The sequence below is a fragment of the Streptococcus sp. 210928-DFI.4.42 genome (assembly GCF_020554365.1).
Classification (GTDB): domain Bacteria; phylum Bacillota; class Bacilli; order Lactobacillales; family Streptococcaceae; genus Streptococcus; species Streptococcus parasanguinis_S.
Map to the genome: position 1 here is coordinate 1 of NZ_JAJCHF010000010.1, position 57,671 is coordinate 57,671.

59 protein-coding genes, 2 tRNA genes and 1 pseudogene (1 of these 62 running past the window's edge) are annotated in these 57,671 nt (G+C 39.7%); 11 read left to right on the forward strand and 51 right to left on the reverse strand.

Annotated elements, in window-relative coordinates; translation table 11 throughout:
• Positions 1-355: 355 nt before the first annotated feature.
• A complete protein-coding gene (locus tag LIZ08_RS05130; RefSeq protein WP_049489279.1) occupies positions 356-1,477 on the forward strand; it encodes a HesA/MoeB/ThiF family protein in 1,122 nt (373 codons plus the stop codon).
• Positions 1,470-2,633: a M16 family metallopeptidase gene (locus LIZ08_RS05135; protein ID WP_049489280.1), complete on the forward strand. Its 1,164-nt coding sequence runs from the start codon at positions 1,470-1,472 to the stop codon at positions 2,631-2,633. Before LIZ08_RS05130 ends, LIZ08_RS05135 begins: the two co-directional genes overlap by 8 nt.
• Here LIZ08_RS05135 and LIZ08_RS05140 read toward each other — a convergent pair.
• Complete coding sequence (locus tag LIZ08_RS05140; RefSeq protein WP_049489281.1) at positions 2,596-3,480, reverse strand: helix-turn-helix domain-containing protein; 885 nt, start codon at positions 3,478-3,480, stop codon at positions 2,596-2,598. The genes LIZ08_RS05135 and LIZ08_RS05140 overlap by 38 nt on opposite strands.
• Before the next feature lie 1,161 nt (positions 3,481-4,641).
• Between LIZ08_RS05140 and LIZ08_RS05145 the strand changes: the two are divergent.
• Positions 4,642-4,710, forward strand: a pseudogene (locus LIZ08_RS05145) (peptidylprolyl isomerase); the annotation flags it as partial.
• Between the two features lie 233 nt (positions 4,711-4,943).
• Here the strand turns inward: LIZ08_RS05145 and LIZ08_RS05150 are convergent.
• Positions 4,944-5,306, reverse strand: coding sequence for a hypothetical protein (locus tag LIZ08_RS05150; RefSeq protein WP_227038427.1), 363 nt, complete (start codon positions 5,304-5,306; stop codon positions 4,944-4,946).
• A gap of 297 nt (positions 5,307-5,603) precedes the next feature.
• Positions 5,604-5,966 carry a MerR family transcriptional regulator gene (locus tag LIZ08_RS05155; RefSeq protein ID WP_009731713.1) on the reverse strand — a complete coding sequence of 121 codons (363 nt, stop codon included), beginning with the start codon at positions 5,964-5,966 and terminating at the stop codon, positions 5,604-5,606.
• 281 nt (positions 5,967-6,247) lie between these two features.
• Between LIZ08_RS05155 and LIZ08_RS05160 the strand changes: the two genes are divergently transcribed.
• Positions 6,248-7,003, forward strand: a complete 756-nt coding sequence (locus tag LIZ08_RS05160; RefSeq protein ID WP_049489283.1) for an SDR family NAD(P)-dependent oxidoreductase — start codon at positions 6,248-6,250, stop codon at positions 7,001-7,003.
• A gap of 192 nt (positions 7,004-7,195) precedes the next feature.
• Here the strand turns inward: LIZ08_RS05160 and LIZ08_RS05165 are convergent, their stop codons facing one another.
• From LIZ08_RS05165 to LIZ08_RS05210, 10 genes are all read right to left on the reverse strand, one after another.
• A complete protein-coding gene (locus LIZ08_RS05165) occupies positions 7,196-7,807 on the reverse strand; it encodes a Fic/DOC family protein (RefSeq protein ID WP_000240414.1) in 612 nt (203 codons plus the stop codon).
• The gene (locus LIZ08_RS05170) at positions 7,800-7,988 is read right to left on the reverse strand and encodes a hypothetical protein (protein WP_000171299.1); all 189 of its coding nucleotides are present in this window, start codon (positions 7,986-7,988) and stop codon (positions 7,800-7,802) included. Before LIZ08_RS05170 ends, LIZ08_RS05165 begins: the two co-directional genes overlap by 8 nt.
• A 618-nt stretch (positions 7,989-8,606) precedes the next feature.
• Entirely contained in the window at positions 8,607-8,969 is a 363-nt protein-coding gene (locus LIZ08_RS05175; protein WP_049489285.1) for a hypothetical protein, read from the reverse strand.
• 353 nt (positions 8,970-9,322) lie between these two features.
• Positions 9,323-9,919, reverse strand: a complete 597-nt coding sequence (locus LIZ08_RS05180) for a hypothetical protein (protein WP_049489286.1) — start codon at positions 9,917-9,919, stop codon at positions 9,323-9,325.
• Positions 9,916-10,590 (reverse strand): ATP-binding cassette domain-containing protein, encoded by a 675-nt coding sequence (locus LIZ08_RS05185; RefSeq protein WP_045613439.1) that lies wholly within the window; start codon positions 10,588-10,590, stop codon positions 9,916-9,918. Before LIZ08_RS05185 ends, LIZ08_RS05180 begins: the two co-directional genes overlap by 4 nt.
• Positions 10,591-12,759: a membrane protein gene (locus tag LIZ08_RS05190; protein WP_049489287.1), complete on the reverse strand. Its 2,169-nt coding sequence runs from the start codon at positions 12,757-12,759 to the stop codon at positions 10,591-10,593.
• A 106-nt stretch (positions 12,760-12,865) separates the two neighbouring features.
• On the reverse strand, positions 12,866-13,135 hold the full coding sequence (locus LIZ08_RS05195; RefSeq protein ID WP_227038428.1) for a lactococcin 972 family bacteriocin: 270 nt from the start codon (positions 13,133-13,135) through the stop codon (positions 12,866-12,868).
• A 391-nt stretch (positions 13,136-13,526) separates the two neighbouring features.
• On the reverse strand, positions 13,527-14,612 hold the full coding sequence (locus tag LIZ08_RS05200) for a sensor histidine kinase (protein WP_070586693.1): 1,086 nt from the start codon (positions 14,610-14,612) through the stop codon (positions 13,527-13,529).
• Positions 14,605-15,303 (reverse strand): response regulator transcription factor, encoded by a 699-nt coding sequence (locus LIZ08_RS05205; protein ID WP_065426928.1) that lies wholly within the window; start codon positions 15,301-15,303, stop codon positions 14,605-14,607. The genes LIZ08_RS05200 and LIZ08_RS05205 overlap by 8 nt, the downstream gene beginning before the upstream one ends.
• The gene (locus LIZ08_RS05210) at positions 15,300-15,512 is read right to left on the reverse strand and encodes a helix-turn-helix domain-containing protein (protein ID WP_049489289.1); all 213 of its coding nucleotides are present in this window, start codon (positions 15,510-15,512) and stop codon (positions 15,300-15,302) included. Before LIZ08_RS05210 ends, LIZ08_RS05205 begins: the two co-directional genes overlap by 4 nt.
• Before the next feature lie 352 nt (positions 15,513-15,864).
• Between LIZ08_RS05210 and LIZ08_RS10465 the strand changes: the two genes are divergently transcribed.
• A complete protein-coding gene (locus LIZ08_RS10465) occupies positions 15,865-16,029 on the forward strand; it encodes a MarR family transcriptional regulator (RefSeq protein WP_141751547.1) in 165 nt (54 codons plus the stop codon).
• Positions 16,030-16,582: 553 nt separating this feature from the next.
• On the opposite strand, the gene LIZ08_RS05220 is transcribed toward LIZ08_RS10465, so the two are convergent.
• Together LIZ08_RS05220 and LIZ08_RS05225 are read right to left on the reverse strand one after the other, a co-directional pair.
• Positions 16,583-17,278 carry an LrgB family protein gene (locus LIZ08_RS05220; protein WP_003008843.1) on the reverse strand — a complete coding sequence of 232 codons (696 nt, stop codon included), beginning with the start codon at positions 17,276-17,278 and terminating at the stop codon, positions 16,583-16,585.
• A complete protein-coding gene (locus LIZ08_RS05225; protein ID WP_134974423.1) occupies positions 17,271-17,651 on the reverse strand; it encodes a CidA/LrgA family protein in 381 nt (126 codons plus the stop codon). The genes LIZ08_RS05220 and LIZ08_RS05225 overlap by 8 nt, the downstream gene beginning before the upstream one ends.
• A 236-nt stretch (positions 17,652-17,887) precedes the next feature.
• On the opposite strand from LIZ08_RS05225, the gene LIZ08_RS05230 reads away from it, so the two are divergent.
• Positions 17,888-19,060, forward strand: coding sequence for an NAD(P)/FAD-dependent oxidoreductase (locus LIZ08_RS05230; protein WP_227038429.1), 1,173 nt, complete (start codon positions 17,888-17,890; stop codon positions 19,058-19,060).
• Between the two features lie 121 nt (positions 19,061-19,181).
• A complete protein-coding gene (gene gla / locus LIZ08_RS05235; RefSeq protein ID WP_227038430.1) occupies positions 19,182-20,054 on the forward strand; it encodes an aquaglyceroporin Gla in 873 nt (290 codons plus the stop codon).
• Positions 20,055-20,098: 44 nt separating this feature from the next.
• Here the strand turns inward: gla and LIZ08_RS05240 are convergent, their stop codons facing one another.
• The 6 genes from LIZ08_RS05240 to tsaB form a co-directional block, all read right to left on the reverse strand.
• A complete protein-coding gene (locus LIZ08_RS05240; protein WP_155128017.1) occupies positions 20,099-20,761 on the reverse strand; it encodes a hypothetical protein in 663 nt (220 codons plus the stop codon).
• 102 nt (positions 20,762-20,863) lie between these two features.
• Positions 20,864-21,190 (reverse strand): AzlD domain-containing protein, encoded by a 327-nt coding sequence (locus tag LIZ08_RS05245; protein ID WP_182448465.1) that lies wholly within the window; start codon positions 21,188-21,190, stop codon positions 20,864-20,866.
• The gene (locus LIZ08_RS05250) at positions 21,177-21,872 is read right to left on the reverse strand and encodes an AzlC family ABC transporter permease (RefSeq protein ID WP_070449401.1); all 696 of its coding nucleotides are present in this window, start codon (positions 21,870-21,872) and stop codon (positions 21,177-21,179) included. The genes LIZ08_RS05245 and LIZ08_RS05250 overlap by 14 nt, the downstream gene beginning before the upstream one ends.
• A 169-nt stretch (positions 21,873-22,041) precedes the next feature.
• Positions 22,042-23,052 carry a tRNA (adenosine(37)-N6)-threonylcarbamoyltransferase complex transferase subunit TsaD gene (gene tsaD / locus LIZ08_RS05255; protein ID WP_118095578.1) on the reverse strand — a complete coding sequence of 337 codons (1,011 nt, stop codon included), beginning with the start codon at positions 23,050-23,052 and terminating at the stop codon, positions 22,042-22,044.
• Positions 23,042-23,479 carry a ribosomal protein S18-alanine N-acetyltransferase gene (gene rimI / locus LIZ08_RS05260; protein WP_049471953.1) on the reverse strand — a complete coding sequence of 146 codons (438 nt, stop codon included), beginning with the start codon at positions 23,477-23,479 and terminating at the stop codon, positions 23,042-23,044. The genes tsaD and rimI overlap by 11 nt, the downstream gene beginning before the upstream one ends.
• On the reverse strand, positions 23,476-24,159 hold the full coding sequence (tsaB, locus tag LIZ08_RS05265; protein WP_118095580.1) for a tRNA (adenosine(37)-N6)-threonylcarbamoyltransferase complex dimerization subunit type 1 TsaB: 684 nt from the start codon (positions 24,157-24,159) through the stop codon (positions 23,476-23,478). Before tsaB ends, rimI begins: the two co-directional genes overlap by 4 nt.
• A gap of 292 nt (positions 24,160-24,451) precedes the next feature.
• Between tsaB and LIZ08_RS05270 the strand changes: the two genes are divergently transcribed.
• On the forward strand, positions 24,452-24,682 hold the full coding sequence (locus tag LIZ08_RS05270; RefSeq protein ID WP_195487297.1) for a DNA-directed RNA polymerase subunit epsilon: 231 nt from the start codon (positions 24,452-24,454) through the stop codon (positions 24,680-24,682).
• Positions 24,683-24,685: 3 nt separating this feature from the next.
• On the forward strand, positions 24,686-26,368 hold the full coding sequence (gene rnjA, locus LIZ08_RS05275) for a ribonuclease J1 (RefSeq protein WP_003008868.1): 1,683 nt from the start codon (positions 24,686-24,688) through the stop codon (positions 26,366-26,368).
• A 252-nt stretch (positions 26,369-26,620) separates the two neighbouring features.
• Here rnjA and glnA read toward each other — a convergent pair whose 3' ends face one another.
• The 16 genes from glnA to rsgA form a co-directional block, all read right to left on the reverse strand.
• Positions 26,621-27,967, reverse strand: a complete 1,347-nt coding sequence (glnA, locus tag LIZ08_RS05280) for a type I glutamate--ammonia ligase (protein WP_003008870.1) — start codon at positions 27,965-27,967, stop codon at positions 26,621-26,623.
• Positions 27,968-28,006: 39 nt separating this feature from the next.
• Positions 28,007-28,366 carry a MerR family transcriptional regulator gene (locus tag LIZ08_RS05285; RefSeq protein WP_003008872.1) on the reverse strand — a complete coding sequence of 120 codons (360 nt, stop codon included), beginning with the start codon at positions 28,364-28,366 and terminating at the stop codon, positions 28,007-28,009.
• A gap of 67 nt (positions 28,367-28,433) precedes the next feature.
• Positions 28,434-28,967, reverse strand: a complete 534-nt coding sequence (locus LIZ08_RS05290; protein WP_195327003.1) for an FUSC family protein — start codon at positions 28,965-28,967, stop codon at positions 28,434-28,436.
• 268 nt (positions 28,968-29,235) lie between these two features.
• On the reverse strand, positions 29,236-30,435 hold the full coding sequence (locus LIZ08_RS05295; protein ID WP_003002974.1) for a phosphoglycerate kinase: 1,200 nt from the start codon (positions 30,433-30,435) through the stop codon (positions 29,236-29,238).
• A gap of 203 nt (positions 30,436-30,638) precedes the next feature.
• Entirely contained in the window at positions 30,639-35,429 is a 4,791-nt protein-coding gene (locus LIZ08_RS05300) for an endo-beta-N-acetylglucosaminidase (protein WP_227038431.1), read from the reverse strand.
• Positions 35,430-35,663: 234 nt separating this feature from the next.
• Positions 35,664-36,674 carry a type I glyceraldehyde-3-phosphate dehydrogenase gene (gap, locus tag LIZ08_RS05305; protein ID WP_006154814.1) on the reverse strand — a complete coding sequence of 337 codons (1,011 nt, stop codon included), beginning with the start codon at positions 36,672-36,674 and terminating at the stop codon, positions 35,664-35,666.
• A 278-nt stretch (positions 36,675-36,952) separates the two neighbouring features.
• Entirely contained in the window at positions 36,953-39,034 is a 2,082-nt protein-coding gene (fusA, locus tag LIZ08_RS05310) for an elongation factor G (protein WP_003003071.1), read from the reverse strand.
• Between the two features lie 306 nt (positions 39,035-39,340).
• Positions 39,341-39,811, reverse strand: a complete 471-nt coding sequence (rpsG, locus tag LIZ08_RS05315) for a 30S ribosomal protein S7 (protein WP_003003105.1) — start codon at positions 39,809-39,811, stop codon at positions 39,341-39,343.
• Between the two features lie 19 nt (positions 39,812-39,830).
• Positions 39,831-40,244, reverse strand: coding sequence for a 30S ribosomal protein S12 (rpsL, locus tag LIZ08_RS05320; protein WP_003003125.1), 414 nt, complete (start codon positions 40,242-40,244; stop codon positions 39,831-39,833).
• 205 nt (positions 40,245-40,449) lie between these two features.
• The gene (locus LIZ08_RS05325) at positions 40,450-41,028 is read right to left on the reverse strand and encodes a hypothetical protein (RefSeq protein ID WP_227038432.1); all 579 of its coding nucleotides are present in this window, start codon (positions 41,026-41,028) and stop codon (positions 40,450-40,452) included.
• 23 nt (positions 41,029-41,051) lie between these two features.
• The gene (purR, locus tag LIZ08_RS05330) at positions 41,052-41,867 is read right to left on the reverse strand and encodes a pur operon repressor (RefSeq protein ID WP_003012466.1); all 816 of its coding nucleotides are present in this window, start codon (positions 41,865-41,867) and stop codon (positions 41,052-41,054) included.
• A 135-nt stretch (positions 41,868-42,002) separates the two neighbouring features.
• Positions 42,003-42,947: a 3'-5' exoribonuclease YhaM family protein gene (locus LIZ08_RS05335; protein WP_227038433.1), complete on the reverse strand. Its 945-nt coding sequence runs from the start codon at positions 42,945-42,947 to the stop codon at positions 42,003-42,005.
• A complete protein-coding gene (locus LIZ08_RS05340) occupies positions 42,934-44,184 on the reverse strand; it encodes a DNA recombination protein RmuC (RefSeq protein WP_003012406.1) in 1,251 nt (416 codons plus the stop codon). The genes LIZ08_RS05335 and LIZ08_RS05340 overlap by 14 nt, the downstream gene beginning before the upstream one ends.
• Before the next feature lies 1 nt (position 44,185).
• Positions 44,186-44,818: a thiamine diphosphokinase gene (locus tag LIZ08_RS05345; RefSeq protein WP_227038434.1), complete on the reverse strand. Its 633-nt coding sequence runs from the start codon at positions 44,816-44,818 to the stop codon at positions 44,186-44,188.
• Positions 44,811-45,470, reverse strand: coding sequence for a ribulose-phosphate 3-epimerase (gene rpe / locus LIZ08_RS05350; protein WP_227038435.1), 660 nt, complete (start codon positions 45,468-45,470; stop codon positions 44,811-44,813). The genes LIZ08_RS05345 and rpe overlap by 8 nt, the downstream gene beginning before the upstream one ends.
• Positions 45,471-45,484: 14 nt before the next feature.
• Positions 45,485-46,363, reverse strand: coding sequence for a ribosome small subunit-dependent GTPase A (gene rsgA / locus LIZ08_RS05355; protein ID WP_031573894.1), 879 nt, complete (start codon positions 46,361-46,363; stop codon positions 45,485-45,487).
• Positions 46,364-46,610: 247 nt separating this feature from the next.
• Between rsgA and LIZ08_RS05360 the strand changes: the two genes are divergently transcribed.
• Both LIZ08_RS05360 and LIZ08_RS05365 read left to right on the forward strand, forming a co-directional pair.
• A tRNA-Leu gene (locus LIZ08_RS05360) sits at positions 46,611-46,693 on the forward strand.
• Between the two features lie 4 nt (positions 46,694-46,697).
• Positions 46,698-46,786: transfer RNA gene (locus LIZ08_RS05365), tRNA-Ser, on the forward strand.
• 45 nt (positions 46,787-46,831) lie between these two features.
• On the opposite strand, the gene rsmA is transcribed toward LIZ08_RS05365, so the two are convergent.
• From rsmA to gtfA, 14 genes are all read right to left on the reverse strand, one after another.
• On the reverse strand, positions 46,832-47,707 hold the full coding sequence (gene rsmA, locus LIZ08_RS05370; protein ID WP_227038436.1) for a 16S rRNA (adenine(1518)-N(6)/adenine(1519)-N(6))-dimethyltransferase RsmA: 876 nt from the start codon (positions 47,705-47,707) through the stop codon (positions 46,832-46,834).
• Between the two features lie 52 nt (positions 47,708-47,759).
• On the reverse strand, positions 47,760-48,344 hold the full coding sequence (rnmV, locus tag LIZ08_RS05375; protein ID WP_227038446.1) for a ribonuclease M5: 585 nt from the start codon (positions 48,342-48,344) through the stop codon (positions 47,760-47,762).
• Positions 48,316-49,086: a TatD family hydrolase gene (locus LIZ08_RS05380; RefSeq protein WP_227038437.1), complete on the reverse strand. Its 771-nt coding sequence runs from the start codon at positions 49,084-49,086 to the stop codon at positions 48,316-48,318. Before LIZ08_RS05380 ends, rnmV begins: the two co-directional genes overlap by 29 nt.
• A 125-nt stretch (positions 49,087-49,211) precedes the next feature.
• Positions 49,212-49,346 (reverse strand): 50S ribosomal protein L34, encoded by a 135-nt coding sequence (rpmH, locus tag LIZ08_RS05385; protein WP_003003086.1) that lies wholly within the window; start codon positions 49,344-49,346, stop codon positions 49,212-49,214.
• A gap of 147 nt (positions 49,347-49,493) precedes the next feature.
• Positions 49,494-50,123: a ribonuclease P gene (locus tag LIZ08_RS05390; protein WP_227038438.1), complete on the reverse strand. Its 630-nt coding sequence runs from the start codon at positions 50,121-50,123 to the stop codon at positions 49,494-49,496.
• A 75-nt stretch (positions 50,124-50,198) separates the two neighbouring features.
• Complete coding sequence (gene jag / locus LIZ08_RS05395) at positions 50,199-51,146, reverse strand: RNA-binding cell elongation regulator Jag/EloR (protein ID WP_155170290.1); 948 nt, start codon at positions 51,144-51,146, stop codon at positions 50,199-50,201.
• 15 nt (positions 51,147-51,161) lie between these two features.
• Positions 51,162-51,977 carry a YidC/Oxa1 family membrane protein insertase gene (locus LIZ08_RS05400; RefSeq protein WP_003015944.1) on the reverse strand — a complete coding sequence of 272 codons (816 nt, stop codon included), beginning with the start codon at positions 51,975-51,977 and terminating at the stop codon, positions 51,162-51,164.
• 1 nt (position 51,978) lies between these two features.
• Positions 51,979-52,320, reverse strand: coding sequence for a ribonuclease P protein component (gene rnpA, locus LIZ08_RS05405; RefSeq protein WP_003002960.1), 342 nt, complete (start codon positions 52,318-52,320; stop codon positions 51,979-51,981).
• A 78-nt stretch (positions 52,321-52,398) separates the two neighbouring features.
• A complete protein-coding gene (locus tag LIZ08_RS05410) occupies positions 52,399-53,076 on the reverse strand; it encodes a CPBP family intramembrane glutamic endopeptidase (protein WP_227038439.1) in 678 nt (225 codons plus the stop codon).
• A gap of 85 nt (positions 53,077-53,161) precedes the next feature.
• Positions 53,162-54,055, reverse strand: a complete 894-nt coding sequence (locus LIZ08_RS05415; RefSeq protein ID WP_227038440.1) for a TDT family transporter — start codon at positions 54,053-54,055, stop codon at positions 53,162-53,164.
• A 368-nt stretch (positions 54,056-54,423) separates the two neighbouring features.
• Positions 54,424-54,648 (reverse strand): accessory Sec system protein Asp5, encoded by a 225-nt coding sequence (gene asp5 / locus LIZ08_RS05420; RefSeq protein WP_003003038.1) that lies wholly within the window; start codon positions 54,646-54,648, stop codon positions 54,424-54,426.
• Position 54,649: 1 nt separating this feature from the next.
• A complete protein-coding gene (asp4, locus tag LIZ08_RS05425; protein WP_023919249.1) occupies positions 54,650-54,850 on the reverse strand; it encodes an accessory Sec system protein Asp4 in 201 nt (66 codons plus the stop codon).
• Complete coding sequence (gtfB, locus tag LIZ08_RS05430; RefSeq protein WP_227038441.1) at positions 54,834-56,189, reverse strand: accessory Sec system glycosylation chaperone GtfB; 1,356 nt, start codon at positions 56,187-56,189, stop codon at positions 54,834-54,836. The genes asp4 and gtfB overlap by 17 nt, the downstream gene beginning before the upstream one ends.
• Positions 56,173-57,671 carry the 3' portion of an accessory Sec system glycosyltransferase GtfA gene (gene gtfA / locus LIZ08_RS05435; protein ID WP_023919253.1) on the reverse strand. The gene runs 16 nt beyond the window's last position, so only the last 1,499 of its 1,515 coding nucleotides appear in the window; its start codon lies off the right edge, out of view — the gene reads right to left on this strand; the stop codon is at positions 56,173-56,175. The genes gtfB and gtfA overlap by 17 nt, the downstream gene beginning before the upstream one ends.

Sequence of the window (57,671 nt, forward strand, 5' to 3'; positions counted from 1 at the left end):
CATTCTATCCATTAAAGATGCAATTGTTATTGTCATTACTCATGATCAAAATCCAGAAATATTGAAAGAGTTTGATCAGATTATTGTTTTATAATAGAAAGGAGGTGATGATCATGATTATGGAAGATTTCAACATTTTGGAGTTAGAATTTGAAGAAATTCGTGAAGATAATACAACTAATTGGTACTTTATCTAAGATAATTTTAGATTTAGTTAATTTAAACTTTTAAAAAGAGAGTTTAAATTAGTTTGTATTAATAAAAAAGAAGTCAATAATATTAATTGACTTCTCGTGTATAACAAAAGCATGCATGTCCATCTTGCATGCTTTTATCAAATAGTTGAGGATATAAAATGGATAATTATTTCCCAAAATGGAACCAGGATAGAATCGTTTACCAATGGAAGAACGACAGATTAAGAATTGGAGCTGACGATGTTGATGTATTAGAAATTACAGGATACTCAGATTTTTGGTCAGATTTAATTTCTTGTTGCAATGGAATTAATAGCTTTGAAGAAATTAAAGATTTATTAAGAAAAAAATATGATATATCCGAAAATATTATAGAAAAATATATATCTAAATTTTCTGATCGTAATTTATTAGAAATATTAGATAGACCTGTAAATCAAATTGATCACTATTTAATTAATGAATCACTGGAAACTTATTATTCTAGTGAAGGTATTGGTGGGATTAAATTACTTGAAAAATTGAGTAATTTAAAAGTTACCATACTAGGATGTGGAGCCGGTGGTTCTCATATCGCATTACAATTAGCCCAATTAGGGGTAGGGCGACTTCATTTAGTCGATGATGATATTGTTAAAGAAAATAATATAAATAGGCAATCTATGTTTACCTTTAACGATATTGGTAAATATAAAGTTGACTGTGTAAAAGATTGTATTCTAAAACGTAATTATCAGTGTGTAGTCACAAAAAGAAAATTAAAAATGAGCACTGTTGATGCTGTAAAAAAAGAAATTTCTGAAAGTGACTGGGTATTTTGTTGTATGGATGAACCTCCTTATATAGCACAAAGATTAGTAAATAGAGCATGCTATTTATTTAATATCCCTAGTATATACTGTTTTAGCCAACGTAGCGCAGGTAAACTCTTATTTTGTAATCCTAATATTCAAAATATAGGCTGTGTTGATTGTTTACTTTATGAACAAGATAGTGATAACTTTCAAAATTTAGTTAAAAAATTTTCAAACTATGATGGAAAATTAATAACTGCAAATATTTTAACTAATATTCTATTATTGTCATCATGGGTTGTGAAGAAATGGTTAGATTGTGTAACAGAGAAAAATAGTAATGTTTGGAATACTTTATTTAGATTTGATTTTTATAGTTTTAGGGAAGATGAATTCAAGCACTTCTCTAAGCAATCTCATTGTCCTACATGTGGTCATGATTTCAACAAAAGTAAACTCTGGGAGATTCTAAAAATTGATGAATAAGAAAATTATATTTAAAAAAAATCAAGCAAGTAAATTTGCATATTTTTCATTGATGTTTGTTGCAGGTACTAGTATTGAGCAAGTAAATGAATTAGGATTTTCACATCTTATTGAACATTTACTAATACGAGCAGGGAATGAACAATCACTAAATGAATTGTTTGATATGAATGGTGCAGCTATTAAAGGAGAGACATCTAGAGATTATATTAATTTAAGTGGTTACTGTCTAGCTGAAGATTTCAATAAAATTTTTAAAATACTGATAAGTAGGATTTTCAATCTTTCTATTACTGAAGATGAACTATTGAGGGAAAAGAAAATAGTCTTAATTGAATTAAATCAGTATGAAAATAGTAAAAAATCTATTAATGATAATCGAGTAATTTTTAAAAATAGTTCTTGGTCAATAGATATTATTGGTACTAGAGGTAATATTGAGTATGTTAGTTTAGAAACTTTATATAAATTTTATATAAAAAATATTCAAGCAGGAGAATTCCAGATTGCTATTGCTGGTCCAAGTTTTCTACAAAGTGAAATCATAAGTATTGAAAATATGTTACCTTTAAGTGGATCATCTGTAGAAATTAACTCTCCGGCTTTTTCAACTGGTTTAACGGAATTAGATAAACAACAAGAACTTTCTGAAATTTCTATGTATCTAGATATATCTGGTATGGTAGCATCATCTCATGAAATGGCAATGTTAAGTATCTTAAACTCGATGTTAACTGGTATTAAAGATTCATTATTAGACCATAAGTTAAGGACACAAAAGCAATGGATATATAATATTGTATCATACCCAATATTTTATAGTAATATGACTTTACTAAAAATAGTAACTATAACACCTACAATCTATAAGAAAAAATTGATTAAAACACTGGAGAACAATCTTGTTAATGAATCCGATTTATCTGATGAACTATTATTTTATAAGGCTAAAAAAAGAGTAATCAATGAATTGTACATAAATTGTGAAGTTAATAAAAATGAATATTTAAAAACAATTTGTAGAGAAAAATTATTTGATATTCCAAGTTGGGATAGTATTGCTGAAGAGCTGGAATTGATTTCTTTAGATGAATTAAAAAGTTTTTCAAAAAAAGCAATTATTCAAAATAGGAATTACCACATTGTAATAAAATGATAATATTTTTTTTGTAGTAATCTTTATAATTTTTGTATAATGTTTTATTGAATAATTCAAAAATTTTTAAAGCATCTTCTATTTTTAAAATTGATTTTTGATTACGATGAAATTTAAGTTCAAAAAATCCTTCTAAATACAAAAGAATAGTTTGTTCAAAAAAATCTGTGGAATTAGATAATATATTCTTAGTAGCTTGTTTTAAAAATAAAGCTTCCTCATATAAGCTGTTTTCAATCATAATAAGAAGTGAATTAAGAAGTAATTGAACGAGAGCTTGTTTATTTCTAGGTATAGAACTATACAACTTTCCTTTTTTAAGCGCCTCTTTGGCATATCTAAATAATAAATTTGGTAATATTGCTCGACAACAATTTCCAAGAATAAGAATTTCGTAATATCCCCAGTTTTCAACAGAAAATAAATAATTAGTAAGATAAGAGGTGTCTTGATTACTCAATTGATGAGTATTATCAATTCCATAGATAATACTTTCAATGAAAATAGCGTTTAACTTATGATAATGAGATTTGGTTTCTCTAAACAGTTCCATCTCTTTGCTTACCATATTAAGTAATGATTTGATTTCTTGATTGTATGCAGCCTGTTGAACTAAGCGTATCAAGGTATTGAAGTCTGAAGGCTGATAATTATTACATGAAAGCAAAAACTCTTCTAGTGTTACACCTATTTTTTCAAGTAGATATAATAATTTAAAAAATGAGATTTCTGTCTCTCCTAATTCAAATCTAGATATTTGAGACTTTGAAATTTCTGCACCTGCTAATGAAGAAATAGAAATACCTTTTCCTTCTCGTATTTTTCTATAAGTTTCACCTATAATCATATTTATCTCCATTTACCATAAAAAATCATTAGAAAGCGTGACAGATTATGAAAAAATACTATCAAATCTTTTTATTATTATTTGATATTATCATTATTATTGGATTATATCAATAAAATTAATGAGTGTGTGAAAATTCAATACTAGGAGAAAATGAAATAAATATTTCCACAATAAAACGTATGATATCAAGTTTTTTGGAAAGCCTCTGTTCGTAAATTATTTTAACTCATAGTTGATGATTTCACAAATTGAAAAGTTTTAAACTTAGCATTTAAACGCTCAATTTTAATACGTATTACAACTATCTCTATTAAACTTCTTATCCTCTACAGTCGATACATGCTTTTTAGAACTTTTTAAAGGAAAAAAGATATCTCATGAATATTCATAGTATCTAAATAACAAAAACAAGTAATTGCTCTGACAAACTTGACCTATACTTTCTTTAAAAAGAGTAAAATCATGTGTATGACCATCTCAAAAAACTAATTGACAGGCACGAAGTGTCGTTAAATCGATTATGATTGTGTCTTTATGGTGTATATCTTTTTCCAGGATAAGTCTTACTTTGGTTTCTTTTAGGACATTGAAATAGGACTTTCTGTGACATCAATAGCTATAGTGACACTTGTTGATTTTAAGTTTTCTAAGTCAAATAGACTTGAGGAATGAAGAGTATATTCTACGAATGTTAATGTTCAGTGACTATCACTAGTCCAAGACCAAAATCAAAAAACTAGAAGATGTTGAGTTGATTAATAGCATAAATAATGCAAGTTCAGAATTAACTGTTTTTCTAGACTTAAAGTTTTTGTGCCTCCTCCTTTACAGTGTTTGGATTTATAAGTTGTATCTAGACAGGATATCTTTGTTGGGAAGGTATCCTTTTTGACACTAATAAATAATTTAAAGTTCTCAGGAGTTAGTTGCATGGTTTTTCGTAAAAAGTTTTCTTAACTATAGTATAGCATAGTACAGTATGGCACTTTATTTTTTCCAATAAGTCTATTATACCCCAAGGACAGCTGGTTTTAATTTTTTCTCTGAACTGTACGATTTTGCGCCAGAAATGTAGGAATTACCTTTCGTTGTGATGTGATAAAACTTACAAATCTTTTTTGTTATTCTTGACCTAGTTTTTTAGAAAGAAGGTCTAAGATGTTAAATAAAGTCAAAACTAAAGCCTTAATTAGTGTTGGAGCAGTGGCTGCAACTAGCTTTATTCTCTGAATCTTGCATGATAAGAAGAATAAAGAAATAAAAAGAAAAATCAAAGTGTTTGTTTATCGGCAATCATCACAATTCGGTTTTTTAAAATAGGATGGTATATTTTGTTTCTTTGACCAAAATTTGAACAAAAAATAGATTTGACTTTCGGTTAATAATAAGCTTAAAAGTTTTTTGAAGGAATCTATTTAGCACAAAAAAACACCTATTCGGCAAAATAGGTGTGAATGATGTTATTTATATCCATATTGTTTTAGTGCGTTATTATATGCTTCGCTATCTTTAAGATAGTAGTCGTACTTAACTCCACTAATATCAACAGAAAAGACCCCATCTTTAAATGAATATTCTTCTGTTCGACTTGCAATATTTTGTCCAGTTAATTCGATCGTATTCTTTTGTTTGTTAATGGTAAAGCCGTCGGCTTCTCCATGCTCAATGGAAGCATTATTTCCTTTAATAGTAAACGCTAACTCGTTTCTTTCACTTGAGATCCAATAATACTCACCATCTAAAGATTGGTAGTTGTTTTTTGAGCAAGCAATTAACGTAATTATTGATAATGACAACAATAATATGCTAACAATTTTTCTCATGTTTCTCGCCTCCTTTTATAATATTACTATACCAAAATAATGTTACAAAACTGTATTAATGTCTGTTATAATGGAAATTTCAAATAATGTCCATTATAACAGACATTAGTAAATTATAGAAAAAGATCTATATTTGGCTATAGTTTTACTAAATCTCTACGACTATAGATTAAAAATGTATACACTTCTATTTTACAAGTTCAACTTAAGAAAATCCCAATTACAACCATTTAACAAGTAATATAAAAAGAGTTCAATTGTCAATCCCTTTTTTAGATAAAGAAAATAATAATGGTGCTAATTAGGATTAATACCTAAATAAGTTTTAATTTTCTTTTCAAGAAAATCAATATGTTGGTTAATTTCAGTTTGTTGCTTATGAAGTTCATCAAGTTGAAAAAATAGTAGTCTAAGTCGTTGAGGAATTGTGGAGTCTCCTTTATATCTTAGGTCAGCGTATTCTTGCATATTTTTAATAGACATTCCCGTCTTTTTTAATCTAATAATGAATTGAGCCCACGCTATATCAGAGTCATCATAGTATCTACGATTATTTTCTTCTCTGTGTGAGTAAATCAATTTTTCTTGCTCATAGTATCGAAGTGTGGAAATAGAAAGTCCAGTTTTTTTAGCAAATTCTCCAATAGAATAGTGAGCCATAATATTCCCCCCCCTTTTTTTATTATTTTAGCATAATTTTTAAAAAATCAAAAAATTTTCAGTTTTCTCTTGACATAAAGTGCGCTTTACTATGTAAAATACATAGTATCAAAGGAATTTGATATAAAGCTAGGAGAGGAGGTAATACCATATAGACGAAAAATTGGTTTGAAGGAATAGAGAGCTCCAAAGGGGCTTAGTGATAAGGCTGTCAAGAACCTTGATGGGAGCAGCGACTCTTATAAAAAATGCAAATAGCAATCTGTAAAGGAGAAAATAGTATGGAACAAACGAAGAATTATACTTGTATTACTGGAGCCAGTGCTGGTATAGGAGCGGAGACAGCAAGACAATTTGCAAAATTAGGAACGAATCTTATTTTAATTGCTCGGCGTCAAGAACGACTAGAAAAATTGAAGCAAGAGATTTTGAACCATTATCCGGATTTAGATGTTGTTATTAAAGTTGTTGATTTATCGAAGTCCAGTAATGTTTTTGCTCTTTATGAAAGCTTGAAAAAATATCACATTACTACGCTAATAAATAATGCTGGTTTTGGAAATTATGATAAGGTTGAATCTCAAGATTTAGAAAAGATAATAACATTAATCCATCTAAACATTGAAGCTTTAACAATTCTATCAACTCTATATGTGAGAGATTATAAAGATTGTAAAGGCGCTCAATTGATTAACTTATCATCTAGAGGCGGATACATGATGGTTCCAAATGCAGTTACATACTGTGCAAGTAAATTTTATGTCAGTGCTTTTACAGAAGGCTTGGCATTGGAACTAGAGGCAAATCAACATCAATTAAAAGCTAAGGTTTTAGCTCCAGCTGCCACAAAAACGGAATTCGGTCAAGTTGCTACAGATTCTAAAGAATATGATTATGATGAGCATTTTGCTAAATATCACACAAGTGAAGAGATGGCACAATTTTTGATGGAATTATATCAAAGTGACAAAGTTGTTGGTTTAGTTGATGTTACAAATTTTGAATTTCATCTTAGCGGACCACTACTTAATTATTAATTATTTTAATAAATAGATATAATATGTATTGAATAATAATAGTTGTAGCCATTTTATGACAAGAAAAAAGCTTCTGAAATGTTAGATTTCAGAAGCTTTTTGTCTATCTATTATGATTTAAACCTTGGTAAGTTATAATTTTCTGTGATATTTAGGATATTTAAAAATATAGAAGTATTTTTGTAGACTAATTTACAATTTTTCCAGTATTTTACCAAGTAGTTCTTCTAACTTTCTTAAATCTCCATAGACTGTTCCGTCCATATAAAGATTGTAAACCTCGTCATCTTGCTCAACACGTATTTGTGCAGAATATCCTTTTGACAGTGCTAAGGAACGAATAACTTCTCGTTGAGTTCGTCCATTACCTTCTCGGAAGGGATGGAAATAATTAAGATTATCAAGAATTTTTGCTAATTGTTTAATAATCCCATCTTTTGAATTAGCAGTTTGATAATAGGTATGAATAAGGCGGTTTATATATACTTGGGCAGTACTGAAAGATTGTATTGACATAAAAGGATTCCCATTTTTTGAGATATTCACCTTGCGAAATTGCCCCGCCCAAGCATAGACATCTTGAAATAAATATTTATGAATGGCTAAAATATCACTAATGGAATATACTTCAATGGTTTTCAAGCGCAAGTCTGCAAGCCTTTTAGTAACGAATAAATGCTCATTCCGATAGGCTTCTTCAATATTTGTAATATTTTGTTTGTTGATTAAGACTGTAGAATTTGGATAGGTATATTGGTGATTGGGGTCAATGTACTCATAGCCTTCGTATTGATTTTTAACCAATATTCAATTCCTTTCGTTTGTTGATAACATAAGTTTTTAAATCAATCACATCTTGAACAGTAGGTTCATAATTTTCAATCATTGATGACCCAATAGCATACCAGACGGTATCGAAATCTGAAAAGTTATCAAAGGGAATCCCTAAAATTGTTAATTCTTCTTTATTTACATCAAGAGTCATGGCACACTTCCTTGTATAACGTTATCTTTATTATACCATAAAATCGGTATTTTTACCTAAAGGGATAGAGACCAAAAGATATATGTAAGCGTATAGATTAATACTTATGAAACGGTTGTAGGAGGAAAATCTCTCCTACACTATTACAGAGAAATTTCTAAAAGGGATAGAAAACCTATCTGGGATGGTCGTATCTATTTTTATCATTTAAAAAACATACTTTTGTTAATACTAAATTTTATAATATAATAGATACAATGACTTTTAAAACACTTCTTCCCTATCCATAGGTGGATAGGGTTTTTCGTTGTTCATTACACGTTCTAAACATTCAATACTAGATCTTAGGTGAAACATTTCATGTTTCCTATATTTTTCATCCTGTGAGTTTAATAGTTCGTTTAGGTGACGTCTAATATGCCAAATGACTTTTCTAATATTTGCTTCTTTTAAATTATTCATGAATCCATTGTATAATAAAATATAATCCAATTTCTTTGATTAAGCTAATTTACATGAAATATAAGCTATTCGGTTAAGAATAAGCTTAAAAGTTTTTTGAAGTAATCTATTTAGCACAAAAAAAACACCTATTCGGTAAAATAGGTGTGAATAATGTTATTTATATCCATATTGTTTTAGAGCGTTTTTATATGCTTCGCTATCTTTAAGATAGTAGTCGTGCTTAACTCCACTAATATCAACAGAAAAGACCCCATCTTTAAATGAATATTCTTCTGTTCGACTTGCAATATTTTGTCCAGTTAATTCGATCGTATTCTTTTGTTTGTTAATGGTAAAGCCGTCGGCTTCTCCATGCTCAATGGAAGCATTATTTCCTTTAATAGTAAACGCTAACTCGTTTCTTTCACTTGAGATCCAATAATACTCACCATCTAAAGATTGGTAGTTGTTTTTAGAGCAAGCAATTAACGTAATTATTGATAATGAAAGTAGTAATATACCTATTAATTTTCTCATAATCTGTGCCTCCTTCTATAATTTTAATTATACCAAAATAATATTACAAGAGTATGTCAGTGTCTGTTATAACGGAAAAATGAAGAAATGTCTATTATAATAGCAAATAATAACTTTCGGGAAATCTGATGAATTCAAAAATGAAATTGATACAAATTTGGTTATTTTTAATAAATCTAAATACCCGTTTATAGTTCACTTGTTGTCCAGGTAAAACTAAAAGGATTTAGTCATGTGAAATACAGAACTAAATCCTTTGGATAGCCTATTTGTCTATCTTTTTGGGGTCAGTATAAAATCCTCCCCTAACAATAAATTATTATTTTACAACTTTTATTACAAATATTGTGTTTTTAATCATTAAATATAAGCCAACTATCTATTTTATCTTTCGGTTTTTCCCAACTTGCAATAACACGTATTCCTTTCATTTCTGTACTGGAAATACCTAATTTTCCTCCTTTTCCTAATAAATATAATGTATATTGCGAATCAGTATTTGCTTCATAAGAACCCTTGATAAATTTTTCATCTGTACTAACTTTCCAAGCATCTAATCTAGGAATACTAATTTTTATATCTGTTTTTTGAGCAGCTATATCCAATGATATTTCTCCTTCTTTAATTTCCCTTATGCTTACTTCTTTATTTTCTTTTAAATCTATTTCCCCTGACTTTGCTATGATTCCATCTTTAGATACTACAAAAACAATAGCTTTGTCTTGTTTTTCTTTGACTAGATCTTTTGGAAAATAAAATTTTTCTCCATTTGTTCTATTCAAAATACATTTTTTCCCCATCGCAATACCCACTGTATCTATTTTTTCTTTTGTTTCATTTTTTACTGTAAATGCAACATCAATATCATCACTATTTCTGTTCATGTAAAAGAATAAACCACAAATGCACAGTGCTATAACCGGTACTAATAAAGCAATCTTCCTTTTCATCTTAACACCTCCCTTATAGCTGACTTTTCAATAATATAATTCTTATGTGCTACTTTTTCAAAGTCCTTATCATGACTTACAACTACGATCGTCTTACCTTCATCATTTAATCTAATAAGTGTATCGATTACAATTTTTTTATTCTCATAATCAAGAGAACCTGTCGGTTCATCCGCCAACATAATTTCAAACGGTTTTATCATATTTCTTGCAAGGGCTACCCTTTGCTGTTCTCCACCTGAAAGTTCATAAACCTTCGATTTTAATTTGTCTGAAATGCCCATTTTATTCAAGGCAGCTTCTATAAGATTTTTCTTATTTTTTTCTTGATTGTATTTGGCAGCAAGCATCATATTTTCCTCAACCGTCATTTTTTCCACCAAAGCAAAATTTTGAAATAAATAAGCAATTTTTTCTCTGCGTAATAGCTCTCCTACTTTAGGATCTTTTATAGGATCTCGATTTGAAAAACAGGTTACACTACCACTATCATAATTTTCTAATGTCCCAATTATATTCAAAAGTGTTGTTTTTCCTCCTCCACTTTTCCCAAAGATACAAACAAAATCTCCTTTATAAATATCCAAACTAATATTTTCCAAAATACTGTGTTCCCCATATTTCTTAGAGACATTTCTTAAGGTTATTTGCAATTCCTTTTCTTTTTGCATTTAATACCCCTCCTTTAACCTAAGTACAATGCTTCTTTCACTTTTCTTTAGTTGTAAAATTTCTATGCCAAAACATATAAGGCTTCCACAAATACCTATTATTAAACTAATCAAAAGTTTAGACATACTCCAACCATCTCTTGGTATAAACAGTCCAACATCACTTATTACTCCTGTTACCATAATAACCATAAATAAAATAATAATACTTATGATATAACCAACGATATTTTCAATAATTTTCTTATGATGTATATCAAAAAATCCATATCCCAACAACCTAGAAACATCTATTCGTTGTCCATGATTATAAAAATATGTTTCTTTATCTATTTTTAATAACGTTGCTAAAATAACAATAGATAAGACAAGACCAATAACATATATACTTGCCTCCATCTTATATTCGTCTATTCTTGAAACTATATCATCGTAGACTGAGCTGATATAGAGTATAAACGGCTCAGATTCTGTTTCTTCAATTATGTCCTTCAAACTCTCGTATCCTCTACTAGGCTCTTTGACATATGGATGTAGCTGCCCATTTACTAAAGATGATAGTTTGATTCCATAATCTGGGAGTAATTCTTTCCCATTTACTGCTACCAAAACATAATTTTTCAAGTTTGCTTCATCAATTCTTTTGCCACTATCAAAAGAAAATACACTTTGATTATCTTTCAGCCTTACATATGTTTCTGTAATTGTACCTTGTTTTTTTATATTTTGAAAAATATGATCTTCATGAATTTTTTCTTTGTCAAATTCAGTAATTTTAACATCTTCTGGAACAAAAACAATCCACTCATTTTCATGTATTTTATATTGTTCTATTTTATTCGTATCTTTATCTAAGAGATTAGCAATATGTAAATAATTTTTATTTACATAGGCATAATTGCCTTGAAACGGTTGTTGATTTAGATACTCCTCATCATCATTCATTCCCTCTTTTCTAACGTTTGGGGCATTAAATAATATTGCTCCACTATCGTCCAAACTATTCCATAAATTATTCATCTTTGGAATAACAATCTCATGGAACTTATCATCATCTTTTTCATAACTCCAAGACCATGCACAAGCCATATTTGCATAATATTTTGAGCTTTCCCAAGTTGGAATGTATTGTTTCATACTCGAGTAATCAGCGAGTCCTAAAATACTTACAATTGCTAAATAAAGAACCATAACAATCGACCCTGTTTTTATAAGAAAAGAACTTCTATGATAACTTCTTCTATAACCTTTCAATAAGGTAATAACATTAATTCCTTTTAATTTGAGATAAATCAATATAAACTCTATTGATATTAGCCCCCCTATTATAAAAGCAACTAAAATAAGTATTGTTTTCATTGATATCATAAATCCTAAAATATCACTAGGAGCAACTAAATATTCTATAATTCCAATCGTCAGTACAAGTCCCACTATTGCTGGTATTGCAAGAATATTTAAAACCTTAGAAATAGCTAAAGTTAATTTGTCGTATCCTAGTAAAATTGATATCGATAATTCCTTTGAAAGCATCCCATTATAAATAATTAGACAAAAGACAGTAGCTACAAATATAATAAAAACCGTAAGCATATATAGATATGCTTGTTTCTGTGTGAATTCACTAGAAACAGTATAATCCGGATTAACCACGACCTCTGTTTTTAATTTTTCATTTTGATTTATTTCTTCAATAAACTTATTAATATTTACTTCCGTACCTCTTACATGATAATCCCCATTAACTTTTTCCTTGCTGACGTTTTCAAAAGGAATTAAGCTTATATCTTTTGACGTGAGTAAACTCATTGATTTTACATTCTCAAAATCATTCAATTTGTCTTTGCTATCAGCAATAGATATATCTCTAAAAGATTTCTTGAACCATTCAGAATCATTTAGATGAATGTAAATCTTTATTTTCTGTTTATCAAATCTACTATTCTTAGGAATATATTCTTCCTTTATGAAGCTTAAATCATTTTTATTGGCGATTTTCTGCAATTCAATTATTGTTTTATCAGCTATTTCTGGCTTTGTTACAATGTTTACAGTAGTATTAAACTCTTTTAAGAATATATTTAAAAACATACCGTCTGAATAGAAAAACTTTCCTATACCAATCACTATAATTAGTAAAATTGCCAGTATACCCACTGTTTTTTTCATTCTGCATCATCTCCAACTTTATAAAAATAACGAGTATGAGTAATGCCACAATACTAAAATAACAACGTGGCACCGCTCAAACTCGTTCAACTATTTTTATTTATTGTTATTTAACATCAGCCCAAGCTCTATTACCACTTGAAGCTTTTTCCCAAGAAGCTTCTGCTCTACTTCCAGCTCTTGTCCAACCCGAATAAGAGAATTGACCACCAGCGCCTTGTACTGTAGTTTTATGTGTTTTATTATTGTGATCGTATTTAGACCAAACATATCGACTACCTACACCATGTCTCCATTTTCCACCTAAAAAACTTTTCCATCCGCTATCATAACTGAACAATCTTGGCAGAGTATAATCTTCTTCAAATACTTCCACCTCATAACCAAGACCTTCAACATATGGTAAGTTTGTTTTTTCTGCTGCAAATGCTGGTACGAATGATACTACATAAAACCTGTTAATAATACTAATGGCAATGCTTTTTTCATGATAAAATTCTCCTCTCTCAAATACTTAAACTTTTTGTAAAATTTTTCTTCCGAATAAAGTTTTCAAAAACTCTACTCAATCTCCGTTCCTATACCTATGAGAATTATTATAATTCATAAAACTCCACCTCCATTTTATATATTTATAATCACAGATGATGATTCAAATTAATAATTCCATTCAAATATAAAAGAGCTATCCTTATTTATATTATAGAATAGCTCTTTGCTTTATACTTAACGGTATCTTTAAATAATTCTTGCGTTTTCTTTGCGATTTAATTTAATATATATGGAAGTATTACTTTAGCACAAACTCTTTTATTCTCCTCTCCAATTTCAAAATTTCCACCCAAGTGTTTTACAATGTCACTTACAATTGTAAGTCCAAGTCCCGATCCATTATTGCTTATTCGTCTTGATAAATTTCCCCTATAAAACTTTGAAGTAACCATATTCCAATTCACATTTAAATTTGGAGAAACATCGTTTATAACACTTATTTTTAACATTCCATTAATTTCCTCAACCTTTATATTTATGCTTGTTCCTTTCACAGAATAATTAACTGCATTTGTAATCAGATTCTCCATTATTCTAAGTAAAAGTTGTGGTTCCGTTTTAATCTTACTGTTTTCCAAATTTAAAAACTCCAAAATTAAAAGATGATCTTTTATAGATAAACTTTTTTCTTCTTCCCACTGGCTAAAAAAAATTTTTATATCTACATCCGTTAAATTTAGTGGAATTTCATTTAAATTGAATTTTAAATATGAAAAAAAATCTTCACTTAAACGATTTAAATATTTTATGTTCTCATATATAACATCAACAAACTTATTTTTTTGTTCTTCAGAAAGATTTTTTTCGTCTTTTAATAGTGTTATATAACCTATCATATTCGCAAGAGGAGTTTTTATATCATGAGCTAAATACGTTAGCAGATCTGTTTTTTCTTTATATACCAGTTCATACTCCTTTTCAAGTTCTTTATTGTAATTATGAAGTTCTATAAACAAATCTCGTTCCTTTGATAATGACTCATGAAATGGTATTAAATCTTTATCTTCACTTTTAAGATAATTCAGTCCAGACTCAAAATATTGATTATATACATAAAACCTTTTTTCCTGTATTATAAATGTCCCTATCAATATAGCAACAGCCCCTAGTAAAAGTATTATATATTTACCTATTTCAAAATAAAAGGAAGCAAATTTATCTAATGGCAATTCTGGATCTACACTGTCAACAAAAGAATTATCCATTATTTTGTAAATAATGAAAAATAGGATTGTACTTAAAAATATCCATAGTATTTGATAAATAATACCTTCCACAAAAAAACGGTTTTTCTTACCCATTGATTTTATACCCCACTCCCCAAACAGTTAATATGACTGATTTTAACCCAATCTTTTCAAACTTACTTCTAATTCTTCTTACATGAACCATAACTGGATTAACTTCATTTTCTAGCACCTTATCACCCCATATTTTATAGTGTATATCATCCATATTATACACTTTACCAGGTTCTTCCATAAGCAACCACAAAATATCAAATTCTTTTGGTGTTAGTTCAATCTCTATATTACCATAGTAAACTTTATGTGTTTTAATGCTAATCTTTAAATTATTAACTTCTCTATCACAATTAATTGTATTTACAATATTTTTTGTAAATACATAATTTCTTCTAAAATGAGAATTAATTCTCGCAATCAATTCAGATGGTTCAAACGGTTTTACGATATAGTCATCTGCACCTATATTCAATCCTTGCACTCTATGAATAGGATCTTCTAAGGCAGTAAGCATAATGATTGGCATAGTGGACGTTTCTCTTATCTTTTTGCATATTTCAAATCCATTTATATCAGGAAGTAAAATATCCAATAATATCAAGTCATATTTATTTTTTTCAAATTCCTCTAACGCCTCTTTTCCAGTATGAAAAATGCTGATTTCCCAATTCTCTGATATTAAATACATCCTTATAAGCTCTGCTAAGTTAGTATCATCTTCTACAAGCATTATTTTCATTTCAGTCATTCATTTCCACCCTCCTTAAAACTACATACATCATTTGGAGTACATTCCAATGCATTACATATTTTTGCCAAATTTTTAAATGTGATTGGCTTATTTTTTCCCATCTGTGCCATGACATTAGTTGTAATCTGTGTAATAACAATAACTTCTGTTTTCTTTAATCCCTTTTTGGCGAGTTGTATCCACAAGGGTTTATAATTTAATGCTATGCCGTTTCCTCTTTTCTTTAGATATAATTTTTATGTGTATTATACCATAACCATTGGGTACACTCAATTTTTATTTGAGGATTAATTTTGTTCTGAAATTTTAATTATACCGTCATATATTCATTTTGATAATTAAATAGTAAATATTATATGATTAGTATCCATTTAGTCTGAACCATCTCTTCTGATAAAATTAACATATCTACTGTATTTGATAAATATATTCAATACATCAATCTACGTGATTATAAAATTCATTTTATGATCTCGTAGAAGTGCACCAACAACCAAAGGGCGCTAGCCTTCAAATTTTCCTCACAAAATGTGTCCAAAATATTGACAGAATTCCAATATCGAGCATTTTTTAGATCTATCCAATCCAACAGTCACGAAACTATTAAAATCGATGGAAAAAGAAAGATGGATACTTCGGAAATTCGACCAATCTGATTTGAGAAAAAAATTGATTGGATTAACAGAAAAATCATTTATGCTACTATCAACCGAAAATAAGTAATTCCAAGCAAGTTCGAATAAAAGCCTAGTCAATTTAAAATACCAAATAACACCCTATATATTAGTGTCTTTTTAGAGGCTACTAGATTATTTATTTATCAAAGTGATATCATTTAAAAAATACATAGCTTGTATAACTGTTACATATTATCTATATATTCTATCTACTTCTAGTCCACAAACATATAAAAAAGAGGCATTTAAGCCTCTTTTGTTCTCCTTCAAACACTCTGTCACTGTCCATTTACTGTCCAATATAATGTAATATTATTGAATATCGTTATTTTTTTTGAACTCTAAAGCCTTTAAAATCAAGATTTCTAATGATATCAAGACCTAAAGAATCTTAAATTAAGTCTTGCATATTCATCATAGTAATGACATTCCTTCCAACTTCTGAAATTTACAGTTCATTATACCATTTTTTAGACGCTTGGAAAAGCTTTGGATAGTAATCATGAAAAGCTTCTTTCACTCCGGATGGATTTTTAAGCTTTCACTACAAAATGAAAGAGAGCCTTTTTGAGCCTCTCTCAGAAAAATAATAAATTGTATTAGGATAAAATCATCGAAGCCACAATTGGACTAATGAATACATACAAAATTCCTGTGATCCCTATTGCCAATCCTGCCATAGCACCGGCCACATGACCATACTTAAACGCTGTCCCTGTTCCTACTGCATGTCCAGTTCCTCCAAGGGCTAAACCAATAGCTACTGGATCTTTTATTTTTAACAGTTTCAATATCGTTGGACCCAAGACACTTGTTAATAATCCAGTTGCTACAACTACCACAAGAGTGATGGTCGTAATTCCTTGCATTTTTTCAGTAATCCCAACTGCCATTGCAGTCGTAACCGATTTTGGAAAGAGCGAAATGGCTAGAAAGTACTTCATTCCAAATGCTTTCGCGATCAAGGCTGTAAAAATCGTATTCACAATAACCGCTACTGTTGAGCCGATCAAAATACTCCGTGCATGATGCTTCATCAAATGGAAACTTTTATAGAGAGGAATCCCCAAGGCGACTGTCGATGGTCCAATCAACTGATTTAAAAGGGAACCACCGACATAGTAATCTTTATAAGAAATTCCTGTAATCATTAAGAATAAGATAACGATTACTGTAGCCACTAAAAGTGGCGTTGTTATTGGATGGGGATATCTGCGGAAAATTAACATCCCAATCAAATAAGCCCAAATAGATAAGACAATCCCAAATAAAGGATTACTCGCAAAATTAGCCATGCTTGTGTCCCCCTTCTGGATAATCACCCTCAAAACGATTTTTTATAAAACTAACCACGATTGCAATTAAAGCCACATTGATGACCAAGGCTCCAACTAGAATCAACATGATTGGAAACAGATAAGGAGCAATCACATGGAATTTATCCATGATACCGACCGCAGGGGGAAGAAACAGAATCGTCATGTTAGCTAACAAAAAATTTCCTACCATATTTACGTGGCGCATGCGTAATAACTTAAACTGTAATAATAAAAATAGGATCAACAGCCCGATCATACTTCCAGGAATTGGTAAGTGCAACCCATCAGAAATGATTTCACCAATTAATGAAATCGTGAATATAATCGTCAGTTGTACATATAATTTCATCTTCATCTCCCTTTTTATGGATCATTTCCAATAAGGATTCGTATCCTCGCTTCTGCTTACTTAGAAGTAAACATCCATTTATCCCTATCAGTTTACTCCTTTTCGGAAAATTTGCAAGCTTTTTTCTAAAAAAATAAAACAAATTACCAAAAATTGAAGCTACTATTTTGATTCATGACATCCATTTTATGATACAATGAAACCAAAAACGGTTAAGTTACCATGAAAGGATCTACATGACTCATTTTCACACCATTGTCATCGGTGGTGGCCCAGCAGGTATGATGGCGACCATTGCCAGCGCCTCTTATGGCCAACCTACGCTACTGATCGAAAAAAATAAAAAGCTGGGCAAGAAACTTGCTGGTACCGGAGGAGGTCGCTGTAACGTCACGAATAACGGGACCTTAGACGATTTGATGGCCGGTATCCCTGGAAATGGCCGTTTTCTTTACAGTGTGTTTTCCCAATTTGATAATCATGATATCATCCTATTTTTTACCGATAATGGCGTCAAGTTAAAAGTCGAAGATCATGGCCGGGTCTTTCCTGTTAGTGATCAATCTCGCACCATTATTCAAGCCTTAGAAAATAAGATCCTTGAGCTAGGTGCTAGTATTGCCACCAACTGTGAAGTGGTCTCTGTCACCAAGCCAGAAGACATCTTCATCGTCAAATCATCTGAAAACACTTGGACAGCCGATAAGCTGATCGTCACAACCGGAGGCAAATCCTACCCCTCTACCGGCTCTACCGGCTATGGACACGAAATTGCCCGCCACTTTAAACACACCATCACCGATCTCGAAGCGGCAGAAAGTCCTCTTTTGACAGATTTTCCACACAAGGCCCTCCAAGGGATCTCTCTGACAGATGTGACCCTCAGCTACGGCAAACACATGATCACCCACGATCTTCTCTTTACTCATTTTGGACTTTCTGGACCTGCAGCCCTTCGGATGTCCAGCTTTGTTAAAGGCGGGGAAATCTTATCTCTGGACCTCCTTCCGACCACTTCTTCTCAAGAGTTAAAAGACTTTCTAGAAGAGTATCGAGAAAAGGCGATTAAAAATAGCCTCAAAACCCTTCTTCCTGAACGGTTAGCTGATTTCTTGGCGCAAGGATTCCCTGAAAAAGCCAAGCAACTCACTCCTAATCAGACAGAAGAGCTGATCCAAAAGATCAAAGAGTTGCCTATCCCCGTCACTGGGAAGATGTCACTAGCCAAGTCCTTTGTCACCAAGGGTGGTGTCAGCCTTAAAGAAATCAATCCAAAAACCCTAGAAAGTAAGCTCGTTCCTGGACTCCACTTTGCAGGAGAAGTCCTCGATATCAATGCCCATACAGGCGGTTTTAATATTACATCCGCCCTCTGCACCGGTTGGGTAGCAGGGAGCCCTCATTACTGATAGAAATTCACTAACTTTATTCTTCATCTATTGAAATAAAATTTTTAAAAATTCTTTACAAGTTAGTATTTACTTGATAGAATGGATTGGTATAAAATTTATAAAGGAGATTATTAGAATCATGGATTTTGATTTTAGTGTTAAACTCTTTTCAGAGTTTATTGGAACGGCTTTGCTGCTTATCCTCGGAAATGGTGCAGTTGCAAACGTCGAATTAAAAGGAACAAAAGGTCATCAAAGCGGTTGGCTTGTCATTGCGATCGGATATGGGATGGGAGTAATGATTCCAGCCTTAATGTTTGGTAATGTTTCAGGAAACCACATTAACCCAGCCTTCACTCTTGGACTTGCAGTTAGCGGACTCTTCCCATGGGCAAATGTTTTACCATACATCGTTGCTCAACTTCTTGGAGCTATGTTTGGACAATTGGTTGTCGTTGCGACTCACCGTCCATACTACATCCAAACTGAAAATCCTAACAACATCTTAGGAACATTCTCAACGATTTCTAGTTTGGATAAAGGAACTCCTGAATCACGCAAAGCTGCTACAATTAATGGCTTTATCAACGAGTTTGCCGGATCATTCGTCCTTTTCTTTGGTGCCCTCGGCTTGACGAAACATTTCTTTGGTGCTGAGGTTGCAGGTCTTGCTCAAAAAGCTGCTGCTGAACAAGGAGGAGTCTTTAATGCTACCACATCAGCAGCAAAATTGGCTTTATCACAAGCACACGCTTCAGGTTTAGGAATTGCTCACTTGGCTCTTGGTTTCCTTGTTATGGCTCTTGTTACGTCACTTGGAGGTCCTACTGGACCTGGTTTGAACCCTGCTCGTGACTTTGGTCCTCGTTTGGTCCATGCCTTCCTTCCAAAATCTGTATTAGGAGAACACAAAGGGGATTCTAAATGGTGGTATGCTTGGGTACCAGTTGTAGCCCCAATTCTTGCTGCTATCTTAGCTGTATTATTGTTCAAAGTTATCTATCTTCGTTAATCTATCAAAAAAAACGAACTCGATTTTCCATCGAGTTCGTCTTTTTATTGTTCTTTGGTTAATGAAAAACGGAAATCATTGTATTTGGTGTAGTCAAATTCTGTATTGAGATCCGTTGTGAAAACAATCGGTGTATAGTGTCCTTCTTCTAAGACAAAACCAGGTTCAAATCGGAAGTTTGCTCCACCTAGCCCTGTGATCCCAGGAAGCAAAGCATCAGCCCCATCAAAGCCTTCAACATTCCAATAATAGATATTGCCTGTTGCTTGGACTGCTCTTGCTGTATAGGTCGCTGTCCGAGTCGGTTCGCTATCATTTTTGAAGCTAACCACTGTTGTCACATTTCCATTGGCATCCACTGTCATTTTAATCGCATCTGCTTGTGGGCTAGATCCTACCCAAGTTCCCACCAATTCTGCAGGGACAGTAGCTTGCGTCGTAGTAGACGCATTCTCAGTCTTACCAGAGTCTTTTGAAGTTGTCGCGCTACTGGCTTGAGTCGAAGAGCTAGCTGTATCGTTTGCCTGAGAAGAAGATGCTGCACTCTTTTTGCTATTGCTTTTGGCTTTTTTCTCTACCTTGCTGGTAGATGCTTTTGCTGATGAGGTAGCTGTCTTTTTATCCTTTGCACCACAACCACCGAGAGCTAGACCAAGTGAAGCAGCCACCAGAACAGCGGCACTCCAACGGAAGATTGATTTTTTCATAAGATCACCTCTTTATCTTTCTGACTCCCATTATACTCCAATTGTTACAAAAATCAAGTTTTTTTGTAACAATTGTAATTTTTTTGTAACATATTTTTACATTTAAAATACCAATCGTAATAGGGCGATCAAGACAATTCCAAACAAAACGGTTCCCATAAGGTTTTTGTAACGAAAGGCTACAAAGAGACTGGGAATGGTCACTACTAGGTCCAACCAGTGAAACTGCGGGAGGCTTCCAATTTTCCCATCTACTAAGCTTGATAAAACCAAGGCAAAGATAATGGAAATAGGCAGGTATTTGAGAAAGCGAGTTACAGGAGCCGGCAGTCCCTTGTATTTGACTAATAGGAAGGGCAAGATCCGAGGAATCCAGGTAACGAGGGCTGAAGCCAGAATGGCCATGAAGATATAATTATTCATGCGCATCACAGACCACCCCCACAAAACAGCCGATCAAGGTCGCAGCTAGCACAGCTAGCGGTTGCGAAACAAAAAAGAGTAAGAGAAAGAAACTCACTGCTACTGCTAACAGCACCGTGAGCATAGTCTTGATCTTTTCTGTCAGTTGCATTCCTTGAAACTGGGCTGCAAAAATCCCAATAAACATAGCCACCAAAGCAAAATCAAGCCCAAAAGCCTTTGGATCAGGTAGGAGAGATCCTAGAGCTGTTCCGATAACCGTCGCACTGATCCAGGCCACATAGCCTACTAGATTGTTCCCATGCATCCAAGGAACTGTAATGGTATCCGTCTTTAACTTCTCACTCAAGTAGACCCCATAACTCTCATCGGTCAGGAGGCTTCCAATCCCAATGGTATGAGCGAGACTAGCATCCTTAAAGTCAGACGAGGTATGCAGACTCATCAACATATTACGGAGATTGATCAAACACACCGTCAAAGCCATATTCAATATCGAAGAATGAGCCGCAATCAGAGAGATCATCGCAAACTGGGCCGCCCCAGCATAGACCAATACACTCATCAAGGCCATCTCCAAAGGAGAAAGATAGGGAGACGCCACCACACCACAAGCCAGGCCAATACTGATATAGCTCAAAGCCGTCGGTAGCGCGTCCCTCACCCCCTGCCAAAAATCTTTTTCCACTCTCTCACTCCTTTCTGAATCATTGACTTCTATTATAACACAAGAAAAAAGGTTGAAAAAGGACCAATGAGAGAGAAAGCTTTATAATCCCTTCGCAAATCCGCTACTAGTTGGTGAGATCCCAGCAAAAAAGCCATTGGACCTTGCACATCCAATTGACTCCTTTTTCTTATTCAATTCCTTCAAAGGCTAGGCTTGGTTTGGCATTGAGGTCCCAGCCTGCGAAGTTTTCTTTGTTCCACTCACTGACACTGGCATAGGCGATCATCCCTGCATTGTCCCCGCAGAGGCGCAGAGGCGGAATGATGACCTTGACATCGGTGATCTCAGAAGCCAAGCGTTCACGAAGACCTTGGTTAGCTGCGACCCCACCAGCGACGACTAAGGTTTTGACTGGGTATTTCTCCAAAGCCTTCTTGGTCTTGGCCATGAGAATGTCTAATACGGCTGCCTGAAAGCTTGCAGACAAGTCTTCATTGGAGAGGTTTTCTCCTTTTTGTTGCGCATTATGGTGCAGATTGATAAAGGCCGATTTGAGCCCTGAAAAAGAGAATTCCAGATTGTCTTCCTTGATCATGGCCCGAGGGAAATCGTAGACATCAGATCCTTGGTGGGCCAGCTGATCAATTTCACGTCCTGCTGGATAGGTCAAGCCCATGACGCGCCCGACCTTGTCATAAGCCTCTCCGACAGCGTCATCACGGGTCTCTCCGACGATCTTATAATCACCCGCTTCACTGACGTAGACTAGCTCTGTATGTCCTCCACTCACCAGCAAGGCCAAAAGTGGAAATTCTAAGGGCTCGACGCTTTGAGCAGCCATCAAGTGTCCTGCCATATGATTGACAGGAATCAAAGGGAGTCTATGCGCCCAGGCAAAGGCTTTGGCCGCTGCTAGGCCAACTAAAAGAGCCCCAACCAGGCCTGGACCGTAGGTGACAGCCACAGCTGTGACATCGGCTTCAGTGATGCCAGCTTCTTCCAGGGCTTCTTCAATACAAGCGGTGATGACTTCCACATGGTGACGAGAGGCTACCTCCGGCACCACCCCTCCAAAACGCTTGTGACTTTCGATTTGACTGGCAATGACATTGGACAAGAGTTGGTCGTCATTTTTCAAGACAGCCACACTGGTCTCATCACAAGATGTCTCAAAAGCCAAAATATATCTATCTTTCATTTGGGTTCCTCTTCATGATCACAGCATCCTCTATGGGATCGTGATAGTAGTTCTTCCTCCGTGCAATTTCTTCAAAATGCATTTTTTTGTATAAGCCTTGGGCCGGTTGATTGGACACGCGCACTTCTAAGAAAATCTCTTTTTGGTCCGGCAACTGCGCGAGTAACTGCTGAGCTAGGCCTTGGCCTTGAAAGGCGCGCTTGACCGCAATCTGTAAGACTTCTGCCTCATAGAGAGTTTCTTGAATGGCGACAAACCCAAGGACTTGCCCCTCATCCACAGCTAGGAAATAGAAGATCGATTCCTGCTCTAAATCAGCTTCAATCTGCTCCAACTTCCAGGGACTAGCTTCATAGACATCTTCCAGCACAGCGAGAATAGCAGCCGCATCCTGGACGCTCCCTTTCCTGATTGTTCCTTTCATCATAGGCGCTTGATGTAAGAGGTCGTTGTTTCCGTGTGGTCTTTGAGCCAATTTTCCTCTGCTTCGACCCGCTTGAGATAACGAGGGACAAAATCATGGAGGCTAGCAGGCGCTTGTTTGAGACCGAGACGTCCGATTTTCACTGCATCTGGCAAGGTTTCATAGTAAGTAGCCCTTGGCAGGCTAGAGGCAATCTGCTCCTTAAAGCCCGTGACTTCTCCGACAAAGGTGACCTGCTCACCCGTCGCTGCACGCTCTAGGACTTCCTCAAATGGAAAATGCCCTTCTGGTGCGACCAGCTGATCATCTTGGTAAAAACCTGCATAAACGTTGTTTCGACGGGCATCCATGACAGGAACTACCAAACCTTCTAGATCATCTGGCACTAAGGCTAAGAGGCTCGAAACCCCGACCAATTCAATCCCTAAGGTATGAGCCAAGGTCTTTGCGGTTGCGACTGCAATGCGCAGCCCAGTGTAACTCCCAGGACCTTCTGCCACCACGATGCGGTCCAAGTCCTTGGGTGTCAAGTCGATCTGTTGCATCAAAAAATCGATGACCGGCATCAAGGTAATACTATGATTCTTTTTAATGGTTAATGTTGTTTCTGCAAGTAGAGTCTCATCTTCTAAAATCGCTACAGAAAGAGCCTTACTCGAGGTATCAAATGCTAATAATTTCATTTCCTACTCCTCTTGAACTGGATTATATTATACTACAAATTCCCTTCAAATCCCAGCGAAACTTTCCCTTAGAGGAGAGGATTTTCCTATCCAAAACCGCTCAAAAGCTTCTCTATTATAGGTCTTTGCTTCTCTGACTTTTCCAGTCTATCTTTTACTTACAGGCAAATTTATGATATAATGATAATTAATTGTATCGAATCAGGTCCACTGGTTGCTAGTAGGAAACTCTAGTGATTGCACTCCTCCGTAGTTAACAAATAGACCGAAATAATGAAAGGAAAATTACTTCATGATTTACAAAGTTTTTTATCAGGAAACTAAAAACCGCAACCCTCGTCGTGAAACCACGCATGCACTTTATCTCGATATTGATGCACCAAATGAACGCGAAGGACGCATCCAAGCTCGTCAATTGGTTGAAGCAAACACAGATTTCAACATTGAATTTATCACACCACTTTCTGAGCAACACCTTGCTTACGAGAAAGAGTCAGGTGCTTTTGAACTAACGGAGTACTAATCCATGGCTTATACCTTAAAACCTGAAGAAGTTGGTGTATTTGCCATTGGTGGACTTGGAGAAATCGGAAAAAATACCTACGGGATCGAATACCAAGATGAAATCATCATTGTCGATGCTGGGATCAAATTTCCAGAAGATGACCTCCTTGGGATCGACTATGTAATCCCAGATTACTCTTATATCGTTGACAATATCGATCGCGTCAAGGCGGTCCTCATTACCCACGGGCACGAAGACCACATCGGTGGGATTCCTTTCCTTTTGAAGCAAGCCAATGTCCCTATCTACGCTGGACCTTTGGCACTTGCCTTGATCCGTGGAAAATTAGAAGAGCACGGCCTTCTTCGTGATGCCAAACTCTACGAAATCAACCAAAACACTGAGCTTCAATTTAAAAATCTTAAAGCAACCTTCTTCCGTACGACTCACTCGATTCCAGAACCTTTGGGAATTGTGATTCACACCCCTCAAGGAAAGATTGTCTGTACCGGAGACTTCAAGTTTGACTTTACACCTGTTGGTGAACCAGCTGACCTCCATCGCATGGCAGCCCTTGGAGAAGAAGGCGTTCTCTGCCTACTCTCAGACTCAACCAACGCAGAAGTCCCAACCTTTACCAACTCTGAAAAAGTGGTTGGCCAATCCATCATGAAGATCATCGAAGGCATCCACGGGCGCATCATCTTTGCTTCCTTTGCTTCGAATATCTTCCGTCTCCAACAAGCTGCCGAGGCAGCTGTCAAGACAGGTCGTAAGATCGTTGTCTTTGGACGCTCGATGGAAAAAGCCATCGTCAATGGAATCGAGCTTGGCTATATCAAGGTCCCTGCTGGAACCATTATCGAGCCAAATGAGATCAAAGACTATGCGGCCAATGAAATCCTGATCATGTGTACAGGAAGCCAAGGAGAGCCAATGGCAGCCCTCTCTCGGATTGCCAACGGAACGCACCGCCAAGTGCAACTCCAACCAGGAGATACCGTGATCTTCTCTTCTAGTCCGATTCCTGGAAATACAACCAGTGTGAATAAATTGATCAATACGATTTCTGAAGCGGGTGTCGATGTCATTCACGGGAAGATCAACAACATCCATACTTCTGGACACGGGGGGCAACAAGAACAAAAACTCATGCTCCGCTTGATCAAACCAAAATACTTCATGCCTGTCCATGGTGAATACCGGATGCAGAAGATCCACGCAGGACTTGCGCGTGATTGTGGAGTAGAAAAAGACAATATCTTCATCATGAGTAATGGTGATGTCCTCGCTCTTACAGCTAACTCTGCTCGGATCGCAGGAAGCTTCAATGCTCAAGATATCTATGTCGATGGAAACCGCATCGGGGAAATCGGGGCTGCTGTTCTTCGTGACCGGAGAGACCTTTCCGAAGACGGTGTTGTGCTTGCTGTTGCGACTGTTGACTTCAAATCGAAGATGATCCTGGCTGGACCAGACATCTTGAGCCGTGGTTTCATCTACATGCGTGAATCAGGAGATCTGATTCGTGAAAGCCAACGCATTCTCTTCAATGCTATTCGTATCGCCTTGAAGAACAAAGATGCCAATATCCAAACTGTCAATGGTGCGATTGTCAATGCCCTTCGCCCATTCTTATACGAGAGCACGGAACGTGAACCTATCATTATTCCTATGATTCTCACACCAGATGACGAAAATTAACAAAACAACCAGTTGAGACCATTGTTTCAACTGGTTTTATGGTGTCTTTTTGAGAATCAAAAAGAGAGTGGGACAGAAATCGGTAATTCGTTAGAATTCGATTTCGTCGTCCCACCTCCGCACAGTTGAGTAGGGCTGTAAAAGCTGATGAAATCAGTGTAGTAGAGCCCACTCAACCACTGCGTCTTGCTCGACAATCCAAAAATAATTGAGAGGCTAGGACTTTTGTCCTAGCCTCTTTACTCTTGTTTCTTAATAAAGATCTAAATAGTTGTCTACTTCCCATTGGGATACGAAGGTCGCATAGCTTGCCCATTCGATTCGTTTGGCTTCAAGGAAGCTGGTGTAGATGTGTTCACCCAAGGCAGCTTTCACCACTTCGTCTTCTGTCAAGGCTTTCAAGGCATTGTGAAGGGTAGAAGGGAGATCTGTGATTCCAGCTGCTCTACGTTCTTCTGGTGTCATCACATAGATATTTTCTTCGATCGGAGCAGGTGCTTCGATTTTATTTTCAATCCCGTGAAGGCCGACTTCAAGCAAGACAGCCAAGGCTACATAAGGATTGGCCATTGGGTCTACGGAACGCAATTCCAAACGAGTTCCCATCCCACGTGAGGCTGGTACACGTACCAATGGGGAACGGTTGCGACCTGCCCAAGCGATATAAACAGGTGCTTCATATCCAGGAACCAAACGTTTATAAGAGTTGACGGTTGGGTTGGTCACGGCTGTAAAGTTGTAGGCATGCTTGATCAAACCACCCAAGAAGTGATAAGCAGTTTCTGACAATTGCATTCCACGTGGATCTTCTGGATCAAAGAAGGCATTGTTGCCATCTTGGTCAAAGAGAGACATATTACAGTGCATACCTGATCCGGCAATTCCAAATTTTGGTTTGGCCATAAAGGTTGCATACAAACCGTGTTTACGAGCGATGGTCTTCACAACGAGTTTAAAGATTTGAATCTTATCACAAGCGCGGAGCACTTCATCATATTTGAAGTCGATTTCATGCTGACCAACGGCTACTTCGTGGTGGCTGGCTTCTACTTCAAAGCCCATCTTGGTCAAGACATTTACGATTTCACGACGAGTGTTATCTGCAAGGTCTGTTGGAGCCAAGTCAAAATAGCCACCTTTGTCGTTTACTTCAAGAGTTGGATCTCCATTTTCGTCCAACTTAAAGAGGAAGAATTCTGGTTCTGGACCAAGGTTAAAGGATTTGAATCCAAGTTCTTCCATATGACGAAGGGCACGTTTCAAGTTGCCACGTGGGTCCCCTGCAAATGGTTCTCCTTCTGTCGTATAGACATCACAGATCAAGCCAGCTACGCTACCATTTTCATCTCCCCAAGGAAAGACTGTCCATGTATCCAAATCTGGGTAAAGATACATATCTGACTCGTTGATACGGACAAATCCTTCGATAGAAGAACCATCAAACATGGCTTTGTTTGAAAGAACCTTGTCCAGTTGCTCATCGGTAGCTGGAATTTCGACGTTCTTCATGGTTCCCAAAATATCAGAGAACATCAAGCGAATAAAAGTAACATTTTTTTCTTTTACTTCACGGCGAATATCTGCAGCAGTAATTGACATTTTTGTCTCCTTAAAATAGATTACAAGCTTATGAAATGATCAACGAAATTGACCATATGGCGATGGGGAAGATGTGAAGCGACTTTGCTGAAGAATGTCACGATGAAGAGCCTTACGGATCTCTTCTTGACTGACAACCTTGGTTTGCTCTTGCTCTTTTTCCGCATATTTCTTCTTAATATCCGCAATATTGAAGCCATCTGAGATATAATCTTTGATCTCAAGCAAGCGGTCCATATCGTCCAACGAATACATGCGGCGATTGCCTTCTGTCCGGTCAGGAGAAATCAATCCCTGATCTTCATAATAACGAATCTGGCGAGCTGTCAAGTCGGTCAGCTTCATAACACTGCCAATCGGAAAGACTGCCAGCGAGCGTCGTAATTCCTTTTCCTTCATACCATTCCTCTTTCTATTCTATTATATCGAAAAAAAAATCTATGTCAAGATTAAATGTTACATAATCTTACATAGGTTTTTTGTGTTTCTTGAGAAAATCGCGAATGCGATCCACATCCGAATTGACCAAAATCGCAACGAAAACGCCAATAAAGGTCTCAAATATTCGGGCAAAAACATACAAGAAGGTTTCTCCGTTAGGAATCGAGAGGGTAATGATCAGCATTGCCGAAACTCCTCCAATAATTCCTGCTTTGTTATTCATAGCAACATTTGTCATAATGGTTAACATGGTCGCAATGGGTACAAAAATCAGAGTCACCCAATACGCCCCATGAAAGAACGTTTTTAAAAGGAAGAACAATACAGCATAAAAACCTCCGATACTGTTGCCCATGACACGCGAAGCCCCGAAATGGACACTCTTATCAAAGTCTTCCCTCAAACTAAAAACAGCTGTCAAAGTCCCGATCTGAAGGCCTCGCCAGCCAAATATTCCAAAAATAAGTAGTACAATAAAAACGGCAATCCCTGTTTTAAAGGTTCTCATCCCCAAACGGAATTTGGACCAATCAAATTTGTGTCGTTTAAAGTAATCCATGGTCACCTATCTTTCTATTTCTATTATTCTACCATATTTTCAGAAAGGAGAGAACAGATATCAATAGAAAGAAAAAAGAGAGTGGGACAGAAATCGGCAATTCGTTAGAATTCGATTTCGTCGTCCCACCTCCGCACAGTTGAGTAGGGGTGTAAAAGCTGATGAAATCAGCGTAGTAGAGCCCACTCAACCACTGCGTCTTGCTCGACAATCCAAAAATAATTGAGAGGCTAGGACTTTTGTCCCAGCCTCTTTCATTCTATTTAGATTATTTGTCTGTAAGAGCAGCCAATCCTGGAAGTTCTTTCCCTTCAAGGAGTTCCATAGAAGCACCACCACCAGTAGAGATCCATGAGAATTTGTCTGCACGGCCAAGGTTGATCGCAGCAGCAGCTGAGTCACCACCACCGATGATTGATTTAACGCCTGGTTGTTTCACGATAGCGTCCATCACACCGATTGTACCAGCTTGGAAGTCAGGGTTTTCAAATACACCCATAGGTCCGTTCCATACAACTGTTTTCGCACCAGTCAATTCTTGGTCGAATTTAGCGATTGATTTAGGACCGATATCCAAACCAAGGAAACCTGGGTCTACTGCTTCACCTTCAGTGTCTTTCACTTCAGTGTAGTCAGCAAATGCGTTCGCTTCTTTTGAGTCAACTGGCAAGATCAATTTGCCGTTTGATTTTTCAAGAAGAGCTTTCGCCACATCCAATTTGTCTTCTTCTACAAGTGAGTTACCGATTTCGATACCTTGTGCTTTGTAGAATGTGTAAGTCATCCCACCACCGATAAGAACTTTATCAGCTTTTTCAAGCAAGTTTTCGATAACACCGATCTTGTCAGATACTTTAGATCCACCAAGGATAGCTACGAATGGACGTTCTGGAGCTTCAACTGCTTCTTTGATGTAAGCAATTTCGTTTTCAAGAAGGAATCCAGCAACAGCTTTCTCAACGTTTGCAGAGATACCAACGTTAGATGCGTGTGCACGGTGAGCAGTACCAAATGCATCGTTTACGAAGATACCATCTCCAAGTGATGCCCAGTATTTACCAAGTTCAGGATCGTTTTTAGATTCTTTCTTGCCGTCAACATCTTCGAAACGAGTGTTTTCAACCAAGAGAACTTGTCCATCTTCAAGAGCGTTAACAGCTGCTTCCAATTCAGCACCACGTGTAACACCTGGGATAAATTTCACTTCTTGACCTAATTTAGCAGCCAAGTCAGCAGCTACAGGAGCAAGTGATTTACCTTCTTTATCTGCTTCTTCTTTTACACGTCCAAGGTGAGAGAAGAGGATTGCACGTCCACCTTGTTCAAGGATGTACTTGATAGTTGGAAGAGCTGCAGTGATACGGTTATCGTTAGTGATCACGCCATCTTTTACAGGAACGTTGAAGTCAACACGAACGAGAACTTTTTTCCCTTTCAAGTCAACGTCTTTAACAGTCAATTTTGCCATTAGATATGACTCCTTCTTTTTTTAATACATGATAATTATATCACAAAAGCTGTAAAAGAGGTAGAAAAATCCAATGCTTTTCCCTTCTAATTCGTAGGATCCGAACGACACTTCTAGATACAAGATCAAACCTCTCTAGTTTTCACCAGAGAGGTTTTTTTGAGAGTGACTTTTTAAGTGAACAAAAGAATCTTTTAGAAGACTTACTCTTCCTTCTTCTTACCAGCCAAGAGGAAGCCGCCTAAGGCTGCTAGAAGAACAGCTTCAGCTGCAAAGGAAGCTTCTAGGCTTGCCGTATTTGGTAAGTGTTCCGATTGACTTTCTTTGCTGGCATCTTTTGTTCCTTGCTGAACCGTTGGCTGTGAGTTCGCTCCTTGGTGGGCACTTAACAACTGATGGATCTCTTGATCGACCATATCCTTGTGTTCTTCCTCTTGATGACCCGCTTGAGTAGAAGTCGTTGTGGCCAACTGATCCACTTGAGAAGACTCTGTAGGCTTCAATGGATTAGCTGGATCCGGAGTCACTGGGGCAGCTGGTTGGACTGGTTGATTTGGTTGAGCCGGTTGAACAGGCTGATCAGGTTTAGCCGGTTCCTCTGGTTGGATCGGTTGATCTGGTCCTTCCGTTTGTGCTGGCTTATAGACAATCGCATAGTGAGTAAAGTGAGGAGCTGTAAAGATGACCACATCTCCAACTCTCTCAAAGGCCAAGGATTGAGGAGCTTGACCTTCTGGGAAGAAGAGGACTTGCTCCACTTCTTTATCCTTATCCACAGGGATTTTCACAAGGGATGGATGCTGGGTATCGACATCCTGACCGCTTGCATCGACTCCTTCGATATCAAAGATAGTCGCTTCTCGTCCCTTCAGCTCTTCTTTTTCTGCCTGATTGGCTTCAACTTTTGCGACTTTTAGTCCTTTGACAACGGTTGGCTCTAAGTTGGAGAATTGAACTTCGACTCCAGTCGCAGGGTCTACAAAGACCGCTGGCTTGTCTTCTTTCAGGAGCGCAATCAAGGTCTCTAGACCTGTCTTAGCCGTTTCAAGCGCTTCAGGAGTGAGCTCTGAAGAAGCTAGGAGCTCTTTATTTTTCTCAACCAGTGCCTGTAAAGCTTCACCAGAAGGGTGATTTGGCTTGCTTGCTAATAGAGCAGTCGCTTCTGTTGTTAGGGCAGAGAGAGCTTCTTTCTCTTTGACTAGATTAGCTTGACCATCCAAGGCTTTCAAGAGAGCGGTCAATTGGTTCAACTGCTCATTGACTTGATCTTGTGTGCTGGTATCATGCTCTTTCAAGACTTTTTCAGAAGCAGCCATTCCAGCTAGCAAGGCTTCTTTGACTTCTGGAGTGGCAAATGTAAAGTCTACTTTGGCTTTTGCAGCTTCAGCTTCAGCCAATTTTTGCTTGAGGTATTCATCGTTGAGAGCTGGTTTTGGATTGACGAGGACATCAAAGCTTGTGCTAGCTCCTTTGTAATGGACAGTGATGGTTTGACGACCTTCCTTGGTCGTATCAAAGCCAGTCACTTCCACACCTTCATCTGTCAAGGCATGCGTTTCGGTCGTTTCATCTTCAAAGACGACTGTAAAGCGTCCACCCTCCTTCTCCAATGCTTCTCCGACAATATATTCCACTTTTGGTTTGTCGGTCAATTCTAGACCAGCAACTGCTTTTTCACCTGCTTCCTCTGCACTGACCACAAAAACAGTGAGGGTCTTATCCAATTTCTGACCAAGGTAAGAGACTTCTAGGTGTTGTTCTCCAAGCTTGCTACTGTCAAATCCATGAATCTCTACACCTGAGTTGGTGAGATTGACCAGTTGATCTGCTTGGCCATCTTTATAATGAACGCGGAGAGTTGCCCCTTTCAAGGAAAGAGCATCCCCTTCCCGGTAAACCTTCTTGGTCAAACCATCTTCAAATTGAAGTCCCGCAATTTCTTTATCATTCTTTGGAACTTCGATCGCCAGAACATTACTGATATCTTTTCCAGGTTCTTGCGCACGATAGTAAAGAAGAGATGGGGTTGATTCAAAAGCGAGCGGTTTAAAGATGAGATTTCCAGCTTGATCGGCTGTCATGGTCGCAATTGGACTAGTGGCTTCTTTATCGGCATAAAGAGTCAGAGTAGTATGAGCTGGGACATCTTTGAAACCGACTTGGACAAAATGATTACCTAGGTTTTGCGCTGCAGCATGTTTCATCGGGATGTTGACCGTTTCAGTATCCAGACTTTCATACATCTTCCAGTTGTAAATCCGGATGGCTTGCCATGGGGTGCCGTTATCGGCTGTAATGACATGGAGACGCCAGTCTTGAGCCTTGATCGGATGATCAAGTGTAATGTCAGATACATGGGCTTTATTGCCACGAACTTCCTTGGCTAATTTCCACTCACCGGCTTCATCCTTGTAGTAAAGGTCGAAGTCACGGGTATTCATCTTGCCATCATCGACAGACTCTCCACCAGCACCAGCATGGTCCATGACCCAACGAACAATGGTCCGAGGTTGTGTCAAGCGGATATCGACGGTTCCACTCAATTGAGCAGAAGACCATTTATCTGAAAGACTGGTAATAGTCCCATTTAACATGCCTTCAATGCCTTCACTACCATCCGCATCTGGGAAGCTTGAACCGATCACTTTGGCTCCGATGACTACGTTTGGCGCTAAAGCTTTTGGAAGACTGGTATCTGACACGGTCATGCCCCAATCAAAGGCCACGGTTCCCGCATCTGAACGTTGACCATTCTTTCCAACTGCCACAACCTTGAGGTCCTGAGTAGTTCCTTCAGCACTTGCTGAACGGCTAACTTTTGGTAGATAGACGGTTGTCGCAGAAGACCCTGTTAAGAGACGCCAGTTATCACCATCTTTTTCATAGACTTCATAATAATCTGCATCTGCTACCCCTTTAAAATTGAGGACTGCTTCTGCTTCTTGCGCATTTTGTAGGCGTTTTGCCCGAACGGATACTTCTGCTGGAGTAGCTGGTTTCTCTTGGTTCGACGTAATCGACAATTGGCCGAGATTAAATTTGTAGTCTTTGACATCCGTATCATGGTCAAAGAACATCTTCACAGCATAAATGGTCTTGCCAGCCAAACTTCCCAAATCAAAGGTTTGAGTAGACCAATCTGCACTCGGTGTCAATTCTTTCCATTCATATTCAGAGTAGTCCTCTTTTGTGGCAACAGCTACCCAGGCAGCTGCTCCTATCCCACCTTTATGACTGACGCTCAATTTTGTCGTTTCTGTCACAGGAATCTTGGTCGAATAGAGCATGACATTTTGACTGCTATTGGCTTTTAAATCCCCTTCAAAGGCTAGAGAATTTCCTCCATTGTAGGCTTGATCAAAATCATAGCGACCTTTCAATGGTGTACTATCTTCACTATGCTCTACCCACCAACGCCAGGTTGGAAGGTAGCCAGAAACAGAACGGTAGTTCCATTCCCCTTCTTTAGAAATCTTGCCGTCCACAAACCAGTGTTTTCCGTGTCCAGTGTTGAAGGAAGTATTAAAATCTTCACTTGTGATTGGGGTTTTATCCACTACTAGATTGGACATACCGTACCAAGATTGGTCTGCTGGTTTCCCTTTGGTCGGATCTCCTTGGAAACCTGTCCAGAATAGATCTTCATGGGTATGGTAACCTTCTCCAGTCTTTCCTAGACCTGTAATGGTATCTGGCGCATAAAGACCAAGGGATAGACGCAACTTGCCATGTTCATCTAAAATAGCATTCCAGTCTACATTAGTCTTATAAGAGCCTCCTTTTTGGAGCTCAAGTCCAGCTAGAACATCATAAGGATTCCGATGAATCCATTTGGCTGTACTGATGGAATAATCAACTTCTGATTTGCCCCAGTTAAAGTTAGCAAAGAAGGTATCAACTGGATTTTCCCCATTTTCTGGCTGCATGAAATTGTAGTTGTATTCTCCCAGCGCATTCTCATGGTAACGACCATATTCATAGGTCATAGCATCATACCAGGAATACTTAATCGGATAGTTCAGACTCTTCGCATATTCCTTGGTATAAAGAAGAAAATCTCTCAATTTTGGACCCAATGGTTCTACAAGATTTCCGGTTGTTTCTTGGTTGATAAAGTAACCATCAAAGCCATAGTACTTGGCCAGTTCTACTAATTTACGGGCGATCGGGAAGGTCTTAGACCCTTCACTATCTTCTTTCAAGGTTTCTGCAAAATGTTCTTGATCCTTGATGCTGCTAGACCAGTTATAAAAGATTGTTCCATAAATAGGAACCCCATTTCGGTGTGCAGCATCGATCACATCTGCTGATGGGACCAGCCCTTCCCAAAAGACCATAGAATCCAAATATTGCCAGTAATCAAAAGCATAGGCCTTAAACTCTTCCCCGCCGACAGACGCATGATCCTTGGCTTTGGAGTTCATGTTTGACAGCGCTTGGATCTTCGCTTCAGGGTTGGCTTGTTCATTAATTTGTTTTCCTTGGAAACGACTCGCAAGTGGAACGCTTGCTCTGTTCATATCGTCATCCACTCGTTTTCCTGGTTCCCACTTCAAGAGATCGTCCCAGGTATCGAACTTAACTTCTTTGGGTCTTAATTGTTTTTCTTCATTGGTTGGTAAATCAGCCACTTTCTCAGCAGTAGCTTTCGGTTTTTCAGTCTCTGAAACAGCTGGAATATCTGTAGTTGTCGAGCTAGCTTCTGTACTTGTAGGACTAGCCTCTGGAGTGACCGCTTCTGCGGCTGGTTTTTCCGTTTCTGCAGCAGGTAAGGCCGCTTCTGCAGTATAGACGCCAGCTTCTCTCACTAGATGATTGATGTCTTCGGTCGCTACTGAAGAGGTTTCTAAGGGGTGTTCACTAGTAGAAACCGTCTCATCTGCAGAGACAGCGCCTGTTCCTAAAAATGCTAACCCAATCAATGCGGAACAAACTCCCACACTGAATTTTCGTATACTAAATCGTTCTTTCTTTTCAAATAGATGACCCTTCATCTTGACCTCCTTGTATGGTTTTTTTCTTTTTCTTGAGCGATTTCCATTGGCTCCTTTCTCCACGACCTGTAATCGCTTTCGTTTTCTTGTATTAGAAATCTCCAATCAAGGATAGGATACCCTAATCTATTTAGCACTGTCAATCAATTTTAGCAATTCCTATAATATGATGAGAAAGCCCTAAAAAAAGTACAAAAAAAGAGGAGGTTTCCCTCCTCTCATCATACGCATGAATTATTTAGCAATTTTTGCGAAGTATTCAAGAGTACGAACAAGTTGTGCAGTGTAAGACATTTCGTTGTCATACCATGAAACAACTTTAACCAATTGTTTACCGTCAACGTCAAGAACTTTAGTTTGAGTTGCGTCAAACAATGATCCGTAAGACATACCTACAACGTCTGAAGAAACGATTGGATCTTCAGTGTAACCGTATGATTCGTTAGCTACTGCTTTCATAGCTGCATTTACTTCATCAACAGTAACGTTCTTTTCAAGAACAACTACCAATTCAGTAACTGATCCAGTTGGAGTAGGAACGCGTTGTGCAGCTCCGTCCAATTTACCGTTCAATTCAGGGATAACCAAACCGATTGCTTTAGCAGCACCAGTTGAGTTAGGAACGATGTTAGCAGCACCAGCGCGTGCACGACGAAGGTCACCTTTACGGTGTGGACCGTCAAGGATCATTTGGTCACCAGTGTAAGCGTGGATAGTAGTCATCAATCCTTCAACAACACCGAAGTTATCTTGAAGAGCTTTAGCCATTGGAGCCAAGCAGTTTGTAGTACATGAAGCACCTGAGATAACTGTTTCAGTACCATCAAGAATATCGTGGTTAGTGTTAAATACGACTGTTTTAACATCTGATCCACCAGGAGCAGTGATAACAACTTTCTTAGCACCACCAGCATGCAAGTGTTTTTCTGCAGCTGCTTTAGTAGCAAAGAAACCAGTTGCTTCAAGAACGATTTCTACACCGTCGTTAGCCCAGTCGATTTGTTCTGGATCGCGTTCAGCAGAAACTTTAACGAATTTACCGTTAACTTCGAATCCACCTTCTTTAACTTCCACAGTACCGTCGAAACGACCTTGAGTTGTATCGTATTTCAACAAGTGTGCAAGCATAACTGGATCTGTAAGGTCGTTGATGCGAGTAACTTCAACACCTTCTACGTTTTGGATACGACGGAAAGCAAGACGTCCGATACGACCGAAACCGTTAATACCAACTTTAACTACCATTCGTGATTTCCTCCTTATGAAAATCAAAAAAATTTTTGTGAAAAGAGTAACTTGACAAAGCGCCAAACATCTTTTAACAGTCTCTATTATATACTTTATTGCATTAAAAAGCAACTATTTCCCAACGAAAAGCAAGATTTATCATAGATCACCACCTCTTTTATTAAAGTTTTTCACAAAGTCTTGTTTGCTAGGAAGAGCACTTTTTTACTTGTATTCACTTTTGGAACAAAGAAAAACTCTTCCCAAAGTGGGAAGAGTTTTTAAGCATTGGTAAATTAAGCTTCACCTTTAGCTTTTTTAATGATTTCTTCTTGTACTGATTTTGGTACATCTTCGTAGTGGTCAAATACCATCATGAAGGTACCACGTCCTTGAGTTGCAGAACGAAGGACAGTAGCGTAACCGAACATTTCAGCAAGTGGTACATATGCACGAACGATTTGGCTTGCACCGTGTGCTTCCATACCATCTACACGTCCACGACGAGCAGTTACGTGACCCATAACATCCCCAAGGTTTTCTTCAGGAACTGTGATGGTTACAAGCATCATTGGTTCAAGGATAGCTGGTTGTGCAGTCTTAGCAGCTTCTTTAAGTGCAAGAGATGCAGCGATCTTGAAGGCAGTTTCAGATGAGTCGACATCGTGGTATGAACCATCGTAAAGCTTAGCTTTCACGTCAACCATTGGGTAACCAGCAAGAACACCGTTCGCCATAGATTCTTGAAGTCCTTTTTCTACTGCAGGGATGAATTCACGTGGAACCACACCACCGACGATCGCATTTTCGAACTCGAATCCTTTACCTTCTTCGTTTGGAGTAAATTCGATCCAAACATCACCAAACTGACCTTTACCACCAGATTGACGTTTGAAGAATCCACGTGCTTGTGTAGAAGCGCGGAATGTTTCACGGTAAGATACTTGAGGAGCACCAACGTTAGCTTCAACCTTGAATTCACGTTTCATACGGTCAACAAGGACATCCAAGTGCAACTCACCCATACCAGAGATAACTGTTTCACCAGTTTCAGGGTTTGTTTCAACGCGGAATGTTGGATCTTCTTCAGCCAATTTTTGAAGGGCGATACCCATCTTGTCTTGGTCTGCTTTAGATTTAGGCTCAACCATCAATTGGATAACTGGTTCTGGAACTTCGATTGATTCAAGGATAATTTTTGCTTTTTCATCTGTCAATGAGTCACCAGTTGTAGTATCTTTCAAACCAACAGCAGCAGCGATATCTCCAGAGTAAACTGTTTCGATTTCTTTACGAGTGTTGGCGTGCATTTGAAGGATACGTCCGATACGTTCACGTTTACCTTTAGAAGTGTTCAATACGTATGAACCTGAGTTCAAGACACCTGAGTAAACACGGAAGAATGTCAAACGACCTACGAATGGGTCAGTCATGATCTTGAAGGCAAGAGCTGCAAATGGCTCTTCATCAGATGCTGGACGTTCTTCTTCTTCGTCTGTATCTGGGTTTACACCCTTGATTGCAGGGATATCAAGTGGGCTTGGAAGGTAGTCAAGGACCGCATCCAACATCAATTGAACCCCTTTGTTCTTGAAGGCAGAACCACAAAGTACTGGGTAGAACTCAACGTTGATTGTAGCTTTACGGATACCAGCTTTCAATTCTTCGTTAGTGATTTCTTCCCCTTCAAGGTATTTCATCATCAAGTCTTCATCAGTTTCAGCAACTGCTTCAACCAATTTTTCACGGTATTCTTGAGCTTGTTCAAGGTATTCAGCTGGAATATCTTCTTCAAGGATATCTGTACCAAGGTCGTTAGTATAGATTTCAGCTTTCATCTTGATCAAGTCAATGATTCCGCGGAAGTCATCTTCAGCACCGATTGGCAATTGAATTGGGTGAGCGTTTGCTTGAAGACGGTCATGAAGTGTGCTTACTGAGTAAAGGAAGTCAGCACCGATTTTATCCATCTTGTTAGCGAATACGATACGTGGAACTCCGTATTCAGTTGCTTGACGCCAAACTGTTTCAGTTTGAGGCTCAACACCTGATTGTGAGTCAAGAACGGTTACAGCACCGTCCAAAACGCGGAGTGAACGTTGAACTTCGATAGTGAAGTCCACGTGTCCTGGTGTGTCGATGATGTTTACACGAGTGTCTTTCCATTGAGCTGTTGTAGCGGCAGATGTGATGGTGATACCACGTTCTTGCTCTTGCTCCATCCAGTCCATTTGTGACGCACCTTCGTGAGTTTCACCGATTTTGTGAATCTTACCAGTGTAGTAAAGGATACGCTCAGTTGTAGTTGTTTTACCAGCATCGACGTGAGCCATGATACCGATATTACGAGTTTTTTCAAGTGAAAATTCGCGTGCCATGAGGTTTGTTTCTCCTATATTTTTTATTTCTATATTCTATTATAACATGATTTAATAAAAACGGATAGGCAGGACCTACCCGTTCTCAGTGTTTTCATGCTAAGTTTTGGTTCCAACTTGTAAGAAGAGTTGAATTGGGTCCAAGAGCTGACGAAGCTTAATTGAACTCGGGCTAAAAGCTCAAGTTAACTGATTTGAACCCGAGCGAGGCCCGGTGCAAAAAAGATAAACTGCTTTGTGTTCACGGAACACTGCATCAGTTTCCTATTTTTGCCTTGGGCCTTTTGCGCTCTTAGTATCATTTTCTTACCAGCGGAAGTGTGCGAATGCACGGTTAGCTTCAGCCATACGGTGAGTATCTTCACGTTTCTTAACAGCTGCACCAGTGTTGTTCGCTGCATCCAAGATTTCTTTTGCAAGACGATCAACCATTGTGTGTTCACCACGTTGACGAGCGATTGTTACCAACCAACGAAGTCCAAGTGTTGTACGACGTTCTGGACGAACTTCAACTGGGACTTGGTAGTTAGAACCACCAACACGGCGAGCACGTACTTCAAGTACAGGCATGATGTTTTCCATAGCTGTTTCGAATACTTCAAGAGCATCGTTTCCAGTAGCTTCTTTAATTTGTTCGAAAGCTCCGTAAACGATTGAAGCAGCTGTACCACGTTTACCATCAAGCATAACGCGGTTGATAAGACGAGTAACTAATTGTGAATTGTAAAGCGGATCTGGCAATACATCGCGTTTAGGCGCACGGTTTTTACGACTCATTTTTCTTTATCCCCTTTCCTTATGCTTTTGGTTTTTTAGTACCGTATTTAGAACGGCCTTGTTTACGATCGTTTACACCTGCAGTATCAAGTGCTCCACGGACGATATGGTAACGTACCCCTGGAAGGTCTTTTACACGTCCACCACGAAGAAGAACCACGCTGTGTTCTTGCAAGTTGTGTCCGATACCTGGGATATAAGCAGTTACTTCGATCAAGTTGCTCAAACGTACACGAGCGAATTTACGAAGGGCTGAGTTAGGTTTTTTAGGTGTCATTGTTCCAACACGAGTTGCAACACCACGTTTTTGTGGTGAAGAAACGTTTGTTTGAACTTTTTTATGACTGTTGTAACCAACGTTCAAAGCTGGTGATTTAGATTTTTCTACTTTTGATTTACGCGGTTTGCGAACCAATTGGTTAATTGTAGGCATCTACATTCTCCTGTGAAATTTTTTATTTTTGGTGATGGTACACTTGGTGACAGCTACCATCTGTGTGTACTTTTGCAACATTTGTCAGCACGTCCCTGTACACTCTTGAGAGACCAAAAGTAAAAAGTACCGTCTATTATTATAACATGACGGCACTTTGATTGCAAGATGTTTTTTTATTTTTTAAAGAAGTCGAAAAAGTTCATTATTGACCAGCTTCAGCAGGTTCTTCTGCCCCTGCATCTGCAGCCGGAGCATACTGTTGTTGCTGTTGTGGTTGAACTGTCGCATTGGCTCCAGCTACTCCAGCATTAGTATTAGCATTGGCATTGGCATTAGCATTTGCGTTCGTGTTGGCATTAGCGTCTGTTTGAGTCTGCTGTGTTGCCGCTGTGTCACTCTCATAGGTCAGCCCATAATAGTTAGCGATGTATTGGATACGGGCCTCAAGCGATTGCTTTTGAGTCGCATCTTTGACTTTCTTCACAGCAGCTTGGGCAGCGTTCACAGAATCTTGACTTGGAGTTGTTTCCATTTGAACGACTGCTTTTTCAGCAGCTTCTGTATTTTTCTTTTCTTCTTTCTTTTCTTTTTCTTCCTTTGTTTCCTTTTTCACTGGAAGGGAACCTGTTTTTTTAGCAGGTTGAATTTCTGTCGTTACCTGGGCAGCCGTATTCTTTTTAACGGTATACAAACCAGCTACCAAAATAAAGGATAAAGACAGAACTGTCACCAATCGAATCCACAAAGGACTATTATCAAATCGATCTAAAATTCTTTTCACTTTTTGATCCTCCTTTGTTGCTCTTAATCAAAGATATTCCCAACTTCGACACTCAATTTATTTTCTTTTACATCGATGTTGGTCACGCGCAATAAGGATTTGTGTTCAAAGAATTCCCGGTCGGTTGCAGCATTATCCGCAAAGACAGCTACTCCGGCTAATTCAGAATCGAATTCAGCCAAGAGGCTGACCATCCCGTTAATCGTTCCGCCACCTTTAAGGAAGTCATCGACAATCAAGACCCGGCTTCCTGCTTTTAGGCTCCGTTTTGAAAGGAACATTTTCTCAATACGATCCCCACTTGAGCCTGAAACATAGTTGACACTAACGGTTGACCCTTCTGTGATTTTCAAATCACGACGGACAATAACAAAAGGAACATTCAAGACATTGGCTACTGCATTGGCTAGAGGAACTCCCTTGGTCGCTACGGTCATGACAGCATCAATCTTCTTATCCCGGAAGGCTTTGGCAATGATGCGTCCGATCCGATTCAAAATCTTCGGATTACTCAAAAGATCAGATAGGTAAATGTAGCCACCAGGAAGGATACGATCACTTTCAGACAGTTGCTTGCAAAGATCTTCGACGATTTCTTTGGATTCTTGATCTGAGATAGACGGTGTAAAGATAACACCTCCACCAGCTCCTGTGATGGTCTCAATATTTCCGATTTCCATCTCTTCAAATGCACGCTTAATGATCACGATATCTTCTGAGATGGAAGACTTGGCAGACTCATACTTTTCCGCAAACGTATTGAGGCTAGTCAATTCATAAGGATGGTTGATCAAGTAATTAGAAATCACGACCATCCGTTCACTTCTTCTTAATTTCATTTTCTCACCATGTAGTTTTTTCTATCATTATACCATAAGAAGCGAAAAAAACGAACATTCTGATTTACAGAAGGCCGTTTTTCCCTGATTATTTTATTTTTGGCAGAATCATTCCCGTATTTCTCGCTGTTTTTACTAGTCGAGATTCGGTTTATAGAAGGAACGATTTTCCATAGCAAAGATTTTATTGGTCATTTCGCCAGGACCAATTAAGCCAAGTGCTGTTGTCATCATCATCATTTCCGCATCCAAATTGTCGATCATATGAATAATCTCTGCTTCCATGATTTTTGGACGAACAGGACTACCGTATTCCAGCAAGCCATGGTGACTCAAGATCACATGGCGAAGGACGATGACTTCTTCTTTTTGGTCATCAATCTTCAACTCTTGCAAGACCTTGGTGATTTCTTCATCGATCAGTGCAATGTGGCCGATGAGGTTGCCTCGAACAGTGTATTCTGTATTTTCAGGTCCCGTCAACTCGATCACTTTGGCCAAATCGTGTAACATAATCCCTGCAAAGAGCAAACTTTTATTCAACTGAGGATAGATATCGCCGATACTATCTGCCAAGCGGACCATGGTTGCCGTATGATAAGCAAGGCCTGCTTCAAAGGCATGGTGGTTGGTCTTAGCAGCTGGATAGCTATAAAACTCTTTCTCATATTTCCCATAGAGGGCCCGGACAATCCGTTGCCAGACTGGATTTTCAATTTTGAAAATCATGTTTGACAGGTATTCATGCAATTCTTTGGGATCTACTGGTGGTTTTTCCTTGAAGTCTGCTGGATTGTTAGGCTCTCCTGCTTGTGGCAAACGCATGTTCAATTGATTGACTTGCGGGGTATTATTGTAAACTTCTCGACGGCCAGACATATGGACCACGCGCCCAGCTGTAAAGCTCTCTACATTGTGGGGTTGAGCGTCCCATAGTTTGCCTTCGATTGTACCGGTCTCATCCTGGAAGACAAAGGCTAAGTAGTTTTTCCCGGCCCGCGTTTGACGCACTTCTGCTGACTTGATCAAATAGAATCCTTCGAACAATTCATCTTTTTTCATTTGGTTAATTTTGACCATCATCTTCTCCATCTTCTATATATACATCTAGTCCCAGCAGGTCCTCATCGCTTTCGATTTGGCGGAGTGTCCGCTCGATGGCACTGGTCCGTCTGGTTAGCAAATCATCAATATTATTGGAAGCATTCTTTAAATGGCGCTGAGTCTTGGCCAGAATCCCTCCAAACTTATGGAATTCTGATTTGACCGATCCCAACACCTTGCTAATGTCATCTGCACTCTTTTGGATGTTGAGCGTTTTAAAGCCAACAGACAAGGAGTTCAAGAGGGCTGATAGCGTACTTGGCCCAGCCACTAAAATTTGTTCGTCTCGACGCAAGCGATCGAAGAATTCTGGATTGCGAACCACTTCGGAATAGAGGCCTTCAGTTGGCAAAAAGAGAATTCCGAAATTCGTTGTCGCTGGTGGAAAGAGGTATTTTTGTTGGATATCCTTAGCAAAACGCTTGATACTAGCAAGAAGGGCCTTGCGGTAACGCTCGATCTCCTCTTTCTCTCCTGATTCATAAGCTTCTTCCAGACGATAGTAGTCTTCCAGTGGGAATTTAGAGTCAATCGGCAGATAGACTGGCTCCTCTCCTTGTCCTGGAAGCTTAATAGCATACTCCACGCGCTCACTGGATTGGGGAACGGTGACAAACTCCCGCTCATACTGGGCTGGGGTCAAGATATCTTCAATGATTTGACCCAGCTGCAATTCGCCCATAATCCCACGCGTCTTGGTATTGGAGAGAACTTTATTAAGGGTTCCGACATCCCGCGCCACCGTCTGCATTTCTCCCAACCCTTTGTTGACCGACTCCAATTGTTTTGAAACCGTCTCAAAGGAGGTCTGTAAGCGGTGCTGCAAGGTTTTCTCCAATTTTTCTTCTACCGTTTGGCGCATCTGTTCTAGCCGCACTTCATTGGACTCTTGGATCTGGCGCATGCGCTCATCTGTTTTGTCCCGATTTTTAGTAAAGTGCTCGTTCATCTCAGCGCGCAGAGCCGTCGTCTGCTGGTGGATCTCCACTCGCATCTCGGTTAAACGATCTGTCAGAGCGATCTCTAACTGCTGATTGGCAATCTGGCTTGCTTGTCTTTCTTTTTCAAAACGATAGTCCAACTGGTCTGTCAAATGATCCTCGTGGTCTTCCAGCATCTCTCGTAAAGCCGGTCTGGTATCATCTGACCGTTGCAAGAGATAGATGAGGAGGCCCAGATTGAGCAGGCCAATCAGAAGCAGAATGATATTCATATTAACCTCTGTCTTTACTATAAACAATGACAAGATAGCCACGATCTAGACTCAATTGAATCGGTTGATCCAAAAATTCATTGGAGCCATACATGGCCTTCAAAAAATAATTCTCCTGATGGAGCGGATACTTGGCCCCTGTGATCTCTAGGTGCCCTTGTCCGACAGGCATAAAACCAACATAGGACATGGCTGGATCTGGCTGAATCTCATGGCAACCAGCTGGTCTGTAGATCAATCGATTTTGACCATCGACTAATTGGATCTGCTCCATATAGGGAGCTAGGTCTGGATCGGTCGGCAAAAAGATATTGGACAAAAAGTGATCCAAACGACCGCCAAAGGCACCATAAACGGTGACAGCAGCCTCTGGATAGGCCTCAAAGGCCGCTTTCAAGGCCAATTCCAAATCCGTATCGTTCTTTTCAGGGACGGATTGAACAACCTGCTTGGCTTGGGTTTGGATCTTGCGCAAATCGGTCTCAGAGACAGAATCGAAATCCCCCACAGCCATATCTAAAGGCAGACCTTTTTCCAGTAACTTCAAACAGCCTCCGTCAACGCCTACATAAACGTCATGATCTCTTGGCAAGAGCGTGCTGTCACCTCCTGCCAGTATTGCGATGTTACCCATTTACAGCATCTCGGAGCGTTTGAACGCGCTCATTGACATCTCCATTAAAGACATAAGAGCCTGCTACAAAAACATTGGCCCCGGCTTCTTTTGCTTGGGAAATACTTTGAGCATCAATTCCTCCATCGACTTCGATATCAAAGTCGAAGCCTTTTTCTTCACGAAGCGCGGCTAATTCGCGCACCTTGTCCATGGTTTCAGGCAAGAAGGCTTGGCCACCGAATCCTGGATTAACGGTCATGACCAAGACTTGATCCACCAAGTTCAAGACGTGTTTGATACTGTCTACAGGGGTCCCTGGATTAATCACAACACTAGCCTTCACACCCGCTTGACGAATTTTTTGAAGAGCTCCGTGAATATGGGGAGTCGCTTCTACGTGGATGCTGATGATATCAGCACCTGCACGGGCAAATTCTTCGATATGGTGTTCAGGATTGGTGACCATCAAGTGGCAATCAAAGACCAACTTGCTATGTGGACGCATGCTCTCTACGACACCAGCTCCAAAGCTGATATTGGGTACAAAATGGCCATCCATGACATCGATATGGGCATAGTCAGCTCCTGCTGCTTCTAAGCGTTTCAATTCACTTTCAAAATTGGCATAATCGGCACTCAAAATTGAGGGGGCTAATTTCATTGTTTTCATCGTTGTAGTGTCTCCTATTTTGGCATTTTTTTCGAAACTTTTTTATAGGTTTCGCGACGGTTTTCAATCTCACTTAGAAATTGCAAGTAATCCTCATAACGGAAAGGCGCAATTTCCTCTCTTTCAACGGCTGGTTTCACCGCACAAGCTGGCTCATGCGTGTGGGTACAGGTACGAAATTTACAAGAGTGGCTCACATCGGCGATCTCTGGGAAGGCCTGATTTAAGTCTTCACTGGTCGTCACTTCATAATCAAGGGAGGAGAAACCAGGCGTATCTGCGATCTTTCCTCCATTTAAATGGTAAAAGCTGACAGCTCGGGTCGTGTGTCGACCGCGCCCCAGACTATCTGAAATCTCACCCGTTTCAAGCTCCAGATCCGGAGCGATTTTATTGAGCAAGGTCGATTTTCCTACACCGGTCTGTCCCATAAAGACCGTGGTTTGATTGGTCAAAAGGGGCAAGAGTTCCTCAATCGACAAGACAAAATCATAGCCAATAGCCTGATAGATTCCTTGGTAGTAGTGGATGTCTTCCATATCTTCTAACAAGTCCAGTTTTGAAATATAGACAATGGGATGAATCCCCTTATGCTCCAAAAGAACCAGAAAACGGTCTAAAAGATTGGCATTGAAATCAGGTTCCTTAGCTGACATGATGACTACCGCCTGATCAATATTGACAATAGGAGGGCGCACGAGGCTATTTTTTCGAGGCGCAATGCTCAAAATGTAGCCTTCTGAATTCTCTTCAGCAGAGAACTCCACCTGATCCCCCACATAAGGAGTCTGTCCTTTTTTTCTAAAATTTCCACGAGCCCGTGTCTGGTAAATGTGACCATCTGACTCCACGTAGTAGAAGCCAGCCAAGGCCTTGACGATTGTTCCTTGCAAATCGCACTCCTTTGAGATTAATACTCCTATTATACCAAAAAATGAGAAATAAGGCTGGATTGCTTGATAAGAAAAAACGAAAAGTGAACCTCTCCGGACACTTTTAGAAACGAATAGCTTCGTTGTTTAAACGGATAGAAACAGAAGACGGAGTATCCGTTATGACTTGTCTTTTAGCAGAATTCGGGAAAGGGCACCTTCCTTTTTTTCCTTGGCATTTTTCCTAAAAAGTGTATAATAGAACTATGCGGAGGTGGTGGAACGGCAGACACGCATGCTTCAGGCGCATGTGCCCCTTCGGGCGTGAGGGTTCAAATCCCTTTCTCCGCATCTTGGAAAGGTGGCCCAGCTCGGTACGGCACCGGACTCGAAATCCGGCAAGTGGATTTTATTCACGCGCGGGTTCAAATCCCGTCCTTTCCTTCTACAACAAACAAGACATGAGCTACGAAGCTCATGTCTTTTCTGTTATTTTATTCCTGCTTCTAGAAGGCCATCTGCTAGGCGAGCGAAGTCTTCTAGGCTAAGAGCTTCTCCTCGTACAGAAGGTTGCAGGCCTGCAGCTTGGATTCCTGCTTCCAGTTTGGCTTTGATTTCTTCGGTCTTGCCAAAGCGACTGGTCAAGTTGTTCCAAAGTGTCTTCCGCCGGTGGACAAAGCTAGCCTTGCTGACAGAGAAGAAGAAATCTTCATCCTTGACGGCCACTGCTGGTTCTTCGCGACGCACCATCTTGAGGATGGCAGAGTCGACATTTGGCGCTGGCACAAAGACGGTGCGTGGTACGATAAAGGCCACCTTAGCTGTCATATAGTATTGGACTGCAATAGACAAAGACCCATAAGCCTTGGTGTTGGGCTCAGCTGAAATACGGTCGGCGACCTCTTTTTGCATCATGACCACAAATTCTTGGAAAGGAATTTTAGACTCAATCAAGTGCATGAGGATGGGAGTCGTGATGTAGTATGGAAGGTTGGCTACTACCTTAATTGGAAGCTCTGGATTTTTAAACTCTGCGATGTACTGGTTGAGATCCACCTTGAGGATGTCTTGGTTGACAACCGTGACATTGTCAAAATCACGCAAGGTATCCGCCAAAATAGGAACCAAGCGATCATCGATCTCAAAAGCCATGACTTCTGCGGCATTTTCTGCCAAAAATTCTGTCAAAGCTCCAATTCCGGGACCGATTTCGATGACATTGACCTGCTGATCAATCTCAGCTGTATCCACAATTTTTTGAAGGATGTTGGTATCGGTCAAGAAGTTCTGACCGAAGGATTTTTTAAAGGTAAAACCGTGACGCTCCAGCACTGCCTTGGTCACGCTATAATCTGCAATTCTCATTTTTTCTCTTTTCTAATCAGTTTAGGGGTAAAGGATCCCCTCTACTTCCGTCTTAATAACTGGCCATGGCCTCTTCGACTTGGGCCAAACAAATTCCAAACAACTCCAAGCGTTTGATCAATTGCTTGCCATTGCAGTAGCCGATGCGCAAGATTTCGCCTAGATATTCCCGCCGTTTGCGACTATCGCTTCCCATCAAAAGTCCAAGCCGCATCAAGTCGGTCTTTGTGATATCAAAGAAATTTTCATCTTTGTAAGACCCGACCAGTCCAGCTAGGGCTTTTTCTAAATCTTCAAAGTTCGCATGCTCCACTCCCAAGGAACGGCCCTTGGTTTTTGATTTGGGCACTGCCTCGCCGCGATTTAAAAAGGCATGCTTGGCCTGGGGCACCTCTTGCATAATGATCTTGCGAATTCGCTCGCCATTGTAGTCTGGATCGGTAAAGACAATGACCCCACGCAACTCTTGCAAGGTAGCAATTCGTTCCAAGTCATCTTGATCGATCGCAGAACCTCGCGTTTCATAGGTATCCACCTCATAAAAACGACGGAGATTGGCTGTGTCGTCCTTGCCCTCCACGACAATTACTTCTGGTATTTTTCTTTTCTCAGTCAAGGCCAAATACCTTTCTCGCATTGTCATAGGTGGCTTGAGCTACTTCTTCTGTTGTTAAGCCACGTAGTTCTGCAATAAAATCTACCACATAACGAGTGTAGGCTGTTTTATTTTCCCGACCACGTTTGGGAACTGGTGCCAGATAAGGGGCGTCTGTTTCAACCAAGATCTTGTCTAATGAAAGGCCAGCTGCCGCTTCTTGGACATCTGTGGCTTTCTTAAAGGTCACCACTCCCGAAAAAGAAATCATCATTCCTAGATCAATGAAGCGTTTAGCTTCTTCTAAACTTCCTGAGAAAGAATGCATGATCCCACCGCGAGGACCGACTCCTTCACTCTTGATGATGGCATAAGTATCTTCTAAAGCATCACGTGTATGCACCACAAAAGGGAAGTCCAAGTCCTTAGACAATTGAATCTGACGACGAAAAACCTTTTCTTGGACATCTTTTGGTGCCGTCATCCAGTGGTAATCCAGACCGATTTCTCCGAGTGCGACGACTTTGGGATGTTTTAGCTGTTCAAGTAAATAGGCCTCCACTTCAGGACTATAATCGCCCGCCTCAGTGGGGTGCCAACCAAGCGTGAGATAGAGTTCTGGGTACTGGTCTGCCAACTCCATGGCACGCTCAATCGTCGGTTTGTCAAAACCAACGATATTGTGGGCTACAACACCCATTTCCTTGGCCAAGTCGAGCTCTTCTTGTTCTTTTCCTGCGAATTCTTCCACATTGAGATGGGTGTGGGTATCAAAAATCTGCATGATCTTCCTTTTCTTCCGAGTTTTTCTTCCTTCTATTATAGCAGAAAGCGCCTCTAAATTCACTTTCGGACAAAACAAAAACCAGTAGTCTCGAGTTTCTACTGGTTTTTAGGTTTTTATCTGAATTAGGCAGCCAAAACTTTGCGTCCTTTACGACGACGAGCTGCCAATACGCGACGACCATTTTTAGTTGCCATACGGTGACGGAAACCATGTTTGCGCGCACGACGAAGTTTACTTGGTTGATAAGTACGTTTCACGATGAATACCTCCTCATAGATTTTGTATTCGTTTAGCCGGCTAGTTGTGATCAGTTACTAAACATACTTTACTATTCTATCGGATTCGACTCTATTTGTCAATAGCTATGGCAAAATTGTTGCAAATACAGGTCGGAGAACACCTTTCTACTCCTGACGGGTTGCCAAGTAATAGGGTTCCAGAGCCACCAGCGCCTCTTGCAACTGTTCCAGGATATCCTCAAGAGAACCTTCCTCGACTAGAGAAACATCGTATTTGACGAGGACCTTACGAACCGCTCCGTCTGCTACTGCTTGTAACAAATCATGGCGATTCTTTTCTGTTCCTTCTACCCTTTGACTCTCTCCATTTTTCTGGACGAAATAATAAACTGGCTGAGAGATAGGAAGGGTGAGAACCTTGTGTTGCTTTTGAAGGCTCTCCTCATCTTTTTTTCGCTCGATAAAGCTCACCTCTAAGGAAACTCCAAAATCAGCTGCATCTCCATAGAGTCTCAAGGCAAACATGGGCTCTGCCATCGTCCCCTCTCCTTTTAGATAGGCCCAAAAATGAGGCCGCAAGACCTGGGCCTGGTTCATCCATTGGCTGGTCCGATCCTGCTCCAAGTAAGGGTGACGCTGCTGAAAGGCCGAGACTAAATCGGTGAATTCCTTACGAGCTGCTTGAGCTAGGGCACGATACTGCTCCATCTCTGAGGCTAGCACGCCTGCCTTTGCTGGAGCCTGGTATTTCATTCCTTGAAGTTTTAAAAACTCTCGAATCGCAGCAAATGACATTTGCTTCCTTTCTAAACCTAAAAAAGGAGAGATCGGCTCAATCCCGTCTCTCCCTTATGGGAAATAATAGCTAGATTATCCTTCGATGTCTACCACCACGTAACGGTTTGGTTCTTCCCCTTCAGAGTAGCTAGTGACTCCTTCCATCTTAGAGACGATCCGGTGAATGATTTTGCGTTCACTGTTTGACATCGGATCTGTCTGTTGGGCTTGCCCATCCTCGAGGGCACGTGTTGCCAACTTCTGAGCATAGCTTTGAAGAACTTCTGCCCGGTGTTCTACATAGTCATTAACATTAATGGTAATGTAAAAATTCTTTGAGTAGCGGTTATAAAGATAGTTTTGTGCCAAGAGTTGAAGAGCCTTCAAGACTTTCCCATGGTAGCCGATGACACGTCCTGGCTCATTGGTATCAATTTGCATATTGACCGTACGGCGGTTGTGACTACTTGAGATGGTCGCATCCACATCCATTTCATCGATTACTGTTTGAACATAGGCTGTCACATCTGTGACGACTTCTTCGATATTGTAGTTTTCCTCTACTTCGATACCAAGGTTTGAGAAATCAGACTCATTTGATTCTTTTGCTACTGGTTCTTTAACTTTCTCAAGGATATGTTCATGCCCTTTTTCTTCAAGAACGGTATCTGCTTCTTTGTCATGTTTCAGGATTTCTGTCTTGATTTCTTCAGAGACAACTTCTCCTTCTTCTTCGACCTTTTTGATCGCTGCAACGACGCGTCCGAGATCGACCGTTGCTTCGCTCACTGTCTTAACCGGCTCGTTTTGCGCATTGATTTCATCTGGGACACCTTTGACGGCTTTTTGATTGGCTTTCACAACCGTTGTTTCTGCAATCGGCTCAATCTCAACCTGGGCTGGTTTTTTCCCAAACAAGCCAAGAAAACCTTTCTTCTCACGCGCTACAACTGTAATATGTGCCTTCATACGGGGAATATTTAAATCGTTCAGGCCTTTTTGAATAGCTTCTTCAACAGTTGCTCCAGTATATAGGACCATATGTCCACCTCTTTCTTATTTTTTCTTTTTCTGTGCTTTGTTTAGGGCACGGCGTTTTTGTTTTTCCATGTCTCGCGAAGCTTGCTCTTTTGCTTCACGCTCTGCGATAATCTTGAAGGGGTTGTTCAAGAGATAGGTCTGTCCGACTTGATAAGCATTGGAAGTCACCCAGTAGAGTGCGACCCCGCTGGCTGAGAACAAGGCAAAGAAGAAGATCATCACAGGCATCACATACATCATGGTTGTTGCACTCCCATTGCGCTCTGGCATGGCTTTATTGGTCAACCAACTACTGAAAAATGTGAAGAGCGCTGCAAGAACCGGCAAGATGTAAGTCGGGTCGATCGCGCCAAGGTCCAACCAAAGGAAGTGACCGACTTTAAGGAATTCGACACGGCTCAGAGCTTGGAATAAGGCCATCAAAACCGGCATCTGAATCAAGAGAGGAAGAAAGGCTGAAGATGTTTTGACGCCTTTTTCCTTGTAAAGGGCCCGCATCTCTTCAGAAAGCTTGGTCCGACTATCTAGATCCTTTCCAGGATACTTGGCTTGCAATTCCTTGAGTAGGGGTTGAATTTCCTGCATCTTGCGGGTTGAATTCATTTGATATTGGAAAAGCGGCAAGAGGACCGTCCGGATCACAATGGTAAAGACGATAATCCCCACACCGATACTTCCGCCAAATGACAAGAAGCGAATGGCTTCGGCAAAGAAGTAGACGAAGCGTTCCCAACCACCTGTCGACTGAGCTGTCACTTGAGAGGTTCCACAAGCTGTCAAGACCAATAAGGCCGCTCCTAATAATCCAGTTAACTTCAGTTTCTTTTTCACATTATTCCCTTTCTTGGTAGACATGTGCTAATTTTAAGACATGTACAAGATTTTTCTCTACTTGATGAAAGTCGAGCTCCTCCACTCCTTTACGAGCAATGACAACAAAATCATCGGTCGTAAGGAAGGCTTGGTGTTTGATCAAAACATGGCGAATCAAACGTTTGATGCGATTTCTGGTCACAGCATTTCCCAGTTTCTTACTAACAGACAGGCCGACTCGAAAATGCGGTTGGTCTTTGCGCAAGCGGTAAACAACGAATTTCCGATTGGCAACATTTTGACCACTTTTAAAAATAGCATTAAAATCTTTGTCACGTTTGACGCGGTAGCTTTTTTTCAAACCTCAACTCCCTCTTTTAAATTTATTCTATTATACCATATTTTCAAAAAAAACCAATCTCACTCAGGAAATCGGTTGTTACTTAAATACAGATAAAAGTAAAGGCAAGGTGTAGTAGAGATTGAGCAAGATATGAGCCAAAATAGGAGCAAGGAGCGTCTTACTCCGATAATACAGGATCCCAAAAATCACACTCGGCAGGAGATAGATGATAGAAGCTCCTAGCGAAAAGGGATTGTGGAGAAAATGTAGGCCACTGTAGATGATGGCTGGAAGCCAAATCTCTGCATAGAGTTTCCAGCCTTTGAAGTAGGCATTCACCAAGGCTCCACGAAAGATCAGCTCTTCTGTCACCGGCCGGATGACGACCATTGCGATCACTAAGATAAGCACCCCTGTGGGACTAATTTCCCGTGGAAACAGGCTCAAAACGGCTGCCCGTCCTTGAACAAAACCACTGATGAAGTAGTCCAACCAGTAAACCAAACAGGCCGCAAAAACGGCTTCTATCAGAGCTTGAAGAGGGTTCTTCCCCAGCTTAAACTGCGCTTTTTTAGAAAAACGATAGACCAAAAATCCTGTAAAGACTGCATAGAGGCCTTCTAGGCCAAATAAGGTCCAATAATAGCTATTGGCGCTTGCTACACTATTGGAGACATACTGGGCCAAGGGGCGAAATTGAGGCCGAACATAAAAATAAAACAAGAGCAGAAAGAGGGGATACAGCAGTGAGAGCTTTCCTTTGATGAATTTCATAGATACCTTTCCTATAAAGTATGACAAATCGTATAGTGCATCTTACCATAATCGTGACAAGGTTTCAATGAAAAAGGATGCCTTCCTACTCTCTGAGATAGGCCACATAACCACCTAGGACAGCGACTAAAATCAAGAGACAAAGAAGAGTTTCCAGCCATACGAGAGCTGTCAAGAAAGGTAGTTGCAACAAGCCTTGGGCCATTTTCAAAGAGGTCGCTGTGATAACTGTTGGAAAGGTCAGGGCTGAAAAAGCAGGTTGAAAACCTTCTGTGATCATTCTCGGTAGGCGCGTCAAAACAAAGAAATAAAAACCTTGCGAGGCCACCACCATGATCAGTAAGAACCAGACAGGCAGGCTTGCTCCACCCACACGAACCAGGGCTGCTAAAAGAAGGGAAAAGGGAGCACAATAGATGCCTTCTTGGCCCAATAGATGACTGGGTAAAGGGGACTGCTTCAAATCATGGTAGATAAGGGGATAAAGAAGAAAGGTCAAACCAAAACCAATCACTAAAGCGAGATAAGCAATCTCTCTGATTCCTACAACTGGATAAGTCAAAGCTGCTACTGCAATGCCCACATAGAGAACGGTCCAACTGGGAGTGGCATTGGCTCTTGGTCGCGCTAGGACATGGGTCTTGGTAAAATAGAGAATTAAGCCCAGATCCAAGAGAAAGGCAGACCACCAGACCAACTGTGATAGACCTCCAAAGGCGGGAAAGAGGCGCAAAAGATAGGTGGATAGAATCATCCCTGCCATGGGAAAAGTCGCCATCCCAGATAAAAGGGCTGGTTGTTGGAGTTCTATCTTGGTTTCTTGCCAGCGAATCGCATGATAAACGACAAAGAAAAACCAGAAGAACAAACCTGTCAGACTAAAGGCGTGGGCAAGGAAGGGTAGCGAGTCTGCAAGAAGGTTGCCAGCGCCAACCAGTCCTAACAGACAGCCTGAAAATACTAAGGGGATCTTTTTCATCGGGAGCTCCAATCATGTTGTCGCTTTCAGTATACCATAAAAGAGAAGGAAGCAGGATAAAAAAAGAGAGTGGGACAGAAATCGGTAATTCGTTAGAATTCGATTTCGTCGTCCCACCTCCGCACAGTTGAGTAGGGCTGTAAAAGCTGATGAAATCAGCGTAGTAGAGCCCACTCAACCACTGCGTCTTGTTCGACAATCCAAAAATAATTGAGAGGCTAGGACTTTTGTCCCAGCCTCTTCAAATTGTAGATATCTCTTTAATTTTTTAAGTATCATTTAGGTTGCATTATGTAAGAAACAGATGGATTACATTCTAAAAGAAGTTGGAGAATACCAACTTCTTTTTTTATCCATTCTATTAAAGACTAGGCCTGTACGACCATCATATAAAGAAATAAGGATACGAGAAAGACGATACTAACAACGAGGGTCGCTAGTTTGAGTCCACGGTGAGACCGCCAGTAACTTGGTTTTCCTAGGTTACTGGTCGCATCTGTTGAGAGCGATTGTTGTTGGCGAGGCTGCAGGGTGATCAGAACCACAAGAGCGAGGGATAAGATCGAGATCCCGATTGCAAATACCATTTCCATCTTAGGATCCTCCTAACACTCTGAAGAGGGTAAAAATAACTCCCAGCAGAATCACCAAACCAATGATCACATTAAAAGTAACATTGATCTTTTCAGAACGTGTCGTCTTTTCTTTTTCGGCAGGACGGCGTTTGAGAGACTCCATCCGTCCTTCTACTTCTTTGTAAAATAAATCTTTCTTACGATCACTCACTGTATCCACCTATCCCTTCTTGCAAGCGAGCTTTGAAAACAGCTGGCTCAACGCTACTTGATTGGGCAATTTGTTGCGCAATGGCTTCTCTGTAGTTATCCACAGATTGGTAGATTTTCTGGATACGGGACACCATATCTGCTTCTTTTCCTTGATCAAAGATATTGGCTTGTGCGAGGAAGTGACGGTCATGCAGGGTATGGCTAAAGGCAAGGATGACTTGCTGGTGTTCGAAGGCCTTGCGAACAATGCCTTGTACCTCTGCATAGTGGTTGATATCCAGATAAATACTAGAGACCTTAAGCAACTCTTTGATCCGCTCTTGACTGATATTTTGGTACAAGACCACATTTGGGTAGCGGACCATAGACAAGAGGCTCGCAGACATCTCCGTCAAAGCTGCTACACGGAAGGTCACATTTGGCAAGTTCTCTACTAGGTAGGTCAAGGCTTCGATCTGATCCGAATTGGTCAAGACAAAGGCATCTTTACGGATATCGTCTTTCACCTTGAAATCATACAGGTAGCCAAGGGGACCAAAATAGCTATGCTGATCTTGCGAGGTCAACTGCAAAGCACGATGATAGGTCGCGTTTTGCGGAATCAAGATCTTCTTGGTCCGGATTTCTGGGCTCTTTAGAATCAACTGCATGTTGCCCGGAAGGCTGTCGTGAAGAGGCTCTTGCCACACCAGGACGTCGCGTCCTTTGATGCCTTTATTGCCCAGCTGGAGACTAATGCTAAAGGAGGTAGCCAGCGTATTGTAGACCAAACCATCTAGATCAAAACCACGATACTCTAGATAAAAGACAAAGTAATCTAAGCGATTCTTGAAAATCCGCATGGGTTGATGGTCCAAGGTCAAGATCAAATCCCCTGTTTGGTGATTCTCTGTCAAGCGCTCGATATCCCCTTCAAAATAAGTGGTCACCAAATACTGTCCCTGATCGCCACAAGTCGTTACAGCAATCTTACGACCGTATTGGTCATAGTGCTCAACCATGACCACTTGTCCCTTATCATCTAACCACTCTAAGCGCTCGACGATGCGTTTATAGGAAGCAGCATGGTACACAATTCGAGCCTTTTCTTGACCATAGTAGGTCACTTTCCCCGAACTGTTGTCCCCAGAAACTTCCCAGAAATCAGGCACTGGAACTTCATTAAAGTAGCGTCCCCGCTTCTCCCCTTTTGGTTGACCCAAGAAATAGATAAAGGGAGATTCGACACCGTCTGGTAAGAAACCGTTTGGCTCCAAAACAACGGTCGGGTGGTCAAAGCCAGACTCTTTCATGGAGTGGAGCAGGTCTTGGCTTTCACGAGAATAACTATCAAATACGTTCAGCATGTGTCACCTCTTCTATCAATTGTGCCCAAGCTTCTTCTACTCGGCTGGTCAAAAAGTCTTCTGCACGCGCATAAGATGCTTGACGCATGCTGGCTAGATCATCTTTTTTGTATAGCTGGATCATTTTTTCCGCAAAGGCAGAAGCAATCTGGTCGACCACTTGATCTGCTGAAGGCGGAATGAGATAGCCATTTTTACCTTCTGTAACAAAGGTCTGGTTGCCATAAGGAACGTCAAAACCGATTATCGGAAGACCAGAACCAATCGCCTCCATCAAGGTCAACCCAAAGCCTTCACTGGTCGACGCTGACAGGTAAACCTCATAGTTCTTATAAATTTCCTCTAAATTGGCATGCCCTTTGAGGTGGATATAATCTGCTGCCCCCAATTCATCAATTAGAGAACGCAACTTGCCTTCTTCTCCACCTTTTCCATAGATGTCAAAAGACAGTTCTGGCAATTCTTTTTTGGCGCGAACCACTGCTCGCACCAACCAGTCAATATGCTTTTCTGTCGCCAAACGAGAGGCAGTAATCATAGAAAATGGGGTGCGATTTTCGTTTTGTGGCAAGCTTGCAAGACTCCCAACTGGAATGGTATAGATAGCTGGCTGATGGTTGGTGTATTTGGCAAACTGCTCGGCCAAGATTTCTTTTTGGCGGTCAGTCGCGACAATAAAGAAGTCCACCTTGTCTGCATTGGTAAATTGGTACTCGTAGTAGTTGTTCCACAGGATATACTGATCATCAACATTATTGGCACTGAAGTGCTCGGCGTGAACGACCACACCCAGACGGGCTTTTTGCGCTTCTTCAAAGATAGGCTGACCGATATTAGTTTCCCGATCCAAAATTACCAGATCTTGTTTGGTCAATTGAAGAGTTTGCATGAAGTAGCGGATCAATTCTTGGCGACCAACTAGGTAGCGATCTGGAAAACGATAAATTTCGCGGCCATCTGCCATCTGCATGCTGTAGGCAACCGTCCCGTCTTCATTGTAAAAACGGCGCTCAATCAAGTTGGCTTGATTGTTTTTGGGAATGAAGTACTCAGTACAATAGCGGGTATAGGAGAAATAATCCTTTCTCACCAAAATTCCTCTAGACACGTACTCGCAACGTTCAACATAGGGACTGTTTTCTGCGCACAGGTAGCAGGTCAAAAAGTTGTCCTGGTCCTCATAAAAGAAACGCTTGATCTTACCATCGACTTCTTCACGAGTCGGTTTCCCGGCAAAACCTGCTAAGACCTGATCAATGGTATAGGTCGTTGGCGCAATTTTTATATCTGTAAAATGGCTATAGAGCCAGATGATTTCATCATTTTTAAAACCGATATTTTCTGTTAAATGTTGGATATTATCGGCTAGAATCATATCCATAAAGACAAACTTGGCTGGTTGATGGATATTGCGTAACAACTGGGCACGGTAGGCCTGGGCATACTCAACACCACTGCTGGCCCAACCGATTCCAAGGTTGA

Bases quoted from the DNA above. Each gene is read 5' to 3' on its own strand.
- fusA (WP_003003071.1), bottom strand. From the start codon at position 39,034: ATGGCACGCGAATTTTCACTTGAAAAAACTCGTAATATCGGTATCATG.
- gap (WP_006154814.1), bottom strand. From the start codon at position 36,674: ATGGTAGTTAAAGTTGGTATTAACGGTTTCGGTCGTATCGGACGTCTT.
- rimI (WP_049471953.1), bottom strand. From the start codon at position 23,479: ATGATGAAAGGAACAATCAGGAAAGGGAGCGTCCAGGATGCGGCTGCT.
- LIZ08_RS05150 (WP_227038427.1), bottom strand. From the start codon at position 5,306: ATGAGAAAAATTGTTAGCATATTATTGTTGTCATTATCAATAATTACG.
- LIZ08_RS05155 (WP_009731713.1), bottom strand. From the start codon at position 5,966: ATGGCTCACTATTCTATTGGAGAATTTGCTAAAAAAACTGGACTTTCT.
- LIZ08_RS05175 (WP_049489285.1), bottom strand. From the start codon at position 8,969: ATGAGAAAATTAATAGGTATATTACTACTTTCATTATCAATAATTACG.
- LIZ08_RS05390 (WP_227038438.1), bottom strand. From the start codon at position 50,123: ATGTCATTTGCTGCGATTCGAGAGTTTTTAAAACTTCAAGGAATGAAA.
- gtfB (WP_227038441.1), bottom strand. From the start codon at position 56,189: ATGCTGAACGTATTTGATAGTTATTCTCGTGAAAGCCAAGACCTGCTC.
- LIZ08_RS05290 (WP_195327003.1), bottom strand. From the start codon at position 28,967: ATGGATTACTTTAAACGACACAAATTTGATTGGTCCAAATTCCGTTTG.
- rnjA (WP_003008868.1), top strand. From the start codon at position 24,686: ATGGCTTATACCTTAAAACCTGAAGAAGTTGGTGTATTTGCCATTGGT.
- LIZ08_RS05340 (WP_003012406.1), bottom strand. From the start codon at position 44,184: ATGAATATCATTCTGCTTCTGATTGGCCTGCTCAATCTGGGCCTCCTC.
- tsaD (WP_118095578.1), bottom strand. From the start codon at position 23,052: ATGAAAGATAGATATATTTTGGCTTTTGAGACATCTTGTGATGAGACC.
- LIZ08_RS05205 (WP_065426928.1), bottom strand. From the start codon at position 15,303: ATGACTGAAATGAAAATAATGCTTGTAGAAGATGATACTAACTTAGCA.
- LIZ08_RS05240 (WP_155128017.1), bottom strand. From the start codon at position 20,761: ATGAAAAAATCAATCTTCCGTTGGAGTGCCGCTGTTCTGGTGGCTGCT.
- rpe (WP_227038435.1), bottom strand. From the start codon at position 45,470: ATGAAAACAATGAAATTAGCCCCCTCAATTTTGAGTGCCGATTATGCC.
- jag (WP_155170290.1), bottom strand. From the start codon at position 51,146: ATGGTCCTATATACTGGAGCAACTGTTGAAGAAGCTATTCAAAAAGGC.
- gla (WP_227038430.1), top strand. From the start codon at position 19,182: ATGGATTTTGATTTTAGTGTTAAACTCTTTTCAGAGTTTATTGGAACG.
- rnmV (WP_227038446.1), bottom strand. From the start codon at position 48,344: ATGCGAGAAAGGTATTTGGCCTTGACTGAGAAAAGAAAAATACCAGAA.
- LIZ08_RS05135 (WP_049489280.1), top strand. From the start codon at position 1,470: ATGAATAAGAAAATTATATTTAAAAAAAATCAAGCAAGTAAATTTGCA.
- rpsG (WP_003003105.1), bottom strand. From the start codon at position 39,811: ATGAGTCGTAAAAACCGTGCGCCTAAACGCGATGTATTGCCAGATCCG.
- LIZ08_RS05225 (WP_134974423.1), bottom strand. From the start codon at position 17,651: ATGAAATTATATGTACAACTGACGATTATATTCACGATTTCATTAATT.
- LIZ08_RS05185 (WP_045613439.1), bottom strand. From the start codon at position 10,590: ATGCAAAAAGAAAAGGAATTGCAAATAACCTTAAGAAATGTCTCTAAG.
- LIZ08_RS05200 (WP_070586693.1), bottom strand. From the start codon at position 14,612: ATGGGTAAGAAAAACCGTTTTTTTGTGGAAGGTATTATTTATCAAATA.
- LIZ08_RS05220 (WP_003008843.1), bottom strand. From the start codon at position 17,278: ATGGCTAATTTTGCGAGTAATCCTTTATTTGGGATTGTCTTATCTATT.
- LIZ08_RS05300 (WP_227038431.1), bottom strand. From the start codon at position 35,429: ATGAAGGGTCATCTATTTGAAAAGAAAGAACGATTTAGTATACGAAAA.
- LIZ08_RS05170 (WP_000171299.1), bottom strand. From the start codon at position 7,988: ATGACTCTTGATGTAAATAAAGAAGAATTAACAATTTTAGGGATTCCC.
- LIZ08_RS05140 (WP_049489281.1), bottom strand. From the start codon at position 3,480: ATGATTATAGGTGAAACTTATAGAAAAATACGAGAAGGAAAAGGTATT.
- LIZ08_RS05190 (WP_049489287.1), bottom strand. From the start codon at position 12,759: ATGAAAAAAACAGTGGGTATACTGGCAATTTTACTAATTATAGTGATT.
- LIZ08_RS05345 (WP_227038434.1), bottom strand. From the start codon at position 44,818: ATGGGTAACATCGCAATACTGGCAGGAGGTGACAGCACGCTCTTGCCA.
- asp5 (WP_003003038.1), bottom strand. From the start codon at position 54,648: ATGGAAATGGTATTTGCAATCGGGATCTCGATCTTATCCCTCGCTCTT.
- rsmA (WP_227038436.1), bottom strand. From the start codon at position 47,707: ATGAGAATTGCAGATTATAGCGTGACCAAGGCAGTGCTGGAGCGTCAC.
- LIZ08_RS05285 (WP_003008872.1), bottom strand. From the start codon at position 28,366: ATGAAGGAAAAGGAATTACGACGCTCGCTGGCAGTCTTTCCGATTGGC.
- LIZ08_RS05295 (WP_003002974.1), bottom strand. From the start codon at position 30,435: ATGGCAAAATTGACTGTTAAAGACGTTGACTTGAAAGGGAAAAAAGTT.
- purR (WP_003012466.1), bottom strand. From the start codon at position 41,867: ATGAAATTAAGAAGAAGTGAACGGATGGTCGTGATTTCTAATTACTTG.
- glnA (WP_003008870.1), bottom strand. From the start codon at position 27,967: ATGTCAATTACTGCTGCAGATATTCGCCGTGAAGTAAAAGAAAAAAAT.
- LIZ08_RS05130 (WP_049489279.1), top strand. From the start codon at position 356: ATGGATAATTATTTCCCAAAATGGAACCAGGATAGAATCGTTTACCAA.
- LIZ08_RS05230 (WP_227038429.1), top strand. From the start codon at position 17,888: ATGACTCATTTTCACACCATTGTCATCGGTGGTGGCCCAGCAGGTATG.
- LIZ08_RS05160 (WP_049489283.1), top strand. From the start codon at position 6,248: ATGGAACAAACGAAGAATTATACTTGTATTACTGGAGCCAGTGCTGGT.
- tsaB (WP_118095580.1), bottom strand. From the start codon at position 24,159: ATGAAATTATTAGCATTTGATACCTCGAGTAAGGCTCTTTCTGTAGCG.
- LIZ08_RS05270 (WP_195487297.1), top strand. From the start codon at position 24,452: ATGATTTACAAAGTTTTTTATCAGGAAACTAAAAACCGCAACCCTCGT.
- LIZ08_RS05415 (WP_227038440.1), bottom strand. From the start codon at position 54,055: ATGAAAAAGATCCCCTTAGTATTTTCAGGCTGTCTGTTAGGACTGGTT.
- rpsL (WP_003003125.1), bottom strand. From the start codon at position 40,244: ATGCCTACAATTAACCAATTGGTTCGCAAACCGCGTAAATCAAAAGTA.
- LIZ08_RS05335 (WP_227038433.1), bottom strand. From the start codon at position 42,947: ATGGTCAAAATTAACCAAATGAAAAAAGATGAATTGTTCGAAGGATTC.
- LIZ08_RS05180 (WP_049489286.1), bottom strand. From the start codon at position 9,919: ATGAAAAGGAAGATTGCTTTATTAGTACCGGTTATAGCACTGTGCATT.
- LIZ08_RS05410 (WP_227038439.1), bottom strand. From the start codon at position 53,076: ATGAAATTCATCAAAGGAAAGCTCTCACTGCTGTATCCCCTCTTTCTG.
- LIZ08_RS05245 (WP_182448465.1), bottom strand. From the start codon at position 21,190: ATGCGCATGAATAATTATATCTTCATGGCCATTCTGGCTTCAGCCCTC.
- LIZ08_RS05380 (WP_227038437.1), bottom strand. From the start codon at position 49,086: ATGCAGATTTTTGATACCCACACCCATCTCAATGTGGAAGAATTCGCA.